A 57099-nucleotide genomic window follows, 5' to 3' on the forward strand; every position below is an offset into this window, starting at 1 on the left:
TTCGCTTTTTAGGACAGCTGATTTACAACAAAGGGGGGCTACTTTTGAGAATTGGTGTGAAATAGATGAAAATGAGGGGGCGTAATCAGAAAATTACGCCATTTTGAAAATTGTTAGGACAGGTGTGGTGAAAAGTGAAAATCGTATCCCTTGTGTCCATGACGTTTGCAGCCGTGCTTCTCCTGACCGGATGCGGTCACAACGCCATTCAGTATGGGGACGGCATCGGCTTTGACGTCGGAATCAATCCCAACAACTACATGCTGTCCTTGAACCTGCGGTATGGCAAAATCCTTTCCGCCGTTGTCCGTGACAATGTCGAATTGGAGCTTTCCGGCAAAGCCGATGCCAATGGGATGAGTGGAGACCCAAACACCGCCGGGGCAAGTTCCGATGGCAATCTCAAGATCCAAATCGGCCGTCAGATCAACGGTGCAACTGTCGATCTGGTGAAGGCCGGAGCCGATTCCGAAAAAATCATAGAAAACCTGAAATAGCTTCAAACACTCTGAAAGGAAACCTCATCATGACGAAAAAACAGAAAATCACTGCTGTCCTCGCTCTTGCATTCGCCTTCAGTCTCAGCATGGCGGTCATGTGCGGATGCTCCTGTTTCACTCAGGAGCAGGTCGCCGAAATCCACAAAACGGTCGGGACCATTCTGGATATCGCCTACACCTCCGGCGGCGCTGTTCTTGTCGAACAGAAGATCGACCAGCTCGTCGCCGACGGCAAGATCACACCTCAACAGGGAGAAATGCTCAAGGAAGCCTCCCGGCGTTCTTACGAGGCTCTGCAGGCAAAACTTGCGGAGCTTTCAGTCAAAGACGTGGCCGTCGAAGTTTCCGAGTAAAAATGAAGCCCGGCTGGGAGCTAGCTTTCCGGCCGGGCTTTTCGTTTCAGCAGAAATGGACAATACCCCACGCCGTTATTCGCGCACAAAAGCCTCTGTGGCGGCGAACAGTTTTTCTGACGATCAGGGGCATGCGACCCGGTCCCGCATTTGCGCAACATGCCCCGTAACTTTGCGAACAAAGGCGAATTTATGAGCGGGTCGATGCGAACAATGCCCCAATATTTTTTTTGCATAATTTCCCCGGATATCGCTCTGCCATACTTGCATAACTCTTTTTCCATGCTGTCAGGTGAAACTGTCATCACCCCCCGGCAGCATCACTTGTTTTTATTGCAAATGCAAATGCTTCAAAATCAACGAGATAACCCCATATTTATTATCGCTGTTTCTTTCACAAACTACTGGCTATCAACGAATACCATGGCATTGTATACACTGTGGGCGGGGCGGTAAGGACACCGCACCGACAGAAGACAACCGAAAGGGAACAGAAATGAACAACAGACTCGAAACCGCAGTCAAGGCCAATGCCGCCGAGGCGCGCCTGACGAAACAGAAGGTTCTGAAAGAACTGAAGCAACAGATGGAGGGACTGATTCAGCAGATCGAAAATGACAACCTGTGGATCAGCGACCTGAAAGAGCTCCACAATCAGGTCGCCGAGGCAGTCGCCCAGGTCACCGCCGCCGATGAAAAAATCAAAACGGAAGAACTTTTCAAGGCGTTCCAATAATCAACGTGAGGCGGTCGAAAGGCCGCCCCAAAAAACAAGGTGATGCAAAATGACTCCCGAAGAAAAACAGTCCGGAATTCCCTGTGTTCTGATTGGAACCGATGGAAACATCTATACGCTCTTAGGGCGCGCCCGGCAAGCTCTGAGAAGAGGCGGTCGACCGGATCTGGTCGAACCAATGACCAAAGAGGTTCTTGCAAGCAAATCCTACGAGGAGGCCATTGGACATATTTGCGAATATGTCGAGGCTGAATAAAGGAATTCTGCGAAAGCCGCCCGCACACGGAGCGGCTTTTTTCGCATAGTTTGCCCCTTGTCGCGCCGATCAGGTTAAGTATGCCTCCAGCGGGGTTCGGGGCCGACCGCATAATCGCAACACGAGCCGTTTCCGGCCAAACAACGGCGTTTTACATATCCGAATCCGGAGAGCTCTGCCCCTATATTTTTTCCTCAGATTTCCGGATTATTATCTCGATTTTCACTTGCTTTGCCCCTTATCCATGCTGCCGGGCAAGAGCAGCATCCTTTGTTTTTATAGCAAATGCAAATGCCTCAAAATCAGCGAAATAAACCCATATTTATTATCGATATTTCAGCGCAACTCATTGGCTATCAACAAAATCCATGGCATTGTATGCATTGTGAACGGGAGCGACGACGACACCGCCAGAAAAACAAAAAAGCCAACAACGGAGGCCAAAATGATTCTCACCATGAAAGCAGAACGGGAAGGATACGCCCCGGACCAAATCGCCAGAACCATGACCGTAGGAGAGCTGATTGAGTTCCTCAACAATTTCGACGAGGATGAAAAGATCTACCTCAGCCATGACAACGGCTACACCTACGGCGGAATTACCGCCTACCGGTTCGAAGAAATCGATGAGGAAGCTGAAAAAGAATAACCAACAACCCACCCGAGCGGTCGAAAGGCCGCTCGGAACCAACGGAGAAAAAAATGAAAATCTGCGAAATTTGCAAAAAAACAATTTCCGAAGACGAGGTGTTCGGGGTCGACAAACACGAAAGCGTCTGCTTCGAATGCGCCGAGGCAGAGGCTTTGAAAGCGAAAGAGGAAAAGCGCGAAATTCAAATCACGCATGGAGAATTCGCGGAAGCCTGGAGCCTCTGCCAATGGTGCGACAGCCTTTTCCCGGAAAGCGAACTTCAGGAGGAGCGCGACCTCGGATACCTCTGCGGACACTGCATTTCCGCCATCAGTTCCCGGGGCGAGGAAGTATGGCTGAAAAATTAACCGGGATCTTCCGAAAGCCGCCCGCGCACAGGGCGGCTTTCTTCGCATAGTTTGCCCCTTGTCGCGCCGGTCAGGTTAAGTATGCCTCCAGCGGGGTTCGGGGCCGACCGCATAATCGCAACATGAGCCGTTTCCGGCCAAACAACGGCGTTTTTCATGTCCGAGTCCGGAGAGCTCTGCCCTTATATTTTTTACGCAGATTTCCGGATTGTTATCTCGATTTTCACTTGCATTGAACCTTATCCATGCTGCCGAGGAAAAAAGCCCTTATCCCCGGCAGCATTCATTGTTTTTTATGCAAATGCAAATGCTTCAAAATCAATGAAATAAACCCATATTTATTATCGCTGTTTCTTTCGCAAATTACTGGCTATCAACGTATTTCATGGCATTGTATGCACTGTAGACGGGGGCGATGGGAACACCGCCCGAAACCCGGAACCGGTCAACAGGCAAAACAACGGAGGCCAAAATGACCAACACGATTCAGACGGCGAAGGAACTTACCTTCGGGACGGAACTCGAGTACACGAACATCAGCCGCGAACGGGCGGTGAAAGCGATCCACAGCGTGGTCGGCGGAACGATCCGCTACACCGGAGGCGGATACGACGAATGGACGGTGGTCGCACCGGACGGACGCCACTGGAAAGCGGTCAGCGACGGAAGCCTCGGAAGCCGTTCCACAAGCGCCGAGGTGGTGACCCCGATCCTCAAATGGGACGACATGGACACCCTTCAGGCGGTGGTTCGCGAGCTCCGCAAAGCCGGAGCGAAAACTCCGGAATGCACCAGCCAGCACGTCCACATCGGAGTCCGCGATTTCAACGCCCGGCAGATCGCGAACTTCGCGCGGATTTTCTACAAGCAGGAAGAGCTTCTCCTCAAGGCGGCCGGAACGCTTCAGCGGCGAATCGACAGCTACACACGGCGCACCGACCGCGAATTCATCGCCCGGCTGGAAAAAGCCAAGCCCACCACGCGGGAGGAGCTCAACAAGGCATGGTTCGGATATTCAAATCCGAATCCCGCTCACTACGATTCCATGCGCTACCATGCGATCAACCTGAACAACGTATGGCGGACCGGGACGGTCGAGGTACGCGCGTTTAATGGGACTACCCATGCCGGAGAGGTCAAAAGTCACATTGTCCTCTGCCTCGCCATCGCCGCCCTCGCCAAAAACGCAAAGTGCGCGAGCACGAAAAACCAGCGTCCCTTCTGCGCCGAAAGCGCGAAGTACGACATGCGGGTTTTCCTCCTCCGCCTCGGACTGATCGGCGAGGAATTCAAAAACGTCCGTATGCACCTCCTCAAGCACCTGCCGGGGAACACGGCATGGAAGCACGGCAGACCGGAAGGACGGTAAAGCAAAACACGGACCGGGGAAACCCGGTCCGATAAAAAGGTAGCATAGCTTGCAGAAGATGCAAGCGGTTCTTTGAAAATAAAAACGGAATAATTTCCGAGATTTCCGCACAGCTTGACTTGACTCGTTATGCAAGTCGGAAATCGGAAAGAAAGCAGAATTATAACTGCGGTTTTGACCGGAGCATGACTTGACTTGTTATGCAAGTCTCCGTTGAGGTCAAATCCGGCAAAATCGCAATTATTTTTTGACCCCTCGGCACCCGGAGTCCATAAAAAAATATGCCACGTGTCGCAAAGTTTGGGGGCAACGTTCGATTTTAAGAGTCGACCCGAACCCCGCTGGAGGCAATAAAAACTGACTCGCGCCACAAAGCCGCAACTTCGCGAATGTCGGCGCACAAAAAAGGAGGGCAAACTATGAAAATCCGCATTTACGAAACAGACTTCGAAGGCAATCCCGTCGAATGCACCGGTGACTTTTTTTCCGGAGCAACGGCTCTGGATATTGTCAATGCGATGAAAATGAACCCGTTTCAGGCAAGCCGGACTCCGCTGGAGTTCATGCGATGGATGCTTGCAAGTATCGGGCAGGAAAAGTTCGCCCTTCCTGACGATGAGGGAAAAGCTGCGCTTCTGTTTCTCCAGCGTCTTACAACCCTGGGATACGCCACATTTGTAATTGACGCGGATGAGGTTGATCTTGAGCATCCCATTCCGCCGATGCAGGGAAATCCGAAAAAGCAAGTATTACCAGCAAGATAATCCGTTAATATATATCTGATTATTAAGCTGTTGCGACTGGCTATAACGGCAATCCATGGCATTGTATGCCACACGAACGGAGCATGGGGCTTCGGTCGGAAATCGGAGAGTTTTTTATGAGAGCAATTTTCATCAACGCCGTCGACCAAAAGGTCGAAGAAATCCAAATCGAAAACGAGCTTCACGCATTTTATGAGCGCATCGGATGCGACATGATCCAGTGCATCGATGTCGGGGAGAGTCACCTGCTGGTCTGTGACGAGGAAGGCCGCCTCCGGAACTGGAAGGTCGGATTCCGGTGGCCCGGATCCGAAGGAATCGCCGGGAATGCTCTGCTGGTCTGTGTGGACAAGAACGACGACTTCACCGATGCAAAAGCTCCAAGAATTCTGATCGAACGGAACATCAAATTCCTCGACCTGGAAAAGACGCCGCTCCCGCCGCCCGCCTTCGGATGCGCTTTTATCCCGGATTTAACTCCGGAAAGCATTGAGGCGGCAAGGGCGGAAGCCATGCACGATCTCTTACGCAAACGCGGGTGCTGAGCATCGGAAAGCCGGGGGCTTCCGCTCCCGGCGGTTTTCACTGGAAAATATCACTTTCTTTCGGGAAAAAATCGTAGAATGAACTGGATATTCCGAAAAGCCATGCAAATATACGCTCATGGAAAAAATCGCAGGAAAGGAACTGAAATGAAGGGGTTATACGCATATTTCGCATACGGAAGCAACCTGCTGCCGGAGAGGTTGTTTCAGCGTTGCCCGACGGCGGTTCCATATGCTCCGGCGATTCTGCCGAACTACCGTCTGACCGAACGGCTTTATGCCGATGTCGACTATGCACCGGGAGAACAGGTTCACGGGTTTGTATATCTTCTCCGGGCGCATGACGTGGCGCGTCTTGACCGCTACGAGGGATATCCGCAGATTTACCTCCGTTACACCGTGGATGTGATCCTCGACGACGGGACGGAACTGCCCGCGCTGATTTACGAAATGACTCCGAAAACCAAGGAAATCCGCAACGGATTACCCTATCCGGAAGAGTATCGGAAGATCTGTCGCGAGGGGGCGAATCTTCACAGAATCAAAAATCATTTTATCAGAAAATGGAGGCGCAAATGAAAAAAGAAACTGTCCTGATCGCCGCATACGGCACTCTCCGTTCCGGCGAACGGAATGAACGTTTCTGCCGGAATGCCATTTCCTGCAGAAGCGCAACGATTTCTGGGACGCTCTATGACACGGGCTGGGGATTCCCGGCATTTGTCCCGAAAGGAAAAACAAAGGTCTCTGTCGAGCTGATTGAGATCCCGATCCGGGACTGGGAAAATGTTGACCGTCTGGAGGGATATCCCCGCCTCTACGATCGTGTTCTGACGGATTTCCGCCTGCCGGACGGTTCGACTGTTCAGGCATGGATCTACACCATGAACCATCTTCCGGAGCAGGCAAAAGTCATCCCCTCCGGCGACTGGAAAGCGAGGTGAACCATGGAAAAGACTGTCCTTGTTGAACTGACCTCAAAGCAGATCAAGCTGGCTGAAGGAATCGTACTGATGTGTTTGTTCGGAAGCCTCGCCGCCGGGCTGGGGCTGATGTATCTCTGGCTAACGCTGGGGATCGTGATGTTCATCCTCGCCGGGATCGCGCTCGTCGGCTTCATGGTCGTCCGCGTCTGGCGCTGGTGGATGCACGGGTGAGCATCATGTGTGAACACTGCATAGACTGCTTCTTCCGGGATGAGGACGGCGACCGGGAACAGTGCATTTTCGATCTCGAAAATCCGGTCGAGATCAACTACTCCGATCCGGCCTGTCAGCACTTCGAGCTGAGCGAATCGGCGGCCGCAGAACGGCGCAAGGCTCCCGGCGAACTGTAAGCGAACACTTTATTTGGAGGAGACGCAAATGAAAGAGAAAACAATCTGGCATCCCGCCTCGGAATTTCCTGAGAGCGGCGCGTATGTTCTGGTCGTGTACAACGGCCGCCTTCGGGAGCAGACCGTAAATCAGAAAATCATGGCGGACTTCTTCGAGACCAGCCACGGCGATCACGCAATGGCGGTCGGATATTTCCATCCGACTTGGGGCGCGGCGCTCGACAGGCGGACCCATATACCCGGCGTGAAATATCCGAAACGGACACCGCAGACAAATGCGGCAATTGTGGATCTGATAGGCAGTCCTGTTGATTTATGGCAGGGCGTGAAATGCTGGGCCTACGGGAAAGACATCTATGCCCTGATCCCGAAGCCGGAAGGTTTTCATTGAAGCACCATTGTTGAAAATTACGTTGAAAAATACCATCTTCTCAAATTGAATTTTACCGTTTGGAGCAGTATATTATCGTGGGTTTGTGTATCGTGTTCCCCTTTGGGGAAGGTGCGTGAACCGGAATAATCTGGTGCAGACAATGAAATTCGTTCTCAAACAATACAATACGGAGTTGATCTCCTTCGACCTGCGGTCGGAGGGGCTGGACGGCTTTGTCTGTATGATCCTGAAAAAATCGAAGAAAAACCGCCGTTTGTTTCCGCTGGGGCTCGAAGTCACCGACCGGGGCCTGCTGGAGTGGCTGAAGTCCCGTGTTATTCCTCGCAACCGCGAGTTCGTGGATAAGATACTCTCCGTCTATGGACTGGACCACAACAACATCCTCGGCATCGTCAAACTCTGCATGGGGCTCTCCGTCAACGACAGTTACTGGATCGTTCCGGAGGGGTTCGAGGGGAAATTTGCGAACTACAACCTCTTTGAGAACGGCTTCGACGAGGCTCTGTCGCTGATCGCCGGGTTCGGCAGTGTGCGTCCGAAGAAAGGCCTAATGTTTTTTTGCGGAACAAGGAATTAGCATGAAAAAATCTTCAAATTTGAGGACAATGACCCCCCTTCGATCAATCTATGCAATTGATCTTTTTTGCGGGGCTGGGGGATTGACTCGCGGTCTATTTGCTAATGTGCGATAAAGAAGTAATAGAAGTGTAAAAAATTTTGCCGTTCCTATCCGGCACTTAGGGCTGTGTCGGATAGGTCAGGCGTTAGGCTTCCGGCAAGTCTATCTTGCCGACAAAGCTGTAATAAATCTCAATGTCCTGCCTGCGGGTGCCGTTCTGCCCTAAATGTAAATTAACACATATCATTGATGTTGAAAAATTAGAAATCATAATCAAAAACTCTGAAAAACAAAAGGAAGGATATTAAATGAAACACTTACCTAAAAGTACACTTACGGAAATATTGAATGACCCATACGGATTTACTTACAAAGAAATGTCGGAAGTAATTGGAGAGGATAAAGCAAGAGCCTTATATGCGGAATTGTATAAACAGCCATTTCACAAAAAAAATCTATCAATATCAACAAAAAAAGTCTATAAAAGTAGCGATACTGAAAAGTATGTTTATGAATTGAAAGACAACAGGTATATCGAAACGGTTTTTATTAAACGGCGAGATGGTGGGACTGTTTGCGTAAGTACGCAAGTTGGTTGTTCTGTTGGCTGTATTTTTTGTGAGTCCGGACGCAATGGTTTCGTTCGTAATCTAACACCATCTGAAATTGTGCAACAGGTCATATTGATACGTCAAAAAGTAAATCGTATCGTTTTTATGGGAATGGGAGAACCTTTATTCAATTACGACAACTTGATTGCAGCAATCCATATTCTTCGAGATAGAAATGGACTTAACTTTCCAACCGACGGCATTACCGTATCAACAGTTGGTCCAGTTAATCAATTAAAAAAATTGCGCGAAGAACATCTAAAAATTCAGTTGACAATATCTTTACATGCAGCAACACAGGCTGCGAGAAACTGCATCATTCCTCATATGCACATGTACGCTATTGAAGATGTTGTTAAGCAAGCATTGTCCTATTCACAAAGGCATAATCGAAAAGTGGTATTTGCGTATTTGCTTTTACCAGGTATAAATGACCGTTCCTCAGATATAAGGCAACTTGCAAAATGGTTTAAGGGCAAAAATGTTATGATTAACGTGCTGCAATACAACCCGACGAGTAATTCAAAAATTAGAGCACCACAAAAACAAGAAATGGTTGCGTTCAAACATCAATTAGAGCAAACAGGACTTGAAGTTACCATGAGAGTTTCTCATGGTAGAGAGATTAAAGCAGCTTGTGGACAGTTAGCTAATACATATAATAAAGCCAAAAAACAACAAAAATAATTTAATTAAAAGAGCCAGACGCACAGACGCAGAGCCGATAATATGCAGTTTGAAATACTGCTGTTATCGGCTCTTTTTTGATTTAATTTGTGCCCCCAATAACCATATTGGAGCAAAATCAGAACTGTTGCTTGTCGTTCTTTGATTTCCGCAGCAGCTTTGAAAAACCAAAGCCGCCGTTTCTTTTTATCTTCTAATGAAATGACGCGGTATCACTGTTAAAAGCGGCGGCTAAAAGGAGGTAGCCGCCATGAAGCACATACCATATCGACAAAATCCGACGGTCATTGACACATCAAAAAAAGCCCGACCACCGCCGGGGAAAACTACGTCTATCAATATGAACTGTCTAATCATCTGAATACCGCTTACAATACCTATACGTCTGTCCGGGCTTTTCGGACAGGCGTATTTTGCTGCTCAAAAAATTTTTTGAAAAAAATCCGAAAATCTTCGGCGTTTTTTTCAAAAGGCAGTATTGCCCCGCGAAAAGGGGGAAGCACCACCAACTTTCCAACGAGAAAGGGGGTGAGAATGTGGAACCTAATCGCAGGGAGTTTATAAAACAGTGCGCTTTCCAGAAGTTTTGTAATACGGTACTGCACAATGAAGCGTGTGACGCTCACAAAGAGCTGCACAGGCATAAGGCAAGGGAGATTACCTTTTCCGACTTGACCTTAGAAGAAGCGCGGCAGCTTCATACCTTTGATGAATATTTCAAAGGGGAAATCGCCTTTGAAAGAGCCGGGAAGAAAATCACGCCGAAGCTGCTTCTTGAAGCAATCCGTACTTTGCCGGAAGAAAAGCGCAAAGCCGTACTCCTGTACTATTTCGAGGGAATGAACGACACCGAGATTGCGGAGCTGTTCGATACGTCGAGAAGCACGATACAGTACAGGCGGACAAGCTCTTTTGAGCTGCTAAAAAAATATCTGGAGGAAAATGCTGATGAATGGGACGAATGGTAACGAACCCGGCTACCCGGAAAAAGCCCTTGTTCCCTATCCTGTCATTTTGGCAGCGACAAAGGGCGACCCGGACGCTATGAAGATTGTCTTGCAGCATTTCAGCGGCTACATAGCCCGCCTCTCCATGCGGAAGCTGTACGACGAGCGCGGGAACGTCTATTTTGGCGTAGACCACGACATTCGGGAACGGCTGCAAGCAAAACTGATGATGGCTGTCCTCACCTTTAAGGCAGAGGAATAAACCGCAGCGGCGGGACGCTTTCTCTCTCCCCCTTTTCCGTTCCGCTGCTGACGCGGCAGCAAAGCCATTCTGAACCTTGACAAAGAAAGCGGCGCAAGATAACGGCGGCGCAGCATAGGGCAAATCGGATACGTTCCTTTTGCGCCGAGCCATACGGTGGGTGCGCCATGACGCTATCCGGGTGAGGTTATCCCCGCCCGGACAGCCGAGCGACCAACACCGCGCCGGAAAGCAAGTGTAGCGGCTTGCGGGCGACGACACGCAAAATATACAATGATACTTCCTTACAGCCACAGTCCGAGCGTTAAGAGCGTCGCAGGCAATGGGTAGGGCTGCATGAGAACCATGCCGGGGTGAAATTCCCATGAGGTTATGCTAATAACCGTCCGATTAAAGCCTTTGTTTTCTTGAATAGTGGACTTGCTGCTATTCATAGACTGTATTATATGTTTGCGAAAGAAAGGGGGATTTTCTTTGACGCAAAACCAGACGCCCGTTACCACAACGGAGCATAAAATCGGAAAAGTTACTTACCTTGTATGTTCGTCCGCAAGTGAACGCGCAACGGACACACTGGATAAAAAGATAAAGAAGCTCATTCGCAAGGACATGGAGCTGAACCCCGCAAACGCCCGGAAATAGGGCGTTTCTTCACATTTTATACATGACACAGGCAGCGGTATGTGGTATAATATAGACAGTACAAATACCATGCTTGTCTGTCGTCGGAAAGGAGGACAAAATGTTACAGACAGACAAGATTACCGCTTTATATTGCAGATTGAGCCAGGAAGATATGCAAGCCGGGGAAAGCGAAAGCATACAGAACCAAAAACTGATTTTACAAAAGTATGCTGACGAACACCACTTTTTCAACACACGCTTTTTTGTAGACGACGGATTTTCCGGCGTGAGCTTTGAGCGTGAGGGGCTTCAAGCCATGCTGCATGAGGTTGAAGCCGGGAACGTGGCGACCGTCATAACAAAAGACCTTTCCCGTCTGGGACGTAATTATCTGAAAACCGGCGAACTGATAGAGATTGTTTTCCCCGAATACGAAGTGCGCTACATTGCCATTAACGACGGTGTAGACACAGCGAGGGAAGATAACGAGTTTACCCCTCTGCGGAACTGGTTCAACGAGTTTTACGCCCGCGACACCTCAAAGAAAATCCGGGCTGTCAAACAGGCAAAGGCACAGAAAGGCGAGCGCGTCAACGGCGAAGCTCCTTACGGCTACCTTATCGACCCGGATAACCGCAATCATCTGATACCCGACCCGGAAACGGCACACGTCGTAAAACAGATTTTTGCAATGTATGTACGGGGCGACCGTATGTGTGAAATCCAGAACTGGCTGCGGGACAATGAGATATTGACCGTCGGGGAACTGCGCTACCGCAGGACAGGGAGCAAACGCCACCCCCGCCCACAGCTCAACGCATGGTACAACTGGCCGGATAAGACACTGTACGACATTCTGACAAGGAAAGAGTATTTAGGGCATACCATAACCGGGAAAACCTACAAGGTATCTTATAAGTCGAAAAAGACGAAAAAGAACCCGGAGGAAAAAAGGTATTTCTTCCCCAACACTCACGAACCTTTGATTGATGAAGAAACCTTTGAACTTGCACAGAAGCGGATTGCCACCCGGCAACGCCCGACAAAGGTTGATGAAATTGACCTGTTTTCCGGGCTGCTCTTTTGTGGGGACTGCGGCTACAAAATGTATGCAGTACGCGGAGCCGGGACGCTTGAACGGAAACACGCCTACACTTGCGGCAACTACCGCAACCGGGCAAGAAATGATATGCTCTGCACTACGCATTATATCCGCAAAAGCGTATTGAAAGAACTTGTCCTTGCAGACTTGCAGCGAGTAACGTCTTATGTGAAAGAGCATGAACAGGAGTTTATCGAAACCGCCAACGAGTGCAGCGCAAAGGCAGTACAAAAGACGCTGACACAGCAGCGGAAAGAACTTGACAAGGCGCAGAACCGTATTAACGAGCTGAACATCTTATTCCGCAAGCTCTACGAGGACAACGCTTTAGGGAAACTTTCAGATGAACAATTTGCTTTTCTGACTTCCGGCTATGATGAAGAAAAAAAGACGCTGACCCGGAGGATTGCGGAGCTGTCACAGGAAATCGACAACGCCACCGAGCGCAGCGCGGACGTAAAAAGGTTTGTCGCACTGGTACGCAGATACACAGCGATTGAAGAACTGACCTACGAAAACGTCCATGAATTTATTGACCGTATTCTTATTCACGAACTGGATAAGGAAACGAACACCCGCAAAATCGAAATCTTTTATAGCTTTGTCGGCAGAGTTGATACAGGCGACAAGCCTACTGAAAGTATCTCCTATTTCAGACAGATAGGAGCCGACGTAAAGAGTTATGCTATCTAACATACATCAAAAAGAGGTAAGATAACACCCTCTGCAAAAAAGGTATCGTTATCTTACCTCAACAAAGTTCGCACCTGAGTAGCCGTCGTCGGTGTACCAGCGCAGATTGGTAAAGCCGTTCTGCTTGGCGTAGGCTTCCAAAATCCGTTTCTGGTTGGAAATGGAATTGCTCTCGCCTTGCAATTCGTCCTCATGGGACAATCTCGGATAAAGGGCGGTAATGAGGTTTTGGGTGGCTTGTCTTAACATAAAATCCTCCGTTTCCGACAGCCAGCCCCACTATTCCGTGGTTTCATTGTACCACGGAACAGGGGCGGCTGTACAGCGGTAAAAGTGATAAATCTGCTTCTTTACAGCTTGTCAAATCGCCTTTTTTTGTGTAGCAGCGGCTTCCGCTTCCAGTACCCTCGCCATCTTGTCGGCGGCGGTGCTGGTGGTGTCTTTCTTGAAAAAGCCGGACACGACAAGAACGGTATTCCCCATGCGGATTTCCGTCACGCAGTCGGGGCGGCGGGTGGTACGGTGGTCGTGCTGCTTGATATTCTCCATAGGCAATACTCCTTTCATTCAGCCAGCAGTTTCTTCATGGTTTCCATTTTCCGCTTTGCGGTTTCCTGCCGGAAGTTGACGCCAGTAAAGCGTATCGGGACGCACATGGACAGCAGTCGGTCATAAATCCGGGAATGGGCCGTGTCTGTCGGCTTTTTCAACTCGTCCAGCGGGCGGTTGGTGGTGGCGATCAGCGGCTTGTTGCTGCGGTATCGGGTATCAATCACATGGAATACCTGTTCCAGTCCATAGTCGGTGCCACGCTCCATGCCGAAGTCGTCAATGATAAGCAGCGGATAGCGGCAAAGGCGGGAAATATACTCATTCCGGCCTGTAAAGCCGGGAGAGAGGTCGCCCAGGATAACGGCGAAGTTCGTCATATATACGGGGACTTCTTTCTCCATGAGGGCGTTTGCGATACAGCCCGCAAGGTAGCTTTTCCCGTTGCCGACGTTCCCCCAGAACAGGCAGCCGATGTTTTCGGCCTGCATTTCTTCCCAATGCTCCGCATACCGCCGGGCAATCCCGGTCTGCGGGTTTCTGCCGTTGTCGTTCTCGAATGTCCATTGCTGCATGGCTGAGTCGGCAAAAGCCCTCTGTTTCAGATTTTCCACGGCTTCCACATGGCGGCGGTGTTCCTCGGCGGCCTGCCGCTGCTCACGGGCGGCTCTCTGGCAGTCGCACTCTGCCGGGTGGCGGTCACGGCCAAACAGCTCCTTACCCTCCGGGAAGTAGGCTTCTTTCGGCGTATGGCACTTTCCGCAGTAAAGCAGTCCGTCCTCGCCGATATAGTCCTCCATCTCCGGGGCGGCGGTTGTCATGTTCTCCAAAATATCTTTGATTTCACTTGTCATAAGCTTTCTCCCTCCATACAGGTATAGTCGGGGATGCCCTGTTTTACGGCTCCCTTTTTGTCATTGGCCGCCCATCTGTGCAAGGCGGCGGCATAATTCTGGTAGGCTTTCCCGCTGGCGGCAAGGTAATGGCTCATTTCCTCAATCAGCCGTTCCAGCCTGTCCGGGTATTCTGCCTGTAACTCGTCATATTCGTCCTTTGACAGAAAAATATTCTCATATCGGCCATAAGCTGTGGGCGGCTCCCCACTCGCTCTCATTGTTTGGTTCTCTATTAAGTTGTTTATATTAGTTTTGTTAGGGGTCGGTTTTCCGACCATCATAGGGTCGGTTTTCCGACCGTCATAAGGTCGCTTTTCCGACTGTATGAGGGTCGCTTTTCCGGCCATCAGTTGGTCGGAAAACCGTACCACTGGGACAGGCGGCACTTTCACATAAAGCCGATTGGGTGCGGAGAAGCCCCGCCGTTCCCGTTCTAAAAGCCCGGCTGCGTCCAGTTCTTTCAAGGCTCCCTTGATGGCGGTACAACCCTTGTCCAGCATTTCCGCTATCTCCGCAACGGGGTAGACAATGAATATCCTGCCCTCGCCGTCCTGCCAGCCGTTCTTCTGTGACAGGGTGGAGCGGTCTAATAAAAGCGCATACAGCAGCTTGGCGGTCTGTGAAATCTCCATTTTCAGCAGGAAACGGGGGTATGGAAGATAGGCGGGCAGCGTGGTGTCTGCCCTGATATAATCAGCGATAGTATCACCTCCCTCTGTGTTGTGTCGTTTTTGGGCTTTGTCACGCATTAGGACGGCATTTCCGGGGGGAAAGGATAAATGTATCGCATACCCTTTGACACCCACGAAAAAAGCCTTGATTTATGCGGGTTTGAAAGGCTCTAAAGCGTGACATTTCTGCCTTTGTTTCCGCTTTCTCTCGGCGGCTTTGCGTTTCTTCATGCACCCGGCGCAGCCGGGGCAGTATTTCCCCCGGTTGGATTTGGGGACAAAGGCCGCCCCGCAGACCGCGCAGCGTTTCCGGCTCCCCCGGTACAAGAGGGCTGCGGCCAGCTCCCCGTCAAGGGGCAGGACAGCCACACGGAACCAGCGGCACATGAGGGAATAGGAAATGCTCTGGACGCACACGCAAGGCTCCCCGTCGTCTAACAGCAGGCAGTTCCCCTCGTCGTAGTTACAGCACTCATGCACAAGGCGGCGGGCTGCCTGGTGCTGGCGGTAGTCCATGCGGGACGGCTTATCGTTCATGGCTCTGCTCCTTTCTGCGGTGCGGCTCTTCCCGGCGCAAAATCTGGTCGATGTTCCGCTTGACGGTCTGCAACTCCCTGAACCGCTGCTTCTGTTCGTGATAGGTGTTGTACAGGCCGTCTTTCTCGGAGATAAGCTGCTCGATCTCGGCCTGCAACGCTTTTCGGCCGGGCAGCTTGGTAAGCCCCTGTGCCTTGAAATACCGGGCGGCGGCTTCGGCTATGATAAAATCGCTCTCGTTTGCCTGGCGGTATGCGGCGCGGGCTTTCTCGGATTTCTGCGCTTTCAGCCCCTCGCGGATGGGCTTGGTCTTGGCATAGGCAAGTACCTGTTGCCGCAACTCCCTTTTCCCTTGCAGCTTCGTTTCCAGTGCTTTCAGTTCGCCGCTGGTCTGGCGCATTTCCTGATAGGCGGTAGCAACGGCGGCTTCAAGCTGTTCCGGGGAAGAAAAGCCGTACTGTTGGTAGATGGTCAGGGTCTTGGCGGCCTGTTTCAGATTGTGTATCTTCGCCCATCGTTCATAGCCTTTGCCCTTGCCCTCGGCCATCTTCTGCTCAATGTCCACAAGCCGCTGCACACTGTCCTGTCTGGGGTCGATTTTCCCTGTCTTTTCGCCCTGTAAGCGGCCTTTCCCGGCGTGTAGGTATTCGGGTATGGCTGCGGTCTGTTCGGCGGCTCTGGCGGCTTGGTGCTGCGGGGTGTAGCGAACCGTTACGCCCCTCTGGGCGTTCTGCTCCAAAACGGCAAGGACGGCGGTGCGGTCAAAGTCGCCGCCCAGCTTCCGGGCGGTGATAGGCTTCGTCCTGTCTGGCGTGAGGTAGGACAGCCGCCCCCGGCTCTCCTTGACGGTCACACCCTCCCGCAACAGCAGAGAGGAAAACTCGTCAAAGCTGGCAGCGGTGGCAAGGGCTTTCCGTAGGGTCTGCCGCAGCTTCTCCTTGTTCGTTTCAAACTTGGTCTGCCGGGGCGTGATACCGCCTGCAATCATGGGGGCGTTCTGCTTGTCCAGTGCGGCCTGTCCCTTTTTCTGCGCCCAATATTCCCGGTCTGTGACACGGTTCTTGCTGCCGTTCAAGAGGTCGATTTGGTAAAGTCCTTCCCGGTGGCACATCTCCATGACCTCGGACTTGAAGTAGCGTAGGGCTGCGTCGGTGCAGCGGTGCTTGCACCCGGCTTTCGTGTCCGCTGGCCTGTCCATGTAGGGCAGGAACGGCACTTCCTCTATCCGCAGGCTGTTAATGACGATATGCACATGGATGTTGCCGCTGTGGTTATGCCCGTCCGGGTGGGTGCAGACAAGGGCCTGATGGCCGGGGAAATGCTCTTTACAGAATTGCTCCCCCAACGCCTGCGCCCGGTCTACGGTCAGGCCGTTGTCCGGCCCGTCCCGTGGGTCAAAGCTGATGATATAGTGGTGGCTTTTCACATCCTCCCGCCGCTGATTTTTCTCATAGCGGAGATTGGAGCGCATACACGCAACGGCAAAATCCTCGCCGCCGCAGTTCAGCGTGGACAAGCGATAATCCTCACGGGGGATAAGCCTGCCGTTTTCATCAAGGACGGGCTTCATAGTAAATTCGTCATGCTCAAAGAGCAGGTATTGTTCGGCGGCTCCGTAGTCGGCGTTCTTAGAGCCTAAATGCTTGAGTGTTGCCAACGGCGTCACCTACTTTCTTTAGGACTTCATACTTGAGGGCGGCAAGGTCGGCGGCCGCTTCCCGCAATTCCTTTGCCATAGCCGGGTAGGGGCTATGCCACTCGTTGAGGGTGCGGGCAATCTGGTTGAGATTGCCGCCAATCCTGCCGTACTCGGCTGTGAGCTTCCCGACAGCGGAGAGCAGCTCGTCATTGACTGACGACACATGGAGTACGGGGCGTATGGTAGTGCGCCGGATGGCCTGCCGGAGAAATTCGGACTGACTGATACCATAGGGCGCAAGCCGTTCTGTGAAGTCGGCGTATTCTTCATCGGTCAGCCGGGTTTTCACAACATGGCTGCGGTGGGGGGTGTTGTATCGCTTCGGCATGGGCTGTAAACCTCCTTTCACTTATCACAAAAAATGGGCTGGTCTGTTAGCTATTTTCGGGGCATTTCCTGTCTGCCGGACAGAAATATTTTTGCGGCGTAAGCCGCATAGCAGGGTTTGGGGAAGGCACTCCCCAACAAGTTTCCCGCGAGGGGCAAAACCGCAGAATTGCGGATTTTGGCACCGTGGTAGAAACTTGCTCTAAGTAAGCCGTAGATTTCCCCTTGCACTTACTACTCGTATAGCTGCCGCCTGTTTTGGCCGGATTTCTGCAAAAATCTTACGGCGTGGGGCGATTTTTACCCGCAGTTCTTTCTTTCCGCTAAAGATACATTTCAAAGGCCGCCAGCTACCCGCTTGCCGGGAATTTTCTCAAATTTTCCTTTGCCTTAGAAATACAGAAAATGCAGATTTGGCTACCGCCGCAGAAAATTTTTTGTTTCCGGCTTCACCTACCTACTACGGATGACTTTGCGATTTTGCCAAACGGATAAAGAAAAAAGCAGCAAATCTTTTTCAGACTTACTGCTTTCGCTGGCCGCCGATGGGCGGTGGATATTCAGTTTTGAAAGTTCAGGTCAGGTTGGCCCGATGATGGATAGCACAATAAATTCCTGTTTTCCCTTTAAGGCATTGTGCATTTTTTCTATTTCTCTTGATGATTATTTTTTTCATAATCAATCAATGTACCTATAACAATTCCAATCAACATTCCGATACCTGCACAAATAGAAATAGCAAAAAGATTTTGCAAAAACGCCCATGCCAACACACCTATGCAACCACCGACAATAAATCCTGTTAATAAGCCAATAGTTAAGTATTTATTACTTTTCATATTGCTATATCTCCCCTAAAAGTATATTTGTCGTTGGTTCTATTATACTATGACCTGCTTCCTTTAGGAATAGATGAATTGTAAACTGGCTGGAGTGAAACCGCTAATGACAGCCAGTGTTTGTTCTTTGTTTATCGGTCAAAGCGAAATTTGAACAGGGCGGCAATGAGCTGTTGCTTTATATGTTCCTCAACTTCGGCGTTGACTTTCCCGTGTACTTTGGAACAGTAGCGGATATATCCGGCATAGTGGGAAAGAATGGTGTCGATTGCGTCCGGGTCGCCCTCATGGGCTTTGACGATTGTTTCATAGGGGAGAAGTTTACTCATAGTCATTTCCCTCCATGAGCCGCCTTAACCGCTGCAAGGCAAGCCGGATATGCCGCCCCGCTGTGCTGCGTGTCCGGCCAATATGTACGCCGATCACTCGCTGCGGCTGGCGCAGGAAATAGTAACGAAAAATTTCTTCCTGCGTCTGCTCCGGCAAAAGGGCAAGGGCGGCGGCAAGCTCCGCATGATACAGAACGGCGGTCTGGCCGCAGGCGGTAAAAAGATATTCTTCAAGCTACTCCGGCTCGGCAAGCTGGACAAACTTTTCACTCATCAGATAATCAAGGGAAACTTCCCGTTCCCACCTCCGGCGCAGCTTCAAGATTTTATCTATGGCTGCGTGACGAATGACTACCTTGCAAAAGGCATTGAATGTGTACTGGATATGCACCTTGTAGGCTTCATCTTCGGTCATGGAAATTCCCCCTCTCTGAATAATAGTGCGGGGCGGCAGTACTCCTTGCTGTCGCCCCTTGATTGCCTACCAGCAAAGACGGGCGGGGCTGTCAACGACGGCGCGAAGCGGCGTTCATTTTATCGTTGACTGGCTCGGCTGGGTTTGCTATTTACCCGACAAACTTGAATTTATTTTAAGCTATCACGTTTTACCTTCTTAAGCCTTACTATCATTACCATAGGAATTTCTTTGTTGGTTTTGAAACATTCTTCATAAAATCCATCAATGACAAATCCAGCTCTAAAACAAAGGTTAAAAATATCTTGTATGGAACGATGATAATAAATCTGCTCTTTCGGTTGCCCTTCAATCGCTATATCATAGTAACTGTGCGGTGTCATATATTTTTCAGTCAACGTGACAAAACAAGGGTGTTGCGTTGCAAAGACAAAAATTCCGCTTTCCTGCAACAGTTCATAAACAGCCATAAGAAGTGGTTCAATGTCCGTAATATCCATAATTGCCATATTAGAAACTGCTTTCGTAAAGGCTCGATTTCTTTTTAATTCTAATATACTTTTTCTATCGGTCGCATCCGCCACACAAAATTCAATTTGTTTTGCATATTGTGATTGCCGTCTTTTAGCCAATTCTATCATTTTTTTGCTGTAATCAAAAGCGACAACCGAAGCACCTCTTTGTGCAAGATACGAAGAATAATTTCCATTGCCACACGCAATATCCAAAATGTAATCCGCAGGATTAGGAGATAGAAGTTCCGTTACTTTGGGGCGCACTACCTCTCTGTGAAATTCATTAGATTCGTCACCCATTGCATTATCCCAAAATTGTGCGTTCTCCTCCCAGATTTTTTTACTTTCCTCTGTTCCCATGTTCTCTCCCACTCCCAAAATTTGCTTTTTTGCTTCCATTAAATCTTCCTTACTATATTCCATTGTTACCCTCCATAACTTCTGATTGTTGTCGTCTTGACTATTATGTATCTTTTCTTTCCAAAATGGTATAGGCTTTTATTTTTGTAATGCTGCAAAACTTTTCTTCTGTAAGGTATTCAAAGGATATTTCCCTTTGCCGCCGCTTGCATTAAGCCGCCGCTATTGGAAAGCCAAAAGCAGCGGCTTTTTTTACTCGGTATTACCGAAAAGTATAGAAAGCAGGATATGTCATCATTTGTCATTTCTTCTCAATGTAATAACTGCATGGCATATCAAGCCAAATACAAGAGAAAAACAGCCACCGCCAAATAGTGATGCTCCCCACCCTGCACCTGACATTGTCATAAAACCGCCAACAAAGAAAATACCAATGCCAAGAAATATACCAACACCATAAAAAAGTCCAATTGCCATATCGTACTTATTAAATTGTCGTTTCTCCTTTTTTTCATATGTTTCCATCTTTGTTATTACCTCCTTCGCAAAATCGTCCATGTTGACTCCAAAAAGAAAGCAAATTTTTTTCAACATATTTAAATCGGGTTCATTAACATCTCTCTCCCAATTCGATAGTGCCTGCCGGGTAACATTCAATTCCCCGGCTAGTTCTTCCTGTGTCATTCCCAATTGTGTTCGCAGATGACGTATTTGCTTTCCTGTTGTAATATTCGTCTGTTCCTGGTTCAAAATAGTTTCTCCTCTCTGATACTGATTTTATCAATGATATTTCGCAATAGCCAGCAATGAACGCTTGCATTGCGCAAGACGTTACATTATCTTCTGAAACATATAGCGCACCTTGTCCAGGCGGCTGTTTGGACGGCGGGGCTGGATGACTGGCTTGCCGACAGCGGCCTGATACCCTTTCAGTTCTGTAAGGCATACGCTCTGCCCGTTGGTGTAAAAGGCCAGATCAGTACGGTATGCCTGTATACAGCGGGCGGGAATCTCGCCAGTAAAGACAACTTCATCCTTTTTTACCTGGACCGTTTCGATGGTGGCACAGTATTTCGGTGCATCATGATAAGCCCTGGAAAGATATTCCCGGGGCGCATAGAGGGTGAAGGAGAGATAAGGTTCCAGCAGTTGCGTCCCTGATTCCTTCAATGCCTGTTCCAATACAATCGGGGCCAATGAGCGGAAGTCCGCCGGCGTGCTGACCGGACTGTAATAAAGCCCGTATTCAAAGCAAATCTTACAGTCCGTTACGTTCCAGCCGAACAAGCCCTGCTCCAGCCCGTAACGGATACCATCCCTGACAGCGTTTTGAAAACTCTGGTTCAAGTATCCCAGCGAAACCCGGCTCTCGTATTGTACACCGGAGCCAAGCGGGAGTGGTGTAACAGACAGTCCGATGGATGCCCAAAACGGGTTGGGCGGCACCTCGATATGGATGGTGTGGCTGGCTGCTTTGAGCGGCCGCTCCATATAAATGACGGTGGGTTCCTTTACCACTGTTTCAAGCTTGTATTTTTCCGACAGCAAAGCGGAAACAACCTCCAACTGCACCCGGCCCAAAAAAGAAAGAATGATCTCATGGGTGATGGAATCCACCTCGCAGCGCAAAAGCGGGTCAGTATCCGCAAGTTGCGTAAGAGCGTCCAGCAGCCGTTCTCTTTGCGCTGCCGTTTTCGGCGCAATCGACGTCCGCAGCATGGGGAGGGGGTCCTCACGCCACCTTTTACGAGGGAGCCGGGTTGGGTCCCCTAATACATCGTTTAACCTCACGCTGTCGCTGGGAAGGATAACAATTTCACCCGGATAAGCGGTGTCTGTCCGAACAATTTCCCCTTTGGATGGAATACGCATCTCTGTGATTTTCAGCTTTTCTCTCCCGGCCAGGGCCACCGTATCCCGCAGGCGCAGCGTTCCGCTGTATAGCCGTAGATAGACACGCCGCTGGCCGCAATCTGTATACTCCACCTTGAAAACGCTGCCGCATAGGGCGGCGCTCCCCTGTTCCCCAATCGGTTGGAACAGCCCTGTCACCGCATCCATCAACGGTTGAATGCCAAGGCCCTTTTTGGCGCTGCCATAATAGACCGGGAACAGGGAGGCGTCTTGAACCCGCCGCTGTTCCTCCCGCACAAGTTTTTCCCGGCTGATTGGTTCTCCTGCGATATACTTTTCCAATAATTTATCGTTATTTTCGATGACCGCATCCCATGCTTCTATGTCGGTATTTTCCTCCAGGACTATTTCCGGGGACAGCGACACCGTCTGCTTGATGATAATATCGGCGGAGAGCTTATCCCGAACAGACTGAACCACGCTCTGCAAATCAACGCCAGCCTGGTCGATCTTGTTGATAAAGATAACGGTGGGAATGTTCATTTTCCGCAGGGCATGGAACAGAATACGGGTCTGGGCCTGCACGCCATCTTTAGCGGAGATCACCAAGATGGCCCCATCTAAAACAGCCAAAGAGCGGTACACCTCCGCCAAAAAATCCATGTGGCCGGGCGTATCCACAATGTTGACTTTACATCTGTGCCACTGGAAGGAAGTGACTGCCGCTTGAATGGTAATCCCACGCTGCCGCTCCAAAAACATGGTGTCCGTCCTCGTTGTCCCTTTTTCGACGCTCCCCGGTTCTGAAATGGCTCCGCTGGCATATAGCAGGCTCTCCGTCAAGGTCGTCTTTCCAGCGTCTACATGGGCAAGAATTCCAATATTGATTATTTTCATGTGATTGTCCTCCCTTTACTGCCCCGAAGGGCATAAAAATCCCCAGCAGTAAAATACTTTTACCACTGGGGATGATAATTTGCGGACATACACATATACAGCATACACCTGTTTGTGAGTGCTGTTTTTGGGGATATGTCAAAATTGATAAGGCAAAAGTATTCTTAAATTGGGTACAAAAAACTAAGCCCCTACAAAAGGGACTATCATAATCCTTTGTTCCCACTATTTGATTATAGTTTTATTTACACTGCCGTCCCATACATCTTTGAAATTGTCATTTTTGTCCTCCTGTTTGAGCTTGCGTTGATTGTTTTTTTAAATTACCCATTTCCGGTTTTTCCTTTTCGTTGAGTTGGATTATAGTTGTGCGAATCCTGGTAAATATGCCTGTTCCGGAGCGCCTCGCATACGGACAGAGTCAGATGCTGTCCCACAACATCTGAGGACACTTCCCATATCCAGGCAGCGCCAGATGACTCCGCGCAAGGCAGTGAACAATCTTGTAAAAGTATGCTTCCATTCATTCTGCCATGCAATAAATCGGAGTAAAATATATGTGAGAAGAACCGTCCATATTTGCCAGCGCACCGCGTTCTCGTTGTAGCCAATGAAGTCTGAGAGTTGAAGAGTCTGCTTGATCTCCTTGAAGAAAACTTCAATGGCCCAGCGAGCCTTGTAGAGATCGCAAATAGAGCTTGCCGCCCAAATGAAGTTGTCGGTGATGAAGGTCATCCGTTTGGGCTTTCCGTCGACTTCTACGATTGCTTCGATCAGACGGAGAGTTTCAGGATACCAGACGGAAGTTCGTTGTCCGGTCAGTTTGATGACAACATCTCGAAGAATATTGAGCTTGGGTGCGCTGTGCTGTCCCACAACATCATACTTCATATTGTCCTTGGCGCGGGTGATCCAGAAAACGCCGCGTTGGGAAAGCCGCCAGAGGTGTTTGAAGTCGACATACGCCTTGTCAAAGATGACAATTTCACCTTCGTTGATTCCCACGCAAAGCGCCGGTGCTTCCGCCGAATCGTGAGTCCCGGCTGTTTTTACAAGAATGAAATTCGGCAGAAAGGAACGCAAATCCAGACGCAAATGCATTTTCGCCGCCGCTTTCCGCCTGCGGTGTTTTGCCCAATCCAGACAGTTGGCGATCAGCTGAATCGTTGTCGAATCAACCACATGGATCATCCGCTTGAAGCGTCTCGGTAACGCACAGTAGCGTCTGCCTTGAATCCGAAAGTTCGGACTGATCTCATTCAGATGAGCAAGAACTTCCCAGAACAGTTTTTCCGCCATGCCTGCGTCACGGTTCCGGTTCGCGTGGGACAGACCATTACGGCTCGGGGGAACGCAATCCCGAATTTTGCTTACCAGACCGCAATGATTTCGAAGCGTATCGCAGATGTCGTTCAGCCCCAGGGCATGCGTCAGCTGTCCGAAGACCAGAGCCAGAACATGACTCGTCGGGCTGAACACCCGAGACTGCCTGTCTATTCCGAACTCATTGGCAAGTTTCGGAATCAAATTTCGCGGAATCAACTTGAAAATTTGCGATAATACGGTCATTTTATGCTTTGATGGTTTCATGGATGCTCCTTGTTTTTTGCTGAAATATAAGTTGCATCCAGAACCATCATCTTTCAACTTTTTCTTTTCCTATGGGATGGCTGTGTTTTATTTAAGAATACCTTGCCGCATATTTTTTACTCCTTTTCTGGAATTGAATTATTATATCACATCAGTTTTAGGAAAACAAGTATCTAAAAGAAATTTTTCTTCCCCTTATATGTAACAATCATACCGGCTTCCTAACGTTCAGAATGGTTTCTACTGTCTGCTGCGGTGTTTGGTTGGAATTGTCCAGCCAAAAGCCGATCCGTGGTGTTGTCTGCATTTTACTAAATACAAATTCAATGTATACAGAAAGAAATATATAAGGAGTGGGAGGGATTCCGCCGTAGTCGGCATTGTAGGAAAATCCAAAAGTTTAGATTTTCTCAAAATGCTTATCTTTTGGTCTTTGGTTCGGAATAGTGTAGTGCTGGCGGTCTATCTATTGTTTTCGGTTGCTTGCTTCTTTACCGTACATGAGCATTAGATGCCGGTATCAAAGTGAAGGCGGGAGTTGATTTGGATCCGGTCTGTCAATATCCATATGAGCATAACAACGGCAGCAAATTTCTTGAAGAATCTGTGACTGACTTGCAGCCAAAGGAAATATGTGGATTCTATCGAAAAGGATGCTTACGACTCTTGGCAGGTTGCGCCCCATGTCAAACATTTTCAACGTACAATATGAAAGCCAGGAGCAAGGAGGACAAAGATAAAAAATGGTTCCTCCTGCTTGAATTTGCACGTCTGGTTCGAGAAATCCAACCGGAATTCGTGACAATGGAAAATGTCCCAGGACTTGAAGAACAAGATGTTTTCCAGACATTTCTCAAAACATTGCGGGATGCCGGATATCACGTGTCTCATCAAGTGGTGGCTTGTGCTGAATATGGCATTCCTCAACACCGACACCGCTTAGTGCTGTTGGCATCGAAACTGGGAGAAATTCATCTGCTGACGCCCAAGGAAATCGGGGCTAAAAGGAAGACAGTTCGACAGGCGTTTCGCGGACTTCCCCATTTGCGTCACGGGGAACAGTCAAAACAAGATCCGCTCCACCAAAGTTCCAAGTTGTCGGACATGAATCTACGTAGAATTCGCGCCTCAAAACCAGGTGGGACATGGCGGGATTGGCCAAGAGAATTGGTCGCAGATTGCCATAAAAAAGAGTCTGGTAACACATATGGCAGTGTTTACGGACGCATGGAATGGGACCAGCCAGCACCGACAATGACGACCCAGTTCTTCGGGTTCGGCAATGGGCGATTTGGTCATCCGGAAGAGGACAGAGCAATCTCGCTTCGAGAGGGCGCTATCATTCAGAGCTTCCCACGAAGCTACCAATTTTCCAAGCCAGATGAGCCGATTTGTCAGAAAAATATCGGTCGGCTGATCGGAAATGCTGTTCCAGTTAAATTAGGTGAAGTCATAGGTCGAAGTCTTGTCGCCCACGTCAATAAATTTTATACAAAGAAAAGGTAACTTTCTGTTATGCAGCCAGATAGCCAAAAGAATATAGCAATAGAAAATCTGCTTCCTGAGCCGGGACAACTGGTCGAGGTTCGTCGCAGACAATGGGTCGTTACGCAAATTGACAGCAACGGGCTGGCTCGCAATTTACGGGAACTTCAGCATCTGGTCACGCTGGAATCCATTGATGAAGATGCTCTTGATGAAGAATTGCAGGTTATTTGGGAAATTGAACCTGGCGCGAAGATTTTGGAAAAAGCCGGTCTGCCCGTCATTGGCGGTTACGATCCGAATTACAAGTTAGAGGCATTTTTGGATGCAGTTCAGTGGGGCGCTGCATCCAATGCTGATCGCCAATCCTTGCAGGCTCCATTCAGAAGCGGAATCACGATTGAGGATTACCAACTGGATCCCCTGGTTCGTGCCATCAGCATGGCAAGGGTGAATCTCCTGATTGCAGACGATGTCGGTTTAGGTAAAACCATTGAAGCCGGTCTTGTCATTCAAGAAATGATGATCCGTCACCGGGCAAGAACGGTACTTGTCGTCTGTCCCGCCAGTTTGCAGGTAAAGTGGCAGACGGAAATGCAGGAAAAATTCGGTTTGGAATTCCGTATTGTCGACACTGAATACATCAGAATACTTCGCCGGGAACGCGGTCTGCAGGCCAATCCCTGGACATCATACCCTCGGCTCATCACTTCCATGGATTGGATCAAGGGAGGAGAAGGACTGCGTCTTTTGAAAGATATTCTTCCTCCGCAGATCAGTTATCCAAGGATGTTTGATATCTTGGTAATTGATGAAGCCCACAATGTCGCTCCTGCGGCTGCCGCGGCATATTCTATCCCCAGCCAGCGCACTCAGGTAATTCAACGGCTCTCGCCCCATTTCTCTCATCACTTGTTTCTCACGGCCACGCCGCACAATGGCTATAAGGAGTCTTTTACCTCGCTTCTGGAACTTTTGGATAATCAGCGTTTTGCAAAAACTGTTGAACCGGACGAACAGCAACTTCAGCAAGTTATGGTTCGCCGACTGAAAAGCAACATTGTGGATGCCGCGGGAAAGCCTGTCTTTCCTACGCGAGAACTCCTGCCGCTTGAGGTGGACTATACAGAAGACGAGCGAAAAGTTCATGATCTTCTCCGCCAATTCTGCGAATCCCGGATGAAATCTGTCGGCGACTCACGCTATGCCTATGGGACCAAATTCGTTCATATCCTCCTGAAAAAACGCTTATTTTCCTCTCCTGCCGCATTTGCAAAAACGCTGGCGAAACACCGTGAAACGCTGGAACATGGAAAACACAAGGAGAAAAGCAACAATTTCGATGACCGCATTCTGCATCGTGCCATCATGAAAGCGGAAGAGGAGTTTTCCAACGAAGCGTTGGCAGATGAGGCTGCTGCAGAAGTCCTCGAACTCAACGCCGAACTTTCGGCCCCGCTTACTGAAAGTCAGCGTCAGCTGCTGGATGAACTTTCAGAATGGGCAGAAAACGCAAAAGATCGGCAGGATTCAAAATCAAAGGCTATTTTGCACTGGCTTAACATCCATTTGAAAACCGATGGAAAATGGAACAATAAACGGGTTATTCTCTTCACCGAATATCGCGATACCCATGCCTGGCTGCAAACGATTCTGGCTCACAACGGATTCGGTGGAGAACATCTGATGGTCATGCATGGAAGCTTGCTGCCGGAGGAGAGAGAAGCAGTTAAAGCCGCCTTTCAAACTTCTCCGGAAAATTCTCCTGTCCGGATTCTGCTGGCAACAGATGCCGCCTCGGAAGGAATTGACTTGCAGAACTACTGCAATTTCATGATCCATGTGGAAATTCCGTGGAATCCTAACGTTATGGAACAGCGTAACGGCCGCATTGACCGACATGGACAGAAGGAAAGTTCTGTGTTCATCTGGCACCCGGTGGGAAAAGGCTTTGAATCCACCGATACCAGTTGCAAGCCCGGCGATATTGCAGGAGACTGTGAGTATCTGATGCGTGCTGCCATAAAGGTCAATAATATCCGGGAAGATCTTGGCAGTGTTGGCTCCGTAATCGCACGTCAAATTGAAGACGCAATGTTGGGAAAAAGTTCTACCTTTGATGTTTCAGCTGCGGAAGAAAAACGCAAACGGGCGGGCAAGTATCTCGCCGCAGAAAAACGCCTGCAGGAACGAATCAAAAGGCTGCATGAACATTTGCTGGAAGCGGAAAATGATTTTCACTTGACCCCTCAGCACATTGCCAATGCGGTTCAAGTGGCTTTGGACATTGCGGGAAAACCTGCTTTAAAGCCTGTGGGACGTCCGGGTCTGCCTTCAGGAAGTGCCTTCGATGTCCCTGCGCTAAGCGGCTCATGGAGTCAGGCGTTGAACGGGCTGAACCATCCTCACACCGGAGAAAAGCGGGCGATCACCTTCGACCATGCTTTGATGAAGGGGCGTGAAGATCTGGTTCTGGCGCATTTGAATCATAAGCTGGTCCAGATGTCGTTGCGCCTTTTGAGGGAGGAAATTTGGAGCCTGGAAGATGTAAAACATCTCCACCGGGTGGCAATTAAAAGCGTTCCCGGAATTGAAAATCCGCAGGCGATAGTCTGGTCCCGTTTGGTTATTACCGGAGGAGACCATCACCGTTTGCATGAGGAATTGACTGTTTCCGGCGGAGAACTCCGGCATGATTCTTTCAGGCGTATTGCTACGCAGAAAGACTTGAATGCACTTTTGAACTCCGGTTCTGCGCTGGATAAGGTTCCTGATACCGCTTTTGCTGTTCTCAAAGAGCGTTTTCAACAGAATGAAACTTCTATTATGGCGGCTGTAGATGCCCGTTCACGTGACCGACTGGACACTTTGCGGAATACCATTGAGCTGCGCAAACAGGGGGAAATAAAAGATATCATCCACATTCTGGATGATTTGGATGCCAATATCCGCAGGGAACTGGACGAACCGGAAGAACTTCAGCTGACATTCGCTTTTTACAACGAAATGGAGCAGAATCAGCTGAAAAAGGACCGCAATGCTCTGCGTGCCCGGCTGGAACGGATTCCTGATGAAAAGAAACAGGAAACGGCAATGATCGAAAAGCACTATGCCGATCCCGAGGCGAGAACCTTCCCTGTGGCGGTCATCTTCCTCGTTCCGCAAACGAAAGCATGGGGGGCAAAATAATGGCAAGAAATCTTTCCAAACATGCCGAATGGCTTTCGCTGGTCGAAGTTTCCGGACCATTCCTGGCAGTCGCTGTATTGGACCGTGTGTTTCCGCAGGGATTGGAGGCAATCTATCCCGAAGCCAAGCGGCACATTCGTTCTGCGTATGAAGAATGGTGCGATGCTGTTTCCGAGGATGACAAGGATTTACAGGCGCTTCATAAGGAATGGGTGCATTTGGTAATTTCCGACTTTCTGGAGATACCGGACAAAGTTTTGCTGCCGGGAAATTCCGTTCAAGTTCCGTCAGATAACGGCGTCGGTGGCTATTCCCCGGAATTCGTGTTGCAGGATGAAGATGCCAAACCGAAACTTTTCGTTGGGGTCTATCCTCCGGGGACAAATCTTACCGCTATAGACAGACGCAGTGACTGGACAGCCTCTCCCCTGGACAAAATGACCAAACTCTGCCGGGTGAAGGACGTTCGCCTGGGACTGCTTACTAACGGCGAAGAGTGGATGCTTGTCAACGCCCCGAACGGCAAAACTTCCGGCAGTGTGACTTGGTATGCCCGTCTATGGTTCCAGGAACCGCGGACCTTGCAGGCGTTTTCTTCGCTTCTGGGGGTTCGTCGTTTCTTCGGTCCGGAAAACGAAACTCTTCCGGCGCTTATGGATGAATCGCTTGATTGTCTGGAAGAAGTTACCGACACACTTGGCGATCAGGTGCGCACAGCCGTGGAAGTTCTGATTCAAGGTCTGGATAAAGCGGATCAGGACCGCAACCGGGAACTCCTGCGCGATATAAGACCGGCGGAACTCTACGAAGCCGGACTTACCGTCATGATGCGGCTCGTTTTCCTTCTTTGTGCGGAGGAACGGGGGCTCCTGTTGCTGGGGACGGAGCTTTACGATCAGAATTACGCCGTTTCCACTTTGCGCAGTCAGTTGGCGAGCGAAGCGGATAAACACGGAGCAGAAATCCTAGAACGGCGGCACGATGCCTGGGCGCGTCTGCTGGCGATCTTTCGGGCCGTTTATGGTGGCTTGGAGCATGCCGAGGTGCGCTTGCCTGCTTTGGGCGGCTCCATCTTTGATCCGGATAAGTATCCGTTCCTTGAAGGACGAGCCAAGGGAACCTGCTGGAAGGAGTGCAATCCAACCCCGCTGCCCATTGACAACCGGACGGTTCTCCTGCTGTTGAACTCTTTGCAGGTGCTGGAACAGACCGGCGGCGCGATCCTGCTCTCTTATCGGGCACTGGACGTGGAACAAATCGGGCACATTTATGAAGGTCTGCTGGAACATACCGCTGCCCGTACACCGGAAATTACGCTGGGTTTGCGAGGCTCCGCCAAGGCGAAAAATCCGAACATCACCCTTCCGGAACTGGAATCGCTGGCGCTGGAACCGACCCAGCAGAGAAAGTGGAACGATACGGCGGCATATGCGATCACCCGGTACTTCCGGGTGGCCAAGATCTCCATGACGGCGCGGACGCTGAGTAATTTTCTGGAAAAGACGATGTTTGTGGCGATCATCTGGTTTGGAGCGAAGGCGGTGTTCGACGGGACGCTGTCGGTGGGAGCGCTGATTGCGTTCCAGATGCTCTCGGGACGGGTGACGGCGCCGCTGGTGCGGATTGTGGGACTGGTGCATGAGTATCAGCAGACTGCGCTGTCGGTCAAGATGCTCGGCGTTGTGATGAACTGTCCCGGGGAGCAGGTGGGCGGCTCGCTGCACCATCAGCTTCGGGGAGAGATCTCCATAGAGAATGTCTCCTTCCAGTACACGCCGGATGGACCGCGGGTGATCAAGGACTGCAATCTGCATATTGCGCCGGGGACGACGGTCGGACTGGTCGGGCGGTCGGGTTCCGGCAAGACCACGCTGACCAAACTCATTCAGGGACTCTATCCCCTTCAGGCCGGCATCATCAAGTTCGACGGGATCGACATCCGGGAAATCGACCGCTCGAGTCTGCGCTCCAACATCGGAATCGTGCTTCAGGACAACTATTTCTTCTACGGCACGGTGCGGGAGAATCTGACACTGACCAAGAAAGAGGCGTCGATGGAAGAGGTCATCTACGCGGCGCGGATGGCGGGGGCGGACGAGTTTATCCAGAAGATGCCGAAAGGCTACGATTCGATTCTGGAAGAGAATGCCTCCAATCTGTCGGGCGGTCAGCGGCAGCGTCTAGCGATCGCGCGGGCGCTGCTTCCGAATCCGCGGATTCTGATTTTCGACGAGGCGACCAGCGCGCTTGACCCGGAAAGTGAAACGCTTGTCCGGCGGAATCTGAAGATGATCGCCCGCAACCGGACCGTGTTCATCATCTCCCACCGGCTCTCGATTCTCTGCCGGGCCAACAAGATCGTGGTGATGGACAAAGGCGAACTGGTGGAAAGCGGAACACACCGGGAATTAATCGGCCGGAACGGCATTTATGCGGAATTCTGGCGTCAGCAGATGGGGACCGAAGATGATGAAATTTAATACAAAACCAAAAACGTTGAGGGAAGCGGAGGAGTTTCAGCCGGATGCGATCATGCTGGAGGCGCAGCGGCCGCCGTTTCCGATGCACGTGGTCTGGTTTCTGGTGGTGGCGCTGCTGTTTCTGATGATCGTGTGGGCAAGTCTGGCCAAGGTGGACAAGATTGTCGCGGCGGACGGACAGCTTACCACGGTGCGGCCGACCATCACGATGAAACCCTATGAACGCACCGTCATCAAGACTGTGAACATCCGGCCGGGACAGCGGGTGAAGAAAGGACAGGTACTCTTCACCTTTGATCCGACGCTGACGGAATCGGACTATGCCAAACTGCTGGAACAGCGTCAGAGCCTCAATGCGCACAAGCTGCGTCTGGAAGCGGAGCTGGTCGGCTACGACAAGCCGTTTGTTCTGCCGGAGAACCCGGATCAGGACATGAAAAACCAGCTCGGCATCTTTGAAGCAAGAAAGCTCTATTACCGGGAGAAAATCCGGTCCTACGACGAAAATCTGATCCGGTATGAAAAAACGCTGAAGGCGCTGCAGGAGAGTCTGACCCGCTACGAGGGACGGAAAAACGCCATCGGGAAAATCGAGAAGATGATGAGCGATCTGCAGAAGAAAAACATCGTTTCGCTGAAAGACCTTCTGCAGACGCAGGTCTCCTTTCTGGAGATGGCGATCCAGATCGACCAGCAGAACGTGCAGATCGTGGAAAACCGTCAGCAGATCCAGACCATTCTGGCGGAAAAGAATGCGTTCATCAAGGACTGGTACCGGCAGATCATGGAGGAGCATGTCAGCGTGAAGCGGGAGCTGATTTCGGTCAACAAGGATATCCCGAAAGCGGCGATGCTGGACCGGCAGAGCGAGCTGCGCTCGCCGTGCGACGCGGTGGTTCATGAACTGGCGCCGTTCCAGGAGGGATCGGCGGTGCAGGAGGCGGAAGCGCTTGTCACACTGATTCCGCTCAATGTCCCGCTGGAGGCCGAGGTGGACATCCCGGCAAAGGACATCGGCTGGGTCAAACTCGGCGACAAGGCGAGAATCAAACTGGATGCGTTTCCGTTCCAGCAGTGCGGAACTCTGGATGGAGAGGTGATCTACATCTCCCAGGACGCCTTCCACAAGGGGGTCCAGAGCACCGAACAGATGGAGGAGACCGACGCCGGAGGAAAACCGAGCAAAGCCTCCATGGGAGCGACCTACCAGGCGCGCCTGAAGATCTCGGGCGAACTCAAGGGACGCGGCAAGGACGCGCCGCTTCTTGCGGGTATGCGTCTGAAAGCGGAGATCAAGGTCGGGAAACGGACCGTCATCAACTACCTTCTCAATCCGTTTGTCAAAGCGCTCAGCGAGGGGATCCGGGAACCCTGATCGCCCGGAGGGGGTAAGGAACGGGAAGATGACGCGGATTCGAACAAGCTGTATTGTTCTGCGTCAGACTCCGTTCCGGGAATCGAGTCTGATCGTCTCGGCGCTTGCGCCGGAGGGACGGATCGACTTTCTGCAGAGAGGCGCACGCGGATGCGGAAAACGGAAATTTCCGGAAGTCGGACTTTTCCGGGAACTCGCAATTGAATACCGTCCGCCGGATGCGAAATCGACCTTTTTCTCGGTTCGCGATCCGGAGGTCCGGACGGTTTTTGATTCGATTGCCCTGCACACGGAACCATATCTGGCTGCCTGTGAACTGGCCGGATTTCTCCATGCCAATACGCATCCGATGGTGGAATCGGCGCAGACATACCGAGCGTTCCGGACGCTGCTTTCCCATTATACGCAGTCGGAGGAGGTGGAACCGTGGAAGATGCTGGTCAAACTGGCGTTTCTCAATGAAAACGGACTGATTCCCGAACCGGAACGGGAGGAGGAGGTTCTGCTGCTGAAATACCTTCTGGCTGCATCGCAGGGGGAGGAGGAAGCGCCTCCGCTCCGGGAGGAGTACCGGGAACGCCTAGGGCAATGGATCGACCGTCTGCTGCATCATCATGGATTCCGGACATGAGAGGAAAACCGGAAGAGTTTTTTTCCTCTTGTATTTCCGCAAAAGGGATGGTATATTGGGAAAAGAACCGGCAAAAACGCCGGATTCAACGATGAATCAGAAGGGGGGAATCATGAAAGATTATGTCTCGGACTGCCTTGTGCGCGATCTTGCCAATCGGGATCCTCGAATTCGACAGGTTCTGGAACAGCTCGGTATCGGTATGCCACCAGTGAAGCCCATCTGTAAATGTAAGTGCCCAGCCAGCCCCATCTGGATTTGAGGCAGACAGCGTGGTATGTTCTGCCACAAACCGGAATAATGGGAGGACGGCATGGGACGGGAAGGACGAGATTATTGGGAGGCGCAACTGTCAGCAAAGAGTTGAATGATTTTCTGCTTGCCGCCATAGAACCGACATGGGCTCCCGGGACAATCCGAAAATGGTATTCCGATCTGGTTGAAGCAAAATACAACAGCGTCAATGAGGGACAGAAAAAACGGGGCAGAAAGCCCATCTCTCCGGAAATAGTTGAAAAAGTCCTGCAGCTGGCGAAAAGCAATCCCGATTGGGGATATGAACACATTGCCGGAACAATGCGGTATCTGGGATACAATGTCAGCACGACAACGATTCGGCATATTCTGGAAGCGAACGGTATCGTTCCTGATCCCGAACGTCGATTGCGCGGAGATTGGTCTCAATTCATCGAAACGCAGCAGTATGTAACCGCATCAACAGATTTCGCCCAGGTGGAACGTTTGACTCCATTCGGACTGGTTCGTGAGAGCCTGCTGTTTTTTATGGACATCGGCAGCCGGGAAGTATGCCTGGGAGGTATTGTTCATAATCCTGACAGCAACTGGACTACACAGATTGCCAGAAACATGTGCGATATGTGGGACGGTTTCATGCTGGGGAAAAAATACCTGATCCATGATCGCGATCCGCTTTTCAACAAGAGATTCGATTCTGTTTTTGAATCTATTGGGGTTCAAATCAAGAGGCTGCCGCCGTTCACACCGCAGATGAATGCCCGCATGGAGAATTTCATTCGGGCGATCAAGACAGAGTGTCTGAACAAGATTATTTTTACTTCAGAACGGCAACTTCGGCTGGCGGTCAAGGAATATCTTGAATACTGGAACCATTATCGTCCCCATGCCGGGCTTGGCGGCAAAATGGTCAAACCGTATCCGCAGGATATGAATGCCCCGGTCAGAGAGGTTTCATTTCTTGGTGGCTTGCTTCACGGTTATCGACGGGAACCGATGGCGGCGTGAACGTGAGGAATTTATGCACCCCCGTTACGCGCGCGTGAGGATTTTCGCTCTTGTCAGAAAAAATAGGGATTTTATGATAGTCTGCCAGTCTGATTTTTTCGTATGACAGGTCATGAGTAGAGGTCGGAAGTTCGAATCTCTTTTCTACCATTTTCGCGATGTTCAAACTCTTTTTTGAGGTAGAATGAAGTTCCAGTTTCTCCCGGAGAATTTTTCGAGAAGTGAAAATGCTCATCCTTTTGAGACTCGAAAAATTCGCCATTTTGAGGTGGAGAGAATTTTTCTGGAAAATAAAAAAATGCTCGACCATATTGAATTTGTAAGCTGTCGGCTTTTTTGAAAGACCGGCAGTTTTTTTTTGACGATATTCCCGGAAGGGTCAGGAGGTTAGGTGCCAGATGGAACTCAATCCCCATGAGGCCAGGCCGTCGATGTAGATTCCCAGCGCCAGAGCCTGGGCATAGCGCGACCACCATTTTTCATAGCGGAACAGGAATACCAGGAACAGGCTCCAGACCGAATGGTGGATGTGCAGATAATAACGAGGTGCCAGCAGCAGGCTGACCAGCGCAATTCCGCCGACGGCCGACAGCAGCGCGCCGGCGTAGCCGTACAGCTGCTTTCTCCGGGCGGCTTCGATCAGGTGCAGGGCCAGGAGGACGGAAACCAGAGCTGAAGCGGTCAGCAGCGTCAGCAGGACGCCTGCCGCGGGTGCTTTCAGGTGCGCCCATTTCAGACTGAAGTTGATGGCCTGAATATAGCGTGCATAGCCGAAAAAAGAGGCGAGGACGGTCAGGGCGGCGTAGAGCAGTACCGGGAGAGTGTGCCAGCGGTTGAGCGGTTTTGTGTCCGGCAGTGTCCGGGCGCAGGCCAGGGGGGCCAGCATGACTGCGGCGATTTCCAATATCAGAATGGAGCGGAAACTTCCATCGAAGCTGTGCAGCGGGTTGGACCGATGCGAAGCAAGCCCCGCGGCGATCAGGTGGCCGATCAGGACCAGCAATGAGAGCATAAGAGTTCGTCCCCGATATTTCGGAAGAAAGCGCCAGCTCGCTCCGAACAGACCGAGCCAGAGCGCCGGCAACACCCATTCTGCCATCTGAAGTGATTCCCGTGTGTGAATGACAGCCTGTCCGTTTCAATATAGCATCAATTGCCGGTTTTTCCATTTCGGAATCCGTCATCGGGGCATTGCCGGGCGAAAAATCATTTTGCGGATAGTCGCCGATGAATTTGCGGCGCTCAGAGGTAAAGCTTCGCCGCCGGGCTGACGCCGATCCGGGTTTCGTCCGGCGTGAAGCCGGCGATGCGTTCGGCATAGCTGTTGGTCTGCCCCGTTCTCTTCATTTCCGGATAGCGGGCGCGCCACTCGTTGCCGAGCGGGTTCGATACCACAAGTTTCAGCCGGTTTCGGCCGGGGCGCAGCGGCGGCAGTCTGAAAATCCACGGCGCAAAGGCGCGGAGCCCGGCGGAACGGCCGTTGACGAAGAGCTCCGCCGAAGCGGCGACCCAGTCGAATTCAAGATAGCGCGGCATCGGTTCCGCGGCGTTGAATTCAGTTTCCAGCTCGATCACTCCCGAAAAATCCGGTTCGCCCTCCGTGAAGTCGCCGGAGGCCGGGAGCGGAACCGGCGAATGCGGCTCCCGGCGGCAGGTGATGTGCTCCCCGATCCGGCTGCGGAGGACGGAGCGGACGATCCAGTTCAGATGCGTCGGCTTCGCCTCCGCGCTTCCTGCCGGGGACGGCGGAACGGCTTTGCCGGTCGTCAGGATGCGCAGCTCGCCCGGCACGAGCGGGAGTTCGCACTTTGTTTCCGAAGTGCGGAACGGTTCGAGTTCGGCGTGAACCGGGTCGGGCGGAGCGAGTTCCCGCCAGCACTCCCCGGCACGCGGCCGGAAGGTGAGGAGCTTCCGCTCCGTGCTCTCATTGAAAATCATCAGCGACTCCCCTTCAGGGCGGCGGCAGGGCAGCACGCGGATTCCGCGCTCCGTTCCGGCGCAGATACAGGCATATTGCGCCAGGTCCGGCAGCGGTTCGGCCGGATGGCGGACGACCGGATTCCCGGCGGCGGCGAATCCGGCGATCGCCCGGCGTTGTTCCGGCAGCATCGGCTCTCCCGGGACGATCAGGAGTTTTTTCGAGGTGGCGGCGGCGAGGTCGTCTACTCCGGCGAAGCGCCAGAACACGAACGCGTCGTTCAGCTTCTCCTGCAGCGCTTCAAGCATGGCGTCGAAGGCGGAAGCCGCCGCTTTGTCGGAAAACGGTTCCGGGCGGTAGAAAATCCAGACCTCCGGTTCGATCGCGCCGGTGTCGTAATTTCCGGCCCACGCCCAATGGGCGGTCAGCGCGGGGAGGGCGTTCCAGACCGGGTTCCGCGGGGAGAGCTCGGTGGCGCAGCCGACCTTCGCCTCCCGCCGGTCGCTGTACGGGAACGGCATCGGCAGCAGGCGGTTGATGCCGCGCACAAGCTGGGCGTTTCCGGCCCAGTACATGGTTTGTCCGGTCACACCGTTGCCGTAGACGTTGAAGCTTTCGGAGAGCGCCTCCTTCCGGTGGTTGCGGATGGCCGACGATGATGCGAGTTTCGCATAATTGCCGTTTCCGCTCTCCGGATGGATCTGCCGCCAGATCGCATCGACGCCCGGCACGTCGAAGCGGTCGGCGCAGCGCAGAAAATCTCCGAGCGAGGCGGCGTGGAGGCTGTGAAGATCCTCGTTGTTCATGTGCCCTTCGAACGGGAGCCCGTGGCGGCGGCACCAGCCGGAGATGACGCCGTAGTAACTTTCGGCCGTCAGGGTCGCGTAGGCTTCGAGGTAGCGCCGCCGGGCAGCTTCTGCTTCGGCGGTAACCTCGGGCAGCCGGAACAGCAGCGGATAAATCTCCTCCACGTCGGAACCGTAACGGCTCCGGTAGTGTTCCGGCAGGCAGGGCGACCACGGGACTGCATCGCTGCCGAGTTCTCCGAAAAAGCGTGGTTCGTCGGTGAAAATGCCGCCGATGGTCCGGCCGAACTCATCGCCGAGCTCCCGGCGGTAGCGTTCGTGGACCAGCGTGAGGAACAGCTTTGTCGCCCGGGCATTCATGAGGTCGGGGTAGCCGCAATCGATCCCTGCGTTGCGCGGTGCGATGCTGCCGTCGGCGCGGCGCTCCAGAACGTGAATGCCGAATTCCGGGCGCCGCTTCACGAGTTCGCCGTTCGCCGTGCCGGAGGGCCAGCCGCCTTCGTCGTAGATCATGAAGCGGAGCCCGAGGCGGCGGCACTCGTCGACGGCCGTTCGGGCCAGGCGAAAGAACTTCCGGCCGAGATAGCGCATTTTCATGCCGCTTTTGAAGTCGCTTTTACGGAAATTGTCCGGCATCGGGTGCAGGTAGACCGAGCGGAAGCCGGCCGCCCGGATCTGCGTCAGCTGTCGTCGGATGCCGTTCGGGGTCGGGTCGGCGTTCCAGTACCAGAAAATTCCGGGCATGGCGTTCATGGGATGATCCTCCTGCGTTTTCCGGATAAGATAGCCGGTGCCGCCGGAAAAATCCAGCGGCGCTTTCCCGTAAAACAGGAAAAATGCGCCGCGGGAAATCGGAGAGGGCGGCCGGTCAGAAATCGAACGGGGATTTCCGGCGGGCTTCGACGGCTTTGCGGATCGTCTCCTTGAAGCTGCCGAGTTCGCCGTCCGCCGCGCAGACCGGAATGATTTCGAAAAGCTCGTGCGAAAGCTCGGAACGCAGGAGCTCGAGATTCTCCTCCGCGCCCGGCAGGTCCATCTTGTTCGCCACGATGATGGTCGCGCGCTTCGACAGCCCCTTCATATAGAGCTCGAGTTCCTCGCGCAGGTGCGCAAGGTCGTCCCACGGGGTGCGCCCGTCGACGCCGCCCATGTCGAGCACGTAGGCCAGCACGGTGGTGCGTTCGATGTGCTTCAGAAACGCATGGCCGAGCCCGACGTTGTCATGCGCTCCCTCGATGAGCCCCGGAATATCGGCCATGGTGATCCGGGAGTAATCCGGGTATTCGATAACGCCGACGACCGGATGCAGCGTTGTGAACGGATATGGCGCGACCTTCGGCCGCGCAGCCGAAACCGCCCGGAGCAGCGTCGATTTGCCGGCGTTCGGATAGCCGACCAGACCGACATCCGCGATGGTCTTGAGCTCGAGGCCGATTTCGCGCTCCTCCCCGGGTTCACCGGGCTCCCACTCGCGCGGCGCGCGGTTGGTCTGCGTGGCGAAACGCGGATTGCCGCGTCCGCCGCGTCCGCCGCGGGCGACGACGATCTGTCTGCCCGCTTCGTCCATATCGGCGATCACCTCGCCGGTGGAGCGGTCGGTCACGACGGTGCCGACCGGCACCTTCAGCGTGATGTCCGGAGCCTTGCGCCCGTGCAGGTTCGAGCCTTTCCCGCCGGGGCCGTTCTGCGCCTGGTAGTGACGGTTGTAGACCAGCGCCTGCAAGCTCTGCTCGCTGTTCGTCGCCTCGAGGATCACGTTGCCGCCGGCGCCGCCGTCGCCGCCGTCCGGGCCGCCGCGCGGAACGAATTTTTCGCGGTGGAAGCTGCAGCAGCCGTTGCCGCCGTCCCCCGCCTTCACGGTAATGGTAGCCTTATCCACAAACATGGTTCGATTTCCCTCTCCTGACAAAAAAGCCCCGAAGACAACTGTTCTCCGGGGCTCTCTGATTTATTGCAGCAAATCCGGCTGCCGAATTACTCGGCGGAAACCGGAACGATGCTGACCTTGCGCTGCGTCTTGCGGAACTCGACGGTGCCGTCGCAGAGCGCGAAAAGCGTGAAATCGCGGCCGACGCCGACGTTCTCGCCGGCATGGAACTTCGTGCCGCGCTGACGGACGATAATCGAACCGGCGGAGACGCTTTCGCCGCCAAACGCCTTGATCCCCAGAAACTTCGGATTGCTGTCGCGGCCGTTGCGGCTGCTGGACTGACCTTTTTTATGTGCCATCTTGTCAATTCCTGTTTTATGTTATGTCGAATAAACAATCAATCATCGAACAACTAAAATACACCGGAATTCGGAAAATGCAAACCCCCGCGGCAAAAAAAATCGAAATGACGGCGATTTCCGGCAGGAAACCGCGGTGGCCGGGCTTGCGCTTTCGGCCGGGCGGCGGTATATTATGGAATAACCGCGCAACGAGGATTTTATGACGATGACATTCATGCAGGCATTCCGGAAGTTCATCCGCTACTATCGCCCGTACCGCGGGCTGTTTTACTTCGACATGATCTGCGCGCTGGCGGTCTGCGCGATCGACCTCGCGTTTCCGCAGATCCTGAATCTGCTGACCAAGAATCTGTTCCTGCAGCCGGCGGAGACGATTCTCTCCGCGCTCTGGTATATCGGAGCCGGGCTGCTGGCCATGTATATCGTCCGATACGGCTGTCAGTACTTCATCACGAGCTGGGGGCATATCATGGGCGCGCGCATGGAGAGCGATATGCGGCAGGACCTCTTCAATCACTACCAGCGGCTCTCGTTCACCTATTACGACCGCAACAACACCGGTGAAATGATGTCGAAGCTCGTCAGCGACCTGTTCGACATCTCCGAGCTCGCGCACCACGGGCCCGAGAACATCGTGATTTCCACGCTGAAAATCATCGGAGCCTTCACGATCCTCATGTTCATGAACGTCCCGATGACGCTGCTGCTGCTGGCGGTCACGCTGATCATGGTCGTTTTCAGCCTCGGCAAGAATCGGCGTATGCACCGGATTTTCATGGACAACCGCCGCAAGATCGCGGCGGTCAACGCCCGCGTACAGGATTCGCTTTCCGGCATCCGTGTCGTGAAGTCGTTCGCAAACGAGGAGGTCGAATGCGAGAAGTTCGACGACTGCAACCGCAGTTTTCTCGATTCCAAGACCGACAGTTATAAGATCATGGGCAGCTTTCACGCCGGGAACAGCTTCTTCCAGGGGCTGCTTTACACGCTCGTGCTGGTGTCGGGCGGCTATTTCATCGCCGTGGGCAGACTCGAGCCGATGGCGCTTGCGATCTACGCGCTCTACATCGGCATTTTCCTGAATCCGATCGAAGTGCTGATCAACTTCACGGAGCAGTTCCAGCGCGGTTATTCCGGCTTCAAGCGGTTCATGGAGGTGATTCAGACCCGGCCCGAAATCACCGATTCGCCGGATGCGAAGCCGCTTGCCCATGTCGAAGGGCATATCGTTTACGACCACGTCTCCTTCCGCTACGGCAACGAGGCCGAAGTGCTTTCGGACATCAACATCGACATCACGCCGGGGAAAACCGTCGCTCTCGTCGGTCCGTCGGGCGGCGGCAAGACCACGCTCTGTTCTCTGCTTCCGCGTTTCTACGACGTGACCGGCGGCGCCGTGCTGATCGACGGACAGGACGTCCGCAGCGTGACGCAGCAGTCGCTCCGGAGCGCGATCGGCATCGTTCAGCAGGAGGTTTATCTGTTTTCCGGCAATATCCGCGAAAACATCGGCTACGGCAAGCCGGGCGCAACGGATGAGGAGATCGTCGCGGCGGCGAAACGGGCGAACATCCACGACTTCATCCAAACGCTGCCGGAGGGGTACGACACCTTCACCGGCGAGCGCGGAGTCCGTCTCTCCGGCGGCCAGAAGCAGCGCATCGCCATTGCGCGCGTATTCCTCAAAGACCCGAAGATCCTGATTCTCGACGAGGCGACGAGTGCGCTCGACAACGAGAGCGAGCGGTTCATCCAGTCCTCGCTCGAGGAGCTGGCCCGCGGCCGGACCACGATCGTCATCGCCCACCGGCTGTCGACGATCCGCAACGCCGACGAGATCATCGTCATCACGCCGGACGGCATCCGCGAGCGCGGCAGCCACGCCGAGCTGCTGAAGCGGGACGGGCTTTATGCGAAATATTACAACATGCAGTTCGAAGGGCTGAACTGAGAGGCGTGAATTTTTTCGGTTTTGATTTGCATTCCGCCGGGAGACGGGTTATTTTTTGTGTAGAAAAGAATGAAAACGATCCCATAAACGATTCAGAAAGGGCGGCGATGAAAGAACGTGTTTTCACGGTAATGAACAAGGCCGGCATCCATTGCCGTCCTTCGAGTGTGATTCTGAACACCATCAATAAGGAATTTCCGTACCACACCTTCACCGTCGAAACCGGCGACGGCCAGGAGACGGAGCTCAACAGCATCCTGACGCTGATTTCGCTCGGACTCACGGTCGGAAGCAAGGCCGTGCTGAAGGTGGAGGGGCCGGACGAGGAAAAGGCGGTCCAGCGCATCGGCGATCTTTTCGAAAATGAATTCGACTTCCCGCCCCGGTAGGGAGCTGCGGGCTTTTCTCCGTTCCTGCTTCGGGCAGTCGCGGCGGCGATGGTTTTTCTGCCTGGCCGCCGCCGGAGTTCTGCTGCGTGTCCTCTATCTGTGGCAATTCCGGGCGTCTCCGCTGTTCGATGCCGCGATCGGCCCGGACGTGCAGGAGTATTACGATCGGGCGCTCGAAATTCTGAATGGCGAATTTTTCCCGCCCGGCGCCGATCACCATGCCCCGTTTTACAGCTGGATGCTCGCCGGTATGCTGGCGGTCACCGGCGGCTCCATTCCGGCGGTGCGCATTCTGCAGCTCGCGCTGAATTTCGCGGGCTGGATCGTCTTTTTCGCCGCTCTGAGGCGGACGCCCGGCATTCCCCGTACTGCGGGCTGGAGCTTCTTTGCGCTCGCCATGCTGTATCCGGTTCCGCTTTTTCATGAGTCCCAGCTTATTTCGGAGTCGCTGCTGGTGCCGGTTCTGGCCGGCTGCTTCGCCTTTCTTTCCGCGGCGGAGAGTGCCGCTGCGCCCCGGCAGCGGTTGTCCCGGCTGGCCGCCGCCGGCGTGTTCGCCGGCGGCGCGGCGATCACCCATCCCCTGACGCTTGCGTTCGGCGCGGCGGTTTTTCTCCGGCTTCTGTTCCGGCGCCCGCGCCGGAATGCGGCGGCGTTCGCGGCCGGGATTGCGCTCTGCGTGCTGCCGGTTTCGGCGGTCAACAGCCTGCGGGCGGAGCGGCCGGTGCTGGTGCAGGCCGGCGGCGGCTTCAACTTCTGGCTCGGCAACAACCCGGAGGCGACCGGCGGCTGTTATCTGCGTCCCGGCCGCCGGTGGGATGCGCTTCACCGCGATGCGGAGCAGGAGGCGGAGCTCCGCCGTATTCCGGTCGACCGGGTCTGGCTCGGCCGGGCGGCGCAGTTTCTCGTTGCGAGTCCCGGCGACGCGCTGCTGCTTGCCGCGCGCAAAGCGCTGCTGGTCTGGAGCCCGCGGGAGCTGATTTCCGGAGCGGACCCCGATTTTCTGCTTCGTGAAACCGGCGTCCAGTGGTACGGCGGACTGCTCACGCTGCCGGTTTTCGTGCTGTGCGGCATCGGGCTCGTTCTCTGCCGGAAAGGGCTGTTCGCCGGCCCGTACTGCGGTTATGCGCTGCTGCTTTTCGCCATGTGGACGGCGCAGATCCTGACCGTCACTTCGGGGCGTTACCGGACGGCGATGCTTCCGGCCGTCCTGCTCTTTGCGGGCGTCGGCATTGCGGGGCTGAACTGGCGCCGCTGGTTTCTGCTGCCGCCCGCCCTGCTGGGGATTTCGGTGTTGTTCCAGCTGCCGGTTCGCGGCCGCCCGGAGGCGGCCTCGCTGCTGGGCGAAGCCGCGCTCCGGAAGGGCGAGCTCGACCGGGCCCGCCGCCTGCTCGAATTCGCATCGCGCGAGATCGATGCACCGGACCGCTTTGAAAACCAGCTCGGCAGCATCGCCATGCGGACCGGGAATTTTGCGGAGGCCGAGACGCGTTTCCGCCGGGCGGCGGCGCAGGTGCCCGGCAAGCCGGAGGCGTGGATGAATCTCGCCAATCTGCTGGCGGCGGACCCTGACCGCCAAAGCGAAGCGGACGAAACGTACCGCAAAGCGCTGGCCCTCGCTCCGGATTATGCCGATCTCCATTTCAACCACGGCCTTTTCCTGCAGAAAACCGGCAGGCTGGCGGAAGCCCGGGCCGCGTTCGAGGCGGCAATCCGGCTCGTGCCGGACCATGTGCCGGCCCTCAACGGCCTGGGAACTGCCGCGCTGATGACCGGCTCCCCCGGCGAAGCGGTTCGTTATCTCGAACAGGCGCACCGACTTGCTCCGGAGAATCCGCAATATCTCGGCAACCTGGTTTATGCCTGCCGCGCCGCGGGCGACGCGGAGCGGCTGGAGCGCTACGGCCGCCGCCTGCGGAGGCTGACGGAACGGAATGAGTGACAAAAATGTAACTTTCGTGGATTTTCCCCGTGTTTTGTCTTCGCTGTCGCACGGGTCCGGAAAATAAATGACAAAAATGTAATTTTATTGCAATTTGATGACAATATTGTTATTTTTCAATATTTTCCAGCGGGAAATAATTTGCATCCGTCGTTATCCGCCAGGTAATTACATATTCTGGCATGTTTTTTGCTATTAAAAAATAATGCATTTATCACAATGCCGAACCAAACGAATGAAAGGTTTTACAAAAATGAGCAATTATGTCGATCGCGTGCTGTCCGGGCTGCAGCAGACCAACGGCCATGAAAAGGAGTTTCTGCAGAGCGTAACCGAAGTGCTCGGCTCCCTCTCGAAGATGCTCGAGGCCCAGCCGAAATACGAGAAGCACAAGATTCTCGAGCGCATGGTCGTTCCGGAACGCGCCATCATCTTTCAGGTTCCGTGGGTGGATGACAAGGGCGGGATTCAGGTCAACACCGGTTACCGCATCCAGTTCAACAGCGCGATCGGTCCCTACAAGGGCGGGCTGCGCTTCCATCCGTCGGTCAATCTGTCGATTCTGAAGTTCCTCGGCTTCGAGCAGGTCTTCAAGAACAGCCTGACCACGCTGCCGATGGGCGGCGGCAAGGGCGGCGCGGACTTCGATCCGAAAGGCAAATCCGACCGCGAAGTCATGGCGTTCTGTCAGAGCTTCATGCGCGAGCTCTTCCGCCACATCGGGCCATCCACCGACGTCCCGGCCGGCGATATCGGCGTCGGCGCCCGCGAAATCGGCTATCTCTTCGGCCAGTACAAGCGCATCGTCAACAGCGTCGACAGCGTTCTGACCGGCAAGGGGCTGAATTGGGGCGGCAGCCTGGTCCGTCCGGAGGCGACCGGCTACGGCGCGGTCTACTTCGCGGCTGAAATGCTCAAGACCCGCGACCGCGGTTTCGACGGCGCCCGCGTGCTGATCTCCGGCTCCGGCAATGTCGCGCAGTATGCGGCCCAGAAGGCGACCCAGCTCGGCGGCAAGGTGCTGTCGCTCTCCGACTCGAACGGCACGATCATCGACGAGGACGGCATCGACGCCGAAAAGCTCGCATTCGTCCAGGAGCTCAAGAATGTCAGGCGCGGCCGTATCGCCGAATACGTGAAGCAGTATCCGACCGCGAAGTATTATGAAGGCAAGCGCCCGTGGACGCTTGCGAAGTGCGACATCGCCATGCCGTGCGCGACGCAGAACGAACTGAATCTCGACGAGGCCAAAGCGCTTGTCGCCAACGGCTGCATCTGTGTCTGCGAAGGCGCGAACATGCCGACCACGCTCGACGCGACCCAGTACTTCCTGCAGAACAACGTGCTCTTCTCGCCCGGCAAGGCTTCGAACGCCGGCGGCGTCGCCACCAGCGGCCTCGAGATGAGCCAGAATGCGATGCGTCTCTCCTGGTCCCGCGAAGAGGTCGATCAGAAGCTGCACGGCATTATGATCAACATCCACAACGCCGCCCGCAACGCCGCCGCCGAATTCGGCGAGCCGGACAACTACGTCATGGGCGCGAACATCGCCGGCTTCCGCAAGGTCGCCGACTCGATGATCGATCTCGGCATCTGACCGGACCGCGTCCCGGTTTCGGACCGGGCGCCGGATTGATCTGACGGATTCCGGAAAGGGCACCGATGCTGCTCTTTCCGGAATCCGTTGTCTTTTTCGGTTGCATTTTACGGCCTGGCGGGTACATTATATGCTGAGCAACACGCTTTCGGCCATGAAGAAGATACGGAAAAGGAAACGATGAACCTGTTGCGGAACGAAACCCTCAGACGCTGGACCCGGCAACCGTTTTTTTATTTTCTGGCCGCCCTGGCGCTGGCATTGCCGCTTGCCGCCTGCACCGCGATTCCTTCGCTTGATGTGGCCGGCAGGTATGCTCCGATGGCCGATGCGCTGGCAGCCGGGGAGTGGCGTTATGCGTTCCATCCGCGCGTATCCCCGCTGCTGCCGGTTCTGGGCGGCGTCTTTTCCTTCCTGTCCGGCTGGAGCGGTTTTGCCGGAGTGAAGCTCGCGGCTTCTCTGCTGTTCGCGCTTGCGGTGTTTCCGTTGTTCGCACTCTTCAAGCGGGTGTTCTCCGAGCAGGTCGCCTGCTGGGGCGTGCTTTTTTTCCTGTTCTGCTCGCATGTGCTCCGTTATGCGGGCGAGGGGCTGCGCGATGCCGGAAAAACCCTGCCGCTGGCTATCGCCGCCTGGGCTTTGATCGGACTTCGCTCCGCTCCGCGGCAATGGAGGTATTACCTCTGGCTCGGCGCCGCGTTTGCGCTCGGAACCGCCATCCGTCCCGAGCTGATGGCGGTCATCGGCCTCATTCTTGTCGCGGCGTTCCTCTGCGACTGTGCCGGAAACCGGCTGCCGTACCGTTCCGTCGCCGCCGGCGGGTTCGGGCTGCTTCTGCTTGCCCCGATGTTCTGGAGCAACTATACGGCGACCGGATATCCGGTGCCGGATATCCGGTTCATTCCGCTGATCCGGAAATTCGCGGCGAATAACCCGCCCGCCGTTTCCGTTCCGGTCCGTCCGAAGGTCGTCCTGCCGCCGCCGTCCGAGCTTCTGCCGCCTCCCGTCAAGCTGCCGGACGCGGTCCTGAAGGCACGGCAGACCGGCAACCGCTGGTATGAGGCGGCAGGTTATCTGGAGGGGCTTTTCGAGGGCAGCTATCCGTACTTCCTGATCCCGGTCCTGCTCGGCATCGGCTGGCGGATCAGGCGCCGGGAGTGGAATGCCGGGGAGAGCATCATTCTCGCCATCCTGATCGGCCATGCGCTTCTGCTGACCTTGCAGAACGTCATTGCGGACGGTTACCTCGGGTTCTCCAAACGCTATCTGATTCCGGCTGCGCCGCTCGCCTTCGGCTGGTGCGGCTGGAGCGCGATCATGCTCTGGGGAGTCCTGAAGCGGCGCTTCCCCGCCTGCTGCAATTTCAGGACGGCTTGTGCCGTCACGGCGCTGTTGATGACCGCGCTGTATGCGGACGCCTTCGGCCCGGTGATCCGGGAGCATACCTCGCGCAAGCAGTCCGCCAAGCGGCTGGCGATCGAAAAAGCGGCGGCGGTGATCCGCGCCGACTATCGCGGGGAACGCAGAACCGAACGGGAGTTCACGCCGTACCTTTATCGCTCGAACCGCCGGCCGCTGGTCTTGGCATTTGACGATATCAAGCCGGCCGTCTATCTCTCCGGCGGTTCCTGCACCGCCGATCCGTCGCGGGCCGACTACATCATCACCGGCCGCGGCGGCTCCGCCCCCGGCGGAAGCTGGACGCCGCTGGCCCGGATTCCCGGACGCAAGGACGAAGCTGTCGTCTGGCGCCGGAATCAGGAGCGCGGGTTTTAGAACTTATCAGTTGATTTGCTCTTGATCCCCGGCAAGCCGCCTGCCTTCGGCCGTGGTTAAAAGCGTTCGACCGCTTTCACCGCGTAGCGTCTCTTCGCGCTTTCGCTCATGGAGCCATCCGCCCGGACCTCTCCCCAGGCAGGCGCTTCGTTTTCATAACCGAAGCTGAAGCCGTCGTCGGCGAAAAGGCGGGCCGGTTCCGGGGCGCTGCCGTAAACGCGCAGAGTCAGCCGATGCTGCATGCCGTCTTCGATATATTCGACCGGGTCGGCCAGCGGAATCACGCTGTTCTCTTTGACCAGGATCGGCAGTTCTCCGATCGCCGGAGCAAGCCGCACCTCTGCTTCATGCCGTTCGCCGGTGTGAAAATCGCGCCAGACTCCGGGCGGCAGCGGCAGAACGAGCTCCGTCATCCCGGCGCGGAACGGTGCAACCAGCAGGCGTTCGCCGGCCAGCCATGCGAAATCGACGTCGCGCAGCCGTTCGTCCTCCGGATAGTCCATCGCGAGCGCCCGGAACGGCGGCGTCCCCTCGAACCGGTAGGCCGCGAACGCCGCGTAAAGGTACGGCAGGAACCGCATCCGCAGCTGCAGCGTCTCGCGGGTCAGGACCTCGAGATGGGCCTGCTCTTCGGGCGGATAAAACTCGTTTCTCACGTTGCGTTCGCGCACCAGCTGCCGCCACGGCGGATTCGGCATCATCCAGATATTCAGCAGCATGAGCGGCGAAAGCACCATGGTCTGCAGCCGCCGGATATAATCCTCCGGCGAAGCGGCGTGCCGGAATTCCGGCGTCCAGAGCAGCCCCGAAAAGCCGCTGGTTGTCACGCCGCGGATGAATTCGGCATGGTCGTAGAGGTCGCTGTAAAGCACGAACGGCTGCGGCGGAGCGAACGCATGGGCATTGCGGACCAGCCCGTAAGTGCGCACGCCCGCGTCGCGGCAGGCGCCGTCGACCACATTCATATAGTGTGTGCCGAACATCGAATGCATGGTCTCCCCGTCGTGGCCGGACGGAAAGCGCGAACACTCCGGGAACGACCACGGACTTGAGATGAAATCCGAATTATCGCATTCGTCGAGTTTGAAAGCGTCGATGCCGCGCCGGGTCAGCCGTTCGGCGTGATGCCGCCGGAATGTTTCGCGCGCCGGAGCCAGCGTGAAGTCCGGCACCAGGCCGTTCCAGACCTTGAAGTCGCCGGAGTACGGCCGCAGCTCCTCATAAAACGGCGCGTCGGGATGCGTGAACGCATGCTCCCAGAGATTGATGCGGAAATGCTGCTCCCGGAGCCGGTTGACGAGCGCTTCCGGTTCCGGGAAACGTTCGGGACTCCAGGAAAACGTACAGGAGTAGGCGTGGCTCTGCCAGCCCGGTTCGAGGCCGAAAACGTCGCACGGGATATGCTTTTCGCGCAGTTCGGCGGCCAGCGACAGCGCTTCGCCGGCCTCGAAAGCGCCGCAGGCGCGGTATTGGCAGCCGAGGCCCCATTCGGGCGGAAACGCCCCGCCGCCGCAGAACAGGACATAGCGCCTCACCGCATCAAGCAGCGCCGGGCCCGAAAACAGATAGATTTCGACCCCCTGCGCGGCCGGAATATCGACGACCATCGGGGCGGAGACTCCTTCTTTTCCGGCGTAAAGCTCGGCTTCGGTCAGGCGGATGCCGCCTGCTTCGTCCGTCTGCTTCCGGGCGTTCAGCAGTTCGTTGCCGCCGCAGTAGAAGGTAGCGTAGCGGGCCGTATCGACCAGCACGCCGTATCCGGCGGTCGAGAAATAGAGCGGGCAGGGCGCATGGCTGTCGCCGGTGTCCACGGCCGGATCGCTGTTGACGCGGAGCGTCCGTTTCCTGCCGGTGTGACGGAGCCGTTTCAGGTTGAGCCCGAAACCGTAGATATCCTCGCCGGGCGAGAGCGGCAGTTCGAGGCGGCAGCCGCGCGTCGAAACCGAAAAACGGATCTGGCCGGCATCGAACGGCGCGGCCGCGGCGGGCAGGGCGGCGAGCGCCTCTCCGCGCGGCGCCCTGACATAAACCTGTTTCGACGGAGTGTCGGATTCCGGCGTGCCGAACGCCAGTCGTGCGACGCCGGGAAAAAGCTGCTCCATATTCTTCATCCTTCCTTGACGATTCCGGTTGCATACATGTTTTCAATAAGATAGCGTCCGAAAATGTGATTGCAACCCGGCGGCACCTTGACAGCGTCGAAAAAATGCGCTACATTGTCCGGTCTCTGAAGCAATGTCCGATACAGGAGGAATCTATGAAATCGTACCGCAGGGAGCTTACGCTCACGCTGCCGCAGCGCCGGCAGTTCGTCAACATCACGCCGCAGGTCGAAGCTGCGCTCGAGGAGTCCGGCATCCGCGAAGGGCTGCTGCTCTGCAACGCGATGCACATCACGGCTTCCGTGTTCATCAACGACGACGAGCCGGGGCTGCACGCGGATTTCGAAACCTGGCTCGAAAAGCTCGCGCCGGAGAAACCGCACAGCCAATATGCCCACAACGGCTATGAGGACAATGCCGATGCGCATATGAAACGGCAGGTCATGGGCCGCGAAGTCGTTGTCGCCGTGACCCGCGGGCGCCTCGATTTCGGACCGTGGGAACAGATCTTCTACGGCGAATTCGACGGGAAACGCCCGAAGCGGCTCCTGATCAAAATCATCGGCGAATAGAGCCTTCCGATTTGAAAAAAGCCGGTTGCCGCGCTATTGTAACATATTGCGATCCGTCGCAGGAAGTGCAAGCGTTCATTTAGGAGAGCCTTTTTATTATGCCGCTGGATATTCAATGGTTCATTTATGCGCTGATCAGCAACGGCGCCATCACCCAGGCGGATGCCGATCGTTTTTATCAGTCGCTCGGCGCGAATCCCGACCTCGAAGCGTATGCGCAGCTCGTGCTCGATCAGCTGGTCAGCGGACTTTCCGAGGAGGATCAGCAGTCGGTCCTCGAACAGATCCAGTCGGTGATCGATTATGCGGTCGCCCAGGCCGAGACCGGCATTGCGCCGAACCTGCCGCAGAACAAGCCCGCCCGGCCCGGTTTTCCGGGCGGCGCGGCGGCGGCCCGGCCCGGTTTCCCTCCGGCGCAGCGGGCTGGGGCTTTCCCTCCGGCTCAGCGGGCGGCGGCGTTTCCTCCGGCGCAGCGGGCGGGGGCCTTTCCGCCGGCCCGGCGCGGCTACATTCCGCCGTCCCCCGGTTCCCGCGATATGGGCGAACCGCCGGAGGAGCGGCGCGGCGGTGACGGCGGCCGCGCGCGTACCGCCATCGTGCAGGATTCGGCCACGCGCTTCGACAGCGTCGACATCGACCTGTCGCAGATTCAGTCTTATGCGGATCTGCCGAGTCTCCGAAACGTCTCCGAAATGAGTGATCCGGAGCTTCAGCAGCTCGTCATCACGCTGTTGACCTGTCTGCGCGCACTCGGCGCGTCGGACCTGCATATTTCGGCGGGTTCTCCTCCATTCGTCCGCCGGATGCTCCAGATCGAACGCATCGACGACTGGGTCATCCCGGAAGAGGATGCGTTCCGGCTCAACACCGTCCTGCTCTCAGCCGAGCGCAAGAAGCGCTTCGAGGAGGATATGGACATCAACTTCGCGCTTGAGATCGGCGCGGACCGGTTCCGCGTCTGCCTCATGATGCACAAAGACGGCTCCGCAGCCAGCTACCGCCTGGTACCGGATCATATCTGTTCGCTCGAGGAACTCGGTTTTCTCGACCATGACGTGACCCACATCAAGCGCCTGCTCGACTATCACAACGGTCTTGTGCTGGTCACCGGCCCGATCGGCTCGGGTAAAACCACGACCCTTGCGGCGATGGTCGACATCATCAACGAAAAACGCACCGACCACATCATCACGGTCGAAGACCCGATCGAGATCCTGCAGAATTCCAAGAACTGCCAGGTTACCCAGCGCGAGATCGGCAAACATACGATCAGTTACCGCACTGCGCTCAAAGCCGCGCTGCGCGAGGACCCGGACGTCATCGTCATCGGCGAACTGCACGACCTCGAAACCATCGAGAACGCGATCACGGCTTCGGAAACCGGGCACCTCGTCATCGGCACGCTGCACACCAGCGATGCGGCCAATACGCTGAACCGCCTGCTCGATGTGTTTCCGCCCTCGCAGCAGCCGCAGATCCGCGCCATGACGGCGGGCAGCCTGCGCGGCATCATCTGCCAGCGCCTGATTCCGGCGGCGGACGGCGGCCTGACGACCGCCTACGAAATTCTGATCAACAATATGGCGGTGGGCAACATCATCAGCGAAGGCAAGGCGTTCAAGCTCAAATCGACCATGCAGATCGGCAACAAGCAGGGCATGTGCACGCTCGACCAGTGCCTGCTCGAGAAATACAAGGCCGGCCTTATCACCTACGAGGTTGCGAAATACTACATGCACGACCAGGCCGAAACCGCGCAGCTCGAACGCGAATACGCGATCCGGCAGGCGCAGCAGCTCCAGGCGAATTAATTGGGTGGAAAGAGAGAGCGAAACAATATGGAAACTGAACCGATCATCAATCAATACCTGCGTCAGATGCTCGAACTCGGCGGGTCCGACCTTCACCTTTCGATCAATTTCCCGCCCAAGGCGCGTGTTCACGGCAATATCATCGAGCTGAACGATGAGCCGATCACGCCGGAATACATGGAGCAGATGCTCAAAGAGATCTGCATGCCGAAGCGGTGGGAGAAGTTTCTGGAGACCCACGACCTCGATTTCGCGCATGAAATTCCGGGGCTGGCCCGTTTCCGTACGAACTACATGTACAACTATCACGGCATGGGCTGCGTCATGCGCCAGATTCCGAGTCGGATTCTGACGCTTGAGGAGCTGCACATGCCGGAGGTGCTCAAAGAGATCTGCTCGCTCAAGTCCGGCCTCGTGCTGGTGACCGGCCCGACCGGTTCCGGCAAGTCGACCACGCTGGCCGCCATGATCGACTACATCAACGAAAATTTCAGCAAGCACATCATCACGATCGAGGACCCGATCGAATTCGTGCACCAGAACAAGAACTGCACGATCGTCCACCGCGAGGTCGGCCTGCAGGCGGAATCGTTCCCGACCGCGCTGCGCGGGGCGATGCGCTCGGACCCCGATATCGTGCTGATCGGCGAGATGCGCGAAAACGACACGATGCGGCTCGGGCTCACCTGCGCCGCGATGGGCATGCTGGTTTTTGCAACCATGCACACGAACAACGCGCCGAAGACCATCGACCGTATGATCGACGCATTCCCGTCCAACGAACAGGCGCAGATCCGCACCATGCTGGCTGAATGTCTGCAGGCGATCGTTTCGCAGCTGCTCTGCCGCAAGAAATCGGGCGGCCGCGTCGCCGTGCACGAGGTGCTGCTCTGGACCGACGGCCTGCCGAATACGATCCGCGAGGGGCAGATTTCGAACATCCGCACAATCATCGATGCCGGCGGCGGCCGCGGAATGAAGGCGATGGACAATTCGATTCAGGCCGAATTTGATGCCGGAAATATTTCGGCGGAAGAAGCTTACATGAAAGCAAGCGACAAGGGGCGCTTCCTGCCGTTCCTCGAAGCGGAGGAGGCGGCCGAGAAAGCCGCCCGCGCCGCGGCGGCCGAAGAAGAGGAAGCATAAAAAGGAGTCTCCGCCGGAATGTTCGGGAAACTTTACGCCGCATGGCTGAAAATTGCCGGACTCCACCGCTCCGACGACGAAACGGAGCGGGGAACTTGGGTCAACTTCTTTTTTCCGCGTCTGCGGCCCGGCTTCTTCATCCGCATGACGGTTGTGGCGGTGCTGGCGGTATTGCTTTTCACGCTGGTTCTGATGCCGTGCCGGATCAACGGCGGCAGCATGATGCCGACCTTCCCCGAGCACGGTTTCACCTTCTGCTACAAGCTGCGTTATCTGTTCAGCAAACCGAAGCGGGGCGACATCGTCATCATCCGGTACAAGGACAAGACTTATTTCCTGAAACGGGTGATCGGGCTGCCGGGTGACACGGTCGAATTCCGTAACGGCGATCTTTATTTGAACGGCAGAAAGCAGAACGAGGCGTATGTCCGGTACGCATCGGATTGGAATCTGTCGCCGCGCAAGGTTGAGCCGGGTCACTATTACGTGGTCGGCGACAACCGTTCGCAGGGGATCAACGAACACATCTTCGGCAGCGTGCGCGCGGACCGCATCGTCGGTTCCCCCATCTGGTGACCCGGATACCGGCTTTCAGAGAATACCGGTGTGTTCGAGCAGGATCTTGAGTCCGATGAGGACGATGGCGGTTCCGCCGGCTGCCATCATGATTCTTTCGCCGGCCAGCGTTCCGAGCTTGCGCCCGAGCAGAACGCCGGACGCCGAAGCCAGCGCGGTCACAATCCCCATGGCCGCCGCCGGCAGCCAGATGCCGGTTCCGGCGAAGGCGAGGCTCGCGCCGACCGCCAGCGCGTCGAGACTGGTCGCCACGGCGGGGATGAAAAGCGCTTTGGGAGCGAAGAAATCCGGCGGGCAGCTGCATTCGCCGCCTTCCTTCCGCCGCTCCTCTTCGGATTCCGGCCGGATTCCCTCATAGATCATTTGGCCGCCGACGACTCCGAGCAGCAGAAACGCGAGCCAGTGATCAACCGCCGCAACCACTCCGGCCAGCAGCGTTGCCGCGAAGTAGCCGATGAGCGGCATGACGATCTGGAACGTCCCGAAGAAAGCCGCCGCATTCACGGCGTTCCGCCGGCAACGGCCGGTGCGGTCGCAGAGCGCGCCGCCCACCGAAACCGCGAAAGCGTCGATCGACACGCTTACGGCGAGAATCAGTACTGCTGCAGAAGACATCGTTTCTCCGGGAAAGAAAAAAGCGGCATTCCGCCGCTTTCGCAATGATTTATTTCATCAGCATCGCCATGACGGCTTTTTGAACGTGGAGACGGTTTTCCGCCTCGTCGAAGACGATCGACCGCTTCGGATCATCCATTACGCCGGCCGAAACCTCCTCGCCGCGATGGGCGGGCAGGCAGTGCAGGAACTTCGCATCCGGCTTCGCAACGGAGAACAGCTTCTCGTTGACCTGGTACGGGGCGAAGAGCTTCATGCGCCGCTCGCGCTCCTCCTCGAAGCCCATGCTGACCCAGACGTCGGTGTAGAAATAGTCGACACCGGCGGCGGCCTTCATCGGGTCCGCCTCCCAGCTCACGTTGGAGCATCCGGCGTAGAGCGCCCGGTCGGGCTGCTCCTCCGCCGGGGAGCAGAGCACAAGCTCCATGCCGGTCAGCCGCGCGGCGAGGATCAGCGAATTCGCGATGTTGCTGCGCGCGTCGCCGTAGAACGCCATTCTGATCGACCCGTCGGTCCGCCCGGAATACTCCCGGATGGTGAGCAAGTCGGCCAGAATCTGGCACGGATGGTATTCGTCGGTCAGCGCATTGATGACCGGAATGTCCGCTTCGCGCGCCAGCTCTTCGACTTCGGCGTGTGAGAAGGTCCGGATCACGATGCCGTGCAGGTAACGGCTCAGCACTTTGGCCGTATCCGCCACCGTCTCGCCGCGGCCGATCTGCATCTTGCTCTGATCGAGATAGAGCGGGCGGCCGCCGAGCTCGCCGACGCCGACTTCGAACGAGACCCGGGTCCGGGTCGAGGATTTCGCGAAAATCAGCCCGACGCTCTTGCCGGCCAGCGGCGTGAACGCGGTTTTGCCGCGTTCGGCCTTGAGCTTCGACGCGAGTTCGAAAATATGTTCCAGATCGTCCCGGGTGATGTCCCGGAGCGTCAAAAGGTCCTTCTTCATCGGTTATCCCTCCTGTATGGCGGCATTCAGCTCTTCGAGAGCGGCCGCGATTTTGCCGATTCCTTCATCGGCTTCGGCGCGGGTCAGGTTCAGCGGCGGCAGCAGCCGCAGCACGGTTTCTCCGGCGGTCAGAACGACCAGATTCCGCTTGAGGCAGAGTCCGGCCAGCGTCGCCGCCTCGCGGTCGAGGACGACGCCGATCATGAGGCCCATGCCGCGGACGCCCTTGACGAACGGATATTTCTTCCCGAGCTCCCCGAGCTGCCGCCGCAGGTATTCGCCCTGTTCCCGGCAGTTTTCAAGCACGCCTTCATTGTCGAACGCCTCCTGCACCGCGAGCGCGGCGGCGGAGACGAGCGCCGTTCCGCCGAAGGTGCTCGCATGGGTTCCCGGCGTCAGCGTATCGGCGTATTTGCGTTTCGTGATGAAGCCTCCCATCGGCAGGCCGTTCGCAATCGCCTTGGCCATCGAGAACGCATCGGGTTCGACGCCGAAGCTCTGCCAGGCGAAACGAGTGCCGATCCGGCCCATGCCGCACTGCACTTCGTCGAAGAGCAGCAGGATGCCCTTTTCGTCGCAGAGTGCGCGGACCTGCTTCAGATATTCCAGATCGGCCGGCAGGATGCCGCCTTCGCCCTGCACCGGCTCGAGAACGACGGCGCAGGTTTTATCATTAACCGCATTTTTCAGCGCTTCGATATCGTTGAACGGCACCTGCCGGAAACCCGGCATATCCGGTTCGAAGCCCTTGCGGTATTTCGCGCGTCCGGTGGCGGCCAGTGTGGCAAGGGTCCGCCCGTGGAACGAATTGTCCATCGAGATGATCTCGTTGCGCCCGGAGGCGTTGCCGATTTTGCGGGCGAGCTTGAACATCCCCTCGTTGGCTTCGGCGCCGGAGTTGGCGAAGAACACCACGCCGTCGAAGCAGTTTTCGATCAGCTTTTCGGCGAGGCGCGGCATGACTTCGTTCATATAGAGATTCGAAACATGCACGAGCGTCGCGGCCTGTTTCCGGACCGCGGCGGTCACGCCCGGGTGGCAGTGCCCGAGGTTGCAGACGGAGATTCCGGTGGCGAAGTCGAGATATTCGCGGCCGTCGGCGTCCCAAAGGCGCGCGCCTTCACCTCGCACGAAGAGAATCTTCGGCGCATAGGTGGGCATCACGTACTTCCGGTACCGTTCGACGGTGGCCTCATAAAGGTTTTCCATGATTATCGACTCCTTAGTTTTGGAAAACACTCACCTGAGTTTATGTGAGTGAAAATCGTTACTATAACACGATTTCATGAAAATGCAAGTCGATTCCGGAAATAAAAACGACGGAGAGAGAATGTCGTCGCCGGGAGGCGGAAATTCCGGAAAAAACGGTCCGGACGATTGCAGTTTGCGGTTTTATCGTTATACTTACTGAGGAACGCATGCGGAAGCGCAGAATCGAAAGGAAGGAACAGCCATGGACAGTCGGATGAATCAGTTCGTCAGGATCAGCCGGAAGAACAGCCGCTATTTCGAGTATGAGGACGGCACGCCGTTCGTCCCGGTCGGCATGAATCTCTGCTTCGAGCGGTTCAGCGGCGATGATGCGGAGATTCTCGCAATCTACCGCCGCTGGTTCCGGCGCTTTTCGGAGAACGGCGGGAATTTCGCGCGGATCTGGCTCGGCGTTCCGTTCCTGAACCTCGAACCGGAGAAACCCGGCGTGTTTTCGGAGCGGAAGCTCGAAAATCTGCGGGCGCTGGTCGCGCTCGGGCGGGAGTACGGCATCCGGCTCAAATTCACGCTCGACCATTTCCGCGACCTGCGGCCGGTCCGCCAGGCCGAGATGTTCCCCGGGGCGGCCTGCTTCCAGAACCGGGTCTACCGGCGGGAAAACGGCGGTTTCGCCGACACGGTGGAGGAGTTCTTCAACGGGGAGGCGGCGCGGGCCAATTTCGTCCGCAAACTCGAGCTCCTGAGCCGGAACTTCGCGGATGAGCCCGCCGTCATGGCCTGGGAGCTCTGGAATGAAGTGAACTGCGTCGG

Annotated in this window: 57 protein-coding genes and 3 pseudogenes (1 of these 60 only partly in view); 37 read left to right on the forward strand and 23 right to left on the reverse strand. The window is 54.8% G+C overall.

Annotated features, from left to right (window positions below; genetic code table 11):
• Positions 1-134: 134 nt before the first annotated feature.
• From FYJ85_RS19105 to FYJ85_RS19215, 21 genes and pseudogenes are all read left to right on the forward strand, one after another.
• On the forward strand, positions 135-497 hold the full coding sequence (locus FYJ85_RS19105) for a hypothetical protein (protein ID WP_154420283.1): 363 nt from the start codon (positions 135-137) through the stop codon (positions 495-497).
• 29 nt (positions 498-526) lie between these two features.
• Positions 527-853: a BAR domain-containing protein gene (locus FYJ85_RS19110; protein ID WP_154420285.1), complete on the forward strand. Its 327-nt coding sequence runs from the start codon at positions 527-529 to the stop codon at positions 851-853.
• A gap of 496 nt (positions 854-1349) precedes the next feature.
• Positions 1350-1589, forward strand: coding sequence for a hypothetical protein (locus tag FYJ85_RS19115; RefSeq protein WP_154420287.1), 240 nt, complete (start codon positions 1350-1352; stop codon positions 1587-1589).
• Positions 1590-1638: 49 nt separating this feature from the next.
• A complete protein-coding gene (locus FYJ85_RS19120) occupies positions 1639-1845 on the forward strand; it encodes a hypothetical protein (RefSeq protein ID WP_154420289.1) in 207 nt (68 codons plus the stop codon).
• 445 nt (positions 1846-2290) lie between these two features.
• Entirely contained in the window at positions 2291-2494 is a 204-nt protein-coding gene (locus tag FYJ85_RS19125) for a hypothetical protein (protein WP_154420291.1), read from the forward strand.
• 53 nt (positions 2495-2547) lie between these two features.
• The gene (locus FYJ85_RS19130) at positions 2548-2844 is read left to right on the forward strand and encodes a hypothetical protein (protein WP_154420293.1); all 297 of its coding nucleotides are present in this window, start codon (positions 2548-2550) and stop codon (positions 2842-2844) included.
• Between the two features lie 472 nt (positions 2845-3316).
• Positions 3317-4213 (forward strand): amidoligase family protein, encoded by an 897-nt coding sequence (locus FYJ85_RS19135; RefSeq protein WP_206213323.1) that lies wholly within the window; start codon positions 3317-3319, stop codon positions 4211-4213.
• Between the two features lie 419 nt (positions 4214-4632).
• A complete protein-coding gene (locus FYJ85_RS19140) occupies positions 4633-4977 on the forward strand; it encodes a hypothetical protein (protein ID WP_154420297.1) in 345 nt (114 codons plus the stop codon).
• 116 nt (positions 4978-5093) lie between these two features.
• Complete coding sequence (locus FYJ85_RS19145; RefSeq protein ID WP_206213324.1) at positions 5094-5522, forward strand: DUF3846 domain-containing protein; 429 nt, start codon at positions 5094-5096, stop codon at positions 5520-5522.
• 147 nt (positions 5523-5669) lie between these two features.
• Positions 5670-6101: a gamma-glutamylcyclotransferase family protein gene (locus FYJ85_RS19150; protein WP_206213325.1), complete on the forward strand. Its 432-nt coding sequence runs from the start codon at positions 5670-5672 to the stop codon at positions 6099-6101.
• On the forward strand, positions 6098-6466 hold the full coding sequence (locus FYJ85_RS19155; protein ID WP_206213326.1) for a gamma-glutamylcyclotransferase family protein: 369 nt from the start codon (positions 6098-6100) through the stop codon (positions 6464-6466). The genes FYJ85_RS19150 and FYJ85_RS19155 overlap by 4 nt, the downstream gene beginning before the upstream one ends.
• Positions 6467-6469: 3 nt before the next feature.
• Complete coding sequence (locus FYJ85_RS19160) at positions 6470-6679, forward strand: hypothetical protein (RefSeq protein WP_154420305.1); 210 nt, start codon at positions 6470-6472, stop codon at positions 6677-6679.
• A 5-nt stretch (positions 6680-6684) separates the two neighbouring features.
• Positions 6685-6858, forward strand: a complete 174-nt coding sequence (locus tag FYJ85_RS19165) for a hypothetical protein (protein WP_154420307.1) — start codon at positions 6685-6687, stop codon at positions 6856-6858.
• Positions 6859-6886: 28 nt separating this feature from the next.
• The gene (locus FYJ85_RS19170; RefSeq protein WP_154420309.1) at positions 6887-7249 is read left to right on the forward strand and encodes a hypothetical protein; all 363 of its coding nucleotides are present in this window, start codon (positions 6887-6889) and stop codon (positions 7247-7249) included.
• 115 nt (positions 7250-7364) lie between these two features.
• Positions 7365-7829 (forward strand): hypothetical protein, encoded by a 465-nt coding sequence (locus FYJ85_RS19175; RefSeq protein ID WP_206213327.1) that lies wholly within the window; start codon positions 7365-7367, stop codon positions 7827-7829.
• Between the two features lie 257 nt (positions 7830-8086).
• Positions 8087-8179: pseudogene (locus FYJ85_RS24240) on the forward strand (cysteine-rich KTR domain-containing protein); the annotation flags it as partial.
• Entirely contained in the window at positions 8180-9169 is a 990-nt protein-coding gene (rlmN, locus tag FYJ85_RS19190; protein WP_004607971.1) for a 23S rRNA (adenine(2503)-C(2))-methyltransferase RlmN, read from the forward strand.
• Between the two features lie 536 nt (positions 9170-9705).
• A complete protein-coding gene (locus FYJ85_RS19195; RefSeq protein ID WP_009255547.1) occupies positions 9706-10137 on the forward strand; it encodes an RNA polymerase sigma factor in 432 nt (143 codons plus the stop codon).
• Positions 10118-10378 carry a helix-turn-helix domain-containing protein gene (locus tag FYJ85_RS19200; protein ID WP_002590583.1) on the forward strand — a complete coding sequence of 87 codons (261 nt, stop codon included), beginning with the start codon at positions 10118-10120 and terminating at the stop codon, positions 10376-10378. The genes FYJ85_RS19195 and FYJ85_RS19200 overlap by 20 nt, the downstream gene beginning before the upstream one ends.
• 414 nt (positions 10379-10792) lie before the next feature.
• Positions 10793-11020 (forward strand): transposon-encoded TnpW family protein, encoded by a 228-nt coding sequence (locus FYJ85_RS19210; protein ID WP_004607973.1) that lies wholly within the window; start codon positions 10793-10795, stop codon positions 11018-11020.
• Positions 11021-11120: 100 nt separating this feature from the next.
• Positions 11121-12797, forward strand: a complete 1677-nt coding sequence (locus tag FYJ85_RS19215; protein ID WP_002569190.1) for a recombinase family protein — start codon at positions 11121-11123, stop codon at positions 12795-12797.
• Between the two features lie 63 nt (positions 12798-12860).
• Here the strand turns inward: FYJ85_RS19215 and FYJ85_RS19220 are convergent.
• From FYJ85_RS19220 to FYJ85_RS19285, 14 genes and pseudogenes are all read right to left on the reverse strand, one after another.
• Positions 12861-13046, reverse strand: a pseudogene (locus FYJ85_RS19220) (recombinase family protein); the annotation flags it as partial.
• Positions 13047-13157: 111 nt separating this feature from the next.
• Complete coding sequence (locus FYJ85_RS19225; protein ID WP_000427739.1) at positions 13158-13346, reverse strand: transposon-encoded TnpW family protein; 189 nt, start codon at positions 13344-13346, stop codon at positions 13158-13160.
• A 14-nt stretch (positions 13347-13360) separates the two neighbouring features.
• The gene (locus FYJ85_RS19230; RefSeq protein WP_000200031.1) at positions 13361-14200 is read right to left on the reverse strand and encodes an ATP-binding protein; all 840 of its coding nucleotides are present in this window, start codon (positions 14198-14200) and stop codon (positions 13361-13363) included.
• Positions 14197-14991: a replication initiator protein A gene (locus FYJ85_RS19235; RefSeq protein WP_001205019.1), complete on the reverse strand. Its 795-nt coding sequence runs from the start codon at positions 14989-14991 to the stop codon at positions 14197-14199. The genes FYJ85_RS19230 and FYJ85_RS19235 overlap by 4 nt, the downstream gene beginning before the upstream one ends.
• Positions 14992-15063: 72 nt before the next feature.
• Complete coding sequence (locus FYJ85_RS19240) at positions 15064-15450, reverse strand: cysteine-rich VLP domain-containing protein (RefSeq protein WP_000998386.1); 387 nt, start codon at positions 15448-15450, stop codon at positions 15064-15066.
• Positions 15440-17107, reverse strand: a complete 1668-nt coding sequence (locus FYJ85_RS19245; protein WP_009249723.1) for a relaxase/mobilization nuclease domain-containing protein — start codon at positions 17105-17107, stop codon at positions 15440-15442. Before FYJ85_RS19245 ends, FYJ85_RS19240 begins: the two co-directional genes overlap by 11 nt.
• Positions 17079-17477 carry a plasmid mobilization protein gene (locus tag FYJ85_RS19250; RefSeq protein ID WP_001126628.1) on the reverse strand — a complete coding sequence of 133 codons (399 nt, stop codon included), beginning with the start codon at positions 17475-17477 and terminating at the stop codon, positions 17079-17081. The genes FYJ85_RS19245 and FYJ85_RS19250 overlap by 29 nt, the downstream gene beginning before the upstream one ends.
• 646 nt (positions 17478-18123) lie before the next feature.
• Positions 18124-18315 (reverse strand): hypothetical protein, encoded by a 192-nt coding sequence (locus FYJ85_RS23890; protein WP_000841357.1) that lies wholly within the window; start codon positions 18313-18315, stop codon positions 18124-18126.
• Positions 18316-18446: 131 nt separating this feature from the next.
• Positions 18447-18644, reverse strand: a complete 198-nt coding sequence (locus tag FYJ85_RS19260) for a helix-turn-helix domain-containing protein (protein ID WP_001909500.1) — start codon at positions 18642-18644, stop codon at positions 18447-18449.
• Positions 18637-19059, reverse strand: a pseudogene (locus FYJ85_RS24485) (sigma-70 family RNA polymerase sigma factor). Before FYJ85_RS24485 ends, FYJ85_RS19260 begins: the two are co-directional and overlap by 8 nt.
• Positions 19060-19229: 170 nt before the next feature.
• A complete protein-coding gene (locus tag FYJ85_RS19270) occupies positions 19230-19997 on the reverse strand; it encodes a class I SAM-dependent methyltransferase (protein ID WP_000456787.1) in 768 nt (255 codons plus the stop codon).
• Between the two features lie 231 nt (positions 19998-20228).
• A complete protein-coding gene (locus FYJ85_RS19275) occupies positions 20229-20684 on the reverse strand; it encodes an XRE family transcriptional regulator (protein ID WP_001071126.1) in 456 nt (151 codons plus the stop codon).
• A gap of 81 nt (positions 20685-20765) precedes the next feature.
• Positions 20766-22685 (reverse strand): tetracycline resistance ribosomal protection protein Tet(W), encoded by a 1920-nt coding sequence (tet(W), locus tag FYJ85_RS19280; protein WP_000691721.1) that lies wholly within the window; start codon positions 22683-22685, stop codon positions 20766-20768.
• Positions 22686-23045: 360 nt separating this feature from the next.
• Entirely contained in the window at positions 23046-24275 is a 1230-nt protein-coding gene (locus FYJ85_RS19285; protein ID WP_154420346.1) for an IS4 family transposase, read from the reverse strand.
• A gap of 525 nt (positions 24276-24800) precedes the next feature.
• On the opposite strand from FYJ85_RS19285, the gene FYJ85_RS19295 reads away from it, so the two are divergent.
• The 6 genes from FYJ85_RS19295 (at position 24801) to FYJ85_RS19320 (ending at position 34698) form a co-directional block, all read left to right on the forward strand.
• Complete coding sequence (locus tag FYJ85_RS19295; protein ID WP_338116711.1) at positions 24801-25781, forward strand: DNA cytosine methyltransferase; 981 nt, start codon at positions 24801-24803, stop codon at positions 25779-25781.
• Positions 25782-25790: 9 nt separating this feature from the next.
• Complete coding sequence (drmD, locus tag FYJ85_RS19300; protein ID WP_154420318.1) at positions 25791-28949, forward strand: DISARM system SNF2-like helicase DrmD; 3159 nt, start codon at positions 25791-25793, stop codon at positions 28947-28949.
• Entirely contained in the window at positions 28949-31429 is a 2481-nt protein-coding gene (locus FYJ85_RS19305) for a peptidase domain-containing ABC transporter (protein ID WP_206213329.1), read from the forward strand. Before drmD ends, FYJ85_RS19305 begins: the two co-directional genes overlap by 1 nt.
• The gene (locus tag FYJ85_RS19310; RefSeq protein WP_206213330.1) at positions 31416-32804 is read left to right on the forward strand and encodes an HlyD family type I secretion periplasmic adaptor subunit; all 1389 of its coding nucleotides are present in this window, start codon (positions 31416-31418) and stop codon (positions 32802-32804) included. Before FYJ85_RS19305 ends, FYJ85_RS19310 begins: the two co-directional genes overlap by 14 nt.
• Before the next feature lie 28 nt (positions 32805-32832).
• A complete protein-coding gene (locus tag FYJ85_RS19315; protein WP_154420323.1) occupies positions 32833-33435 on the forward strand; it encodes a recombination protein O N-terminal domain-containing protein in 603 nt (200 codons plus the stop codon).
• 336 nt (positions 33436-33771) lie between these two features.
• Complete coding sequence (locus FYJ85_RS19320) at positions 33772-34698, forward strand: integrase core domain-containing protein (protein ID WP_206213331.1); 927 nt, start codon at positions 33772-33774, stop codon at positions 34696-34698.
• Between the two features lie 110 nt (positions 34699-34808).
• Here the strand turns inward: FYJ85_RS19320 and FYJ85_RS19325 are convergent, their stop codons facing one another.
• The 5 genes from FYJ85_RS19325 to rpmA all read right to left on the reverse strand — a co-directional run bounded on the left by FYJ85_RS19325 (position 34809) and on the right by rpmA (position 39651).
• On the reverse strand, positions 34809-35114 hold the full coding sequence (locus tag FYJ85_RS19325; protein ID WP_154420325.1) for a hypothetical protein: 306 nt from the start codon (positions 35112-35114) through the stop codon (positions 34809-34811).
• Complete coding sequence (locus FYJ85_RS19330; protein WP_154420326.1) at positions 35078-35797, reverse strand: hypothetical protein; 720 nt, start codon at positions 35795-35797, stop codon at positions 35078-35080. The genes FYJ85_RS19325 and FYJ85_RS19330 overlap by 37 nt, the downstream gene beginning before the upstream one ends.
• Before the next feature lie 143 nt (positions 35798-35940).
• A complete protein-coding gene (locus tag FYJ85_RS19335) occupies positions 35941-38175 on the reverse strand; it encodes a glycosyl hydrolase family 2 protein (RefSeq protein ID WP_154420327.1) in 2235 nt (744 codons plus the stop codon).
• 115 nt (positions 38176-38290) lie between these two features.
• Positions 38291-39307 (reverse strand): GTPase ObgE, encoded by a 1017-nt coding sequence (obgE, locus tag FYJ85_RS19340; protein WP_106053361.1) that lies wholly within the window; start codon positions 39305-39307, stop codon positions 38291-38293.
• An 89-nt stretch (positions 39308-39396) separates the two neighbouring features.
• A complete protein-coding gene (gene rpmA, locus FYJ85_RS19345; protein ID WP_106053360.1) occupies positions 39397-39651 on the reverse strand; it encodes a 50S ribosomal protein L27 in 255 nt (84 codons plus the stop codon).
• A 217-nt stretch (positions 39652-39868) separates the two neighbouring features.
• Between rpmA and FYJ85_RS19350 the strand changes: the two genes are divergently transcribed.
• From FYJ85_RS19350 to FYJ85_RS19370, 5 genes are all read left to right on the forward strand, one after another.
• Positions 39869-41605, forward strand: a complete 1737-nt coding sequence (locus FYJ85_RS19350; RefSeq protein WP_106055710.1) for an ABC transporter ATP-binding protein — start codon at positions 39869-39871, stop codon at positions 41603-41605.
• Between the two features lie 107 nt (positions 41606-41712).
• Positions 41713-41994 (forward strand): HPr family phosphocarrier protein, encoded by a 282-nt coding sequence (locus tag FYJ85_RS19355; RefSeq protein WP_106053359.1) that lies wholly within the window; start codon positions 41713-41715, stop codon positions 41992-41994.
• A complete protein-coding gene (locus FYJ85_RS19360; protein WP_154420329.1) occupies positions 41969-43933 on the forward strand; it encodes a tetratricopeptide repeat protein in 1965 nt (654 codons plus the stop codon). The genes FYJ85_RS19355 and FYJ85_RS19360 overlap by 26 nt, the downstream gene beginning before the upstream one ends.
• 253 nt (positions 43934-44186) lie before the next feature.
• The gene (gdhA, locus tag FYJ85_RS19365) at positions 44187-45530 is read left to right on the forward strand and encodes an NADP-specific glutamate dehydrogenase (protein ID WP_154420331.1); all 1344 of its coding nucleotides are present in this window, start codon (positions 44187-44189) and stop codon (positions 45528-45530) included.
• Between the two features lie 180 nt (positions 45531-45710).
• Entirely contained in the window at positions 45711-47303 is a 1593-nt protein-coding gene (locus tag FYJ85_RS19370) for an ArnT family glycosyltransferase (RefSeq protein ID WP_154420333.1), read from the forward strand.
• A 56-nt stretch (positions 47304-47359) separates the two neighbouring features.
• Here FYJ85_RS19370 and FYJ85_RS19375 read toward each other — a convergent pair whose 3' ends face one another.
• A complete protein-coding gene (locus FYJ85_RS19375) occupies positions 47360-49405 on the reverse strand; it encodes a TIM-barrel domain-containing protein (protein ID WP_206213333.1) in 2046 nt (681 codons plus the stop codon).
• 155 nt (positions 49406-49560) lie between these two features.
• On the opposite strand from FYJ85_RS19375, the gene FYJ85_RS19380 reads away from it, so the two are divergent.
• From FYJ85_RS19380 to lepB, 4 genes are all read left to right on the forward strand, one after another.
• On the forward strand, positions 49561-49977 hold the full coding sequence (locus FYJ85_RS19380; RefSeq protein WP_106053354.1) for a secondary thiamine-phosphate synthase enzyme YjbQ: 417 nt from the start codon (positions 49561-49563) through the stop codon (positions 49975-49977).
• Between the two features lie 98 nt (positions 49978-50075).
• A complete protein-coding gene (locus FYJ85_RS19385) occupies positions 50076-51788 on the forward strand; it encodes a type IV pilus twitching motility protein PilT (protein WP_154420339.1) in 1713 nt (570 codons plus the stop codon).
• Positions 51789-51815: 27 nt separating this feature from the next.
• The gene (locus tag FYJ85_RS19390) at positions 51816-52934 is read left to right on the forward strand and encodes a type IV pilus twitching motility protein PilT (protein ID WP_106053352.1); all 1119 of its coding nucleotides are present in this window, start codon (positions 51816-51818) and stop codon (positions 52932-52934) included.
• 18 nt (positions 52935-52952) lie between these two features.
• Complete coding sequence (gene lepB / locus FYJ85_RS19395; protein ID WP_106053351.1) at positions 52953-53510, forward strand: signal peptidase I; 558 nt, start codon at positions 52953-52955, stop codon at positions 53508-53510.
• A 15-nt stretch (positions 53511-53525) separates the two neighbouring features.
• On the opposite strand, the gene FYJ85_RS19400 is transcribed toward lepB, so the two are convergent.
• From FYJ85_RS19400 to FYJ85_RS23345, 3 genes are read right to left on the reverse strand one after another with little or no spacing between them, the layout of a single operon-like run.
• A complete protein-coding gene (locus tag FYJ85_RS19400) occupies positions 53526-54125 on the reverse strand; it encodes a manganese efflux pump MntP (RefSeq protein ID WP_154420340.1) in 600 nt (199 codons plus the stop codon).
• 49 nt (positions 54126-54174) lie between these two features.
• A complete protein-coding gene (argF, locus tag FYJ85_RS23340) occupies positions 54175-55077 on the reverse strand; it encodes an ornithine carbamoyltransferase (RefSeq protein WP_206213334.1) in 903 nt (300 codons plus the stop codon).
• Between the two features lie 3 nt (positions 55078-55080).
• Complete coding sequence (locus tag FYJ85_RS23345; RefSeq protein ID WP_106053348.1) at positions 55081-56286, reverse strand: aspartate aminotransferase family protein; 1206 nt, start codon at positions 56284-56286, stop codon at positions 55081-55083.
• Between the two features lie 244 nt (positions 56287-56530).
• On the opposite strand from FYJ85_RS23345, the gene FYJ85_RS19410 reads away from it, so the two are divergent.
• Positions 56531-57099: the beginning of a glycoside hydrolase 5 family protein gene (locus tag FYJ85_RS19410; protein ID WP_154420342.1), read on the forward strand. It continues 814 nt past the right edge of the window; the window shows 569 of its 1383 coding nt (coding positions 1-569); its start codon is at positions 56531-56533; its stop codon lies beyond the right edge, outside the window.

Origin of the sequence: Victivallis lenta (assembly GCF_009695545.1) — a bacterium.
Classification (GTDB): Bacteria; Verrucomicrobiota; Lentisphaeria; order Victivallales; family Victivallaceae; genus Victivallis; species Victivallis lenta.

Excerpts from the sequence above, each read along its gene's own strand:
- FYJ85_RS19270 (WP_000456787.1), bottom strand. The coding sequence starts at position 19,997 with ATGGAATATAGTAAGGAAGATTTAATGGAAGCAAAAAAGCAAATTTTG.
- obgE (WP_106053361.1), bottom strand. The coding sequence starts at position 39,307 with ATGTTTGTGGATAAGGCTACCATTACCGTGAAGGCGGGGGACGGCGGC.
- FYJ85_RS19380 (WP_106053354.1), top strand. The coding sequence starts at position 49,561 with ATGAAATCGTACCGCAGGGAGCTTACGCTCACGCTGCCGCAGCGCCGG.
- FYJ85_RS19200 (WP_002590583.1), top strand. The coding sequence starts at position 10,118 with ATGAATGGGACGAATGGTAACGAACCCGGCTACCCGGAAAAAGCCCTT.
- FYJ85_RS19170 (WP_154420309.1), top strand. The coding sequence starts at position 6,887 with ATGAAAGAGAAAACAATCTGGCATCCCGCCTCGGAATTTCCTGAGAGC.
- FYJ85_RS19390 (WP_106053352.1), top strand. The coding sequence starts at position 51,816 with ATGGAAACTGAACCGATCATCAATCAATACCTGCGTCAGATGCTCGAA.
- FYJ85_RS19230 (WP_000200031.1), bottom strand. The coding sequence starts at position 14,200 with ATGACAAGTGAAATCAAAGATATTTTGGAGAACATGACAACCGCCGCC.
- FYJ85_RS19330 (WP_154420326.1), bottom strand. The coding sequence starts at position 35,797 with ATGGCAGAATGGGTGTTGCCGGCGCTCTGGCTCGGTCTGTTCGGAGCG.
- rlmN (WP_004607971.1), top strand. The coding sequence starts at position 8,180 with ATGAAACACTTACCTAAAAGTACACTTACGGAAATATTGAATGACCCA.
- FYJ85_RS19150 (WP_206213325.1), top strand. The coding sequence starts at position 5,670 with ATGAAGGGGTTATACGCATATTTCGCATACGGAAGCAACCTGCTGCCG.
- FYJ85_RS19370 (WP_154420333.1), top strand. The coding sequence starts at position 45,711 with ATGAACCTGTTGCGGAACGAAACCCTCAGACGCTGGACCCGGCAACCG.
- FYJ85_RS19225 (WP_000427739.1), bottom strand. The coding sequence starts at position 13,346 with ATGGAGAATATCAAGCAGCACGACCACCGTACCACCCGCCGCCCCGAC.
- FYJ85_RS23890 (WP_000841357.1), bottom strand. The coding sequence starts at position 18,315 with ATGAAAAGTAATAAATACTTAACTATTGGCTTATTAACAGGATTTATT.
- lepB (WP_106053351.1), top strand. The coding sequence starts at position 52,953 with ATGTTCGGGAAACTTTACGCCGCATGGCTGAAAATTGCCGGACTCCAC.
- FYJ85_RS19140 (WP_154420297.1), top strand. The coding sequence starts at position 4,633 with ATGAAAATCCGCATTTACGAAACAGACTTCGAAGGCAATCCCGTCGAA.
- FYJ85_RS19130 (WP_154420293.1), top strand. The coding sequence starts at position 2,548 with ATGAAAATCTGCGAAATTTGCAAAAAAACAATTTCCGAAGACGAGGTG.
- FYJ85_RS23345 (WP_106053348.1), bottom strand. The coding sequence starts at position 56,286 with ATGGAAAACCTTTATGAGGCCACCGTCGAACGGTACCGGAAGTACGTG.
- FYJ85_RS19310 (WP_206213330.1), top strand. The coding sequence starts at position 31,416 with ATGATGAAATTTAATACAAAACCAAAAACGTTGAGGGAAGCGGAGGAG.
- FYJ85_RS19325 (WP_154420325.1), bottom strand. The coding sequence starts at position 35,114 with ATGGGGATTGAGTTCCATCTGGCACCTAACCTCCTGACCCTTCCGGGA.
- FYJ85_RS19120 (WP_154420289.1), top strand. The coding sequence starts at position 1,639 with ATGACTCCCGAAGAAAAACAGTCCGGAATTCCCTGTGTTCTGATTGGA.
- FYJ85_RS19350 (WP_106055710.1), top strand. The coding sequence starts at position 39,869 with ATGCAGGCATTCCGGAAGTTCATCCGCTACTATCGCCCGTACCGCGGG.
- FYJ85_RS19110 (WP_154420285.1), top strand. The coding sequence starts at position 527 with ATGACGAAAAAACAGAAAATCACTGCTGTCCTCGCTCTTGCATTCGCC.
- FYJ85_RS19145 (WP_206213324.1), top strand. The coding sequence starts at position 5,094 with ATGAGAGCAATTTTCATCAACGCCGTCGACCAAAAGGTCGAAGAAATC.
- FYJ85_RS19115 (WP_154420287.1), top strand. The coding sequence starts at position 1,350 with ATGAACAACAGACTCGAAACCGCAGTCAAGGCCAATGCCGCCGAGGCG.
- FYJ85_RS19360 (WP_154420329.1), top strand. The coding sequence starts at position 41,969 with ATGAATTCGACTTCCCGCCCCGGTAGGGAGCTGCGGGCTTTTCTCCGT.
- FYJ85_RS19125 (WP_154420291.1), top strand. The coding sequence starts at position 2,291 with ATGATTCTCACCATGAAAGCAGAACGGGAAGGATACGCCCCGGACCAA.
- rpmA (WP_106053360.1), bottom strand. The coding sequence starts at position 39,651 with ATGGCACATAAAAAAGGTCAGTCCAGCAGCCGCAACGGCCGCGACAGC.
- argF (WP_206213334.1), bottom strand. The coding sequence starts at position 55,077 with ATGAAGAAGGACCTTTTGACGCTCCGGGACATCACCCGGGACGATCTG.
- FYJ85_RS19240 (WP_000998386.1), bottom strand. The coding sequence starts at position 15,450 with ATGAACGATAAGCCGTCCCGCATGGACTACCGCCAGCACCAGGCAGCC.
- FYJ85_RS19155 (WP_206213326.1), top strand. The coding sequence starts at position 6,098 with ATGAAAAAAGAAACTGTCCTGATCGCCGCATACGGCACTCTCCGTTCC.
- FYJ85_RS19260 (WP_001909500.1), bottom strand. The coding sequence starts at position 18,644 with ATGAGTAAACTTCTCCCCTATGAAACAATCGTCAAAGCCCATGAGGGC.
- FYJ85_RS19305 (WP_206213329.1), top strand. The coding sequence starts at position 28,949 with ATGGCAAGAAATCTTTCCAAACATGCCGAATGGCTTTCGCTGGTCGAA.
- FYJ85_RS19315 (WP_154420323.1), top strand. The coding sequence starts at position 32,833 with ATGACGCGGATTCGAACAAGCTGTATTGTTCTGCGTCAGACTCCGTTC.
- FYJ85_RS19375 (WP_206213333.1), bottom strand. The coding sequence starts at position 49,405 with ATGGAGCAGCTTTTTCCCGGCGTCGCACGACTGGCGTTCGGCACGCCG.
- FYJ85_RS19165 (WP_154420307.1), top strand. The coding sequence starts at position 6,685 with ATGTGTGAACACTGCATAGACTGCTTCTTCCGGGATGAGGACGGCGAC.
- FYJ85_RS19215 (WP_002569190.1), top strand. The coding sequence starts at position 11,121 with ATGTTACAGACAGACAAGATTACCGCTTTATATTGCAGATTGAGCCAG.
- FYJ85_RS19400 (WP_154420340.1), bottom strand. The coding sequence starts at position 54,125 with ATGTCTTCTGCAGCAGTACTGATTCTCGCCGTAAGCGTGTCGATCGAC.
- FYJ85_RS19160 (WP_154420305.1), top strand. The coding sequence starts at position 6,470 with ATGGAAAAGACTGTCCTTGTTGAACTGACCTCAAAGCAGATCAAGCTG.
- FYJ85_RS19355 (WP_106053359.1), top strand. The coding sequence starts at position 41,713 with ATGAAAGAACGTGTTTTCACGGTAATGAACAAGGCCGGCATCCATTGC.
- gdhA (WP_154420331.1), top strand. The coding sequence starts at position 44,187 with ATGAGCAATTATGTCGATCGCGTGCTGTCCGGGCTGCAGCAGACCAAC.
- FYJ85_RS19385 (WP_154420339.1), top strand. The coding sequence starts at position 50,076 with ATGCCGCTGGATATTCAATGGTTCATTTATGCGCTGATCAGCAACGGC.
- FYJ85_RS19335 (WP_154420327.1), bottom strand. The coding sequence starts at position 38,175 with ATGAACGCCATGCCCGGAATTTTCTGGTACTGGAACGCCGACCCGACC.
- FYJ85_RS19250 (WP_001126628.1), bottom strand. The coding sequence starts at position 17,477 with ATGCCGAAGCGATACAACACCCCCCACCGCAGCCATGTTGTGAAAACC.
- FYJ85_RS19235 (WP_001205019.1), bottom strand. The coding sequence starts at position 14,991 with ATGCGTGACAAAGCCCAAAAACGACACAACACAGAGGGAGGTGATACT.
- FYJ85_RS19135 (WP_206213323.1), top strand. The coding sequence starts at position 3,317 with ATGACCAACACGATTCAGACGGCGAAGGAACTTACCTTCGGGACGGAA.
- FYJ85_RS19285 (WP_154420346.1), bottom strand. The coding sequence starts at position 24,275 with ATGAAACCATCAAAGCATAAAATGACCGTATTATCGCAAATTTTCAAG.
- drmD (WP_154420318.1), top strand. The coding sequence starts at position 25,791 with ATGCAGCCAGATAGCCAAAAGAATATAGCAATAGAAAATCTGCTTCCT.